Below are 44,571 nucleotides of genomic sequence, written 5' to 3' on the forward strand. Positions count from 1 at the left end.
CCACGCCTGAACGCATGGTTCGGCGCATGGCAACCGTCGAGCCCACCTTCGCTACCTTGAAGCGCCTGCTCAACAAGGGGCGGCTGACCTGCTGGGGGCTCGCTTCCGCCGCCAGTGAATATAGCCTGGGTGTGCTCTGTTATAACCTGATGCGGGTGATCAATATCCTTGGGGTGAAGGGGGCGTTGGCCAGGCTCTGTTGAGTCCGGCCTCGCCCTCTGTCGCCATTTCCAAAACTGGCACTGAAATGAAGACTGCCCCGGCAAAGCCGAGGCAGTCTTCTGGAGCGCCGCCCCGAGGCTGGTGACGGGTTATCACACAGCCTCCAGAAGGGAGGCGTCAGAGACGAGCAAGGCGCGGATCACTGCTCGCGCAGAATCTTCAGCATGCGCTTGAGCGGCTCGGCGGCACCCCACAACAGCTGGTCGCCGACAGAGAAGGCAGAGAGATACTCGCCACCCATGGCCAGTTTGCGCAGACGGCCCACCGGCACGTTCAGAGTGCCGGTAGCGGCAGCCGGCGTCAGGCCATCGATGGTCGCATCCTTCTCATTGGCGATGACCCGCACCCACTCATTGTGCTTGGCCAGGCGGTCCTCGATCTCGTCGAGCGGCACATCCTGCTTGAGCTTGATGGTGAAGGCCTGGCTGTGAGAGCGCATGGCACCGATGCGCACGCAAAGACCATCGATGGGAATCGGGTTGTTATCCAGGCCAAGGATCTTGTTGGTCTCGACACCGCCCTTCCACTCTTCCTTGCTCTGGCCGTTTTCCATCGGCTTGTCGATCCAGGGCAGCAGGCTACCGGCCAGCGGCGCACCGAAGTTTTCGGTCGGGAAGCTTCCGCTGCGCATGGCCGCGGTGACCTTGCGATCGATGTCGAGGATGGCACTTGCCGGATCGGCAAGCTCGCTGGCCACGCTGTCACGCAGACCGCCCATCTGATTGAGCAGCTCACGCATGTGCTTGGCACCGGAGCCGGAAGCGGCCTGATAGGTCATCGAGGTCATCCACTCGATCATGTTAGCCTCGAACAGACCACCGAGGCCCATCAGCATCAGGCTGACCGTACAGTTGCCGCCGGTGAAGGTCTTGGTGCCGCGGGCCAACTGAGCGTCGATGACGTCACGGTTGACCGGATCCAGCACGATGGTGGCGTCGTCGGCCATGCGCAGGGTGCTGGCGGCATCAACCCAGTAGCCCTTCCAGCCGGTCTGGCGTAGATCCTTGTAGACCTTCTCGGTGTAGTCGCCGCCTTGGCAGGTAACGATCACATCCAGCGCCTTGAGTGCGTCCAGATCGAAGGCGTCCTTGAGTGGAGGCACATCCACGCCGATATCGGGACCGGGCTGACCGACCTGGGAAGTGGTGAAGAAAACCGGCTCGATGCCGACGAACTCATTGTCTTCCTGCATGCGCTGCATGAGCACGGAGCCCACCATGCCACGCCAACCCACGAAACCGACTGTCAACATGTGAAGTCCTCCAAAAAGAATTAGCCGTCAAGTATACACGACGCACTACCGCCGCACAGGCGGAGATATTTCCACTTAATCTTCAAATACTTAACAAACACACCCACTCACACTCAGCGAGCCTCGAAGGCCGCCAGCACGGCATCGCCCATCTCGCCGGTAGACACCTGGCGCGTACCGGCATAGGCAATATCGGCGGTGCGCAAGCCATCGTCCAGCACCTTGCCGACAGCCGCCTCGATGCGCTCGGCCAGTGCGGCCTCGTTCAGCGAGTAGCGCAGCATCATCGCCACCGAGAGGATGGTCGCCAGCGGGTTGGCAACGCCCTGACCGGCGATATCCGGCGCGCTGCCGTGGCAGGGTTCGTACATGCCCTGACCGTCGGCGTTGAGCGAGGCCGAGGGCAGCATGCCGATCGAGCCGGTGAGCATGGCGGCGGCATCCGACAGGATGTCGCCAAACATGTTGCCGGTGACGATGACGTCGAACTGTTTGGGCGCCCGCACCAGTTGCATGGCGGCGTTATCGACGTACATGTGGGAGAGCTCGACGTCCGGGTATTCCGGCGCCAGACGCTCCATGACCTCGCGCCACAGCATGGTGGCCTCGAGCACGTTGGCCTTGTCCACCGAGCACAGCTTGCCGCCGCGCTTGCTGGCCATCTCGAAGGCCACTCTGCCGATACGCTCGATTTCGCTTTCCGAGTAGACGTAGGTATTGAAGCCTACCCGCTGGCCGTCGCGCTCCTCGATGCCGCGCGGCTGACCGAAATAGATGCCGCCGGTGAGCTCGCGCACGATCATGATATCCAGGCCGGAGACCACCTCGGGCTTGAGGCTCGAGGCCTCGGCGAGCTGCGGATAGAGCAGCGCCGGGCGCAGATTGCCAAACAGCGACAGCTCCTTGCGCAGCCCCAGCAGGCCTTTCTCGGGACGCTTGCTGATATCTTCGAGCTTGTCCCATTTCGGCCCACCCACGGCGCCCAGCAGAATCGCATCCGCGCTGCGCGCCTGGTCGAGCGTCGCCGCTGGCAGCGGTTCACCATGGGCATCATAGCCCGCGCCGCCCACCAGCCCTTCTTCGACGTCGACGTCCAGGCCACTGGCTTGGCAGGCCTTGAGGATCTTGACGGCCTCGGCGGTGATTTCCGGGCCGATGCCGTCACCCGGCAGAACGAGAATCTTGCGGCTCATGTACTTTAGCTCTCTTGGACAAACGGGCCCGCATGGCGGACCCGGTCATTCGATGATTGTGCCGCCAGGTGGGGAGCGCCCACCCGGCGAAAAAAGATGGCGCTTCCCTGCGCGTTCGCCCCCAAAGGGCATCCCTTTTCTTCAGTGTCCAGCGTTGAGGCTGGAAGGTTGGCCCCACGATGGCAGACATCGGCAGGGCCGGTTCGCTATCAGGCCTTGGCCGGCTCGCGGAACAGCCAGGGCCGTGCGGCCCGATGCTTGGCTTCGAAGTCGCGAATCGCATCTTCGTCTTGCAGGGTGATACCGATGTCGTCGAGGCCGTTGAGCAGACAATGCTTGCGGAAAGCATCGACGTCGAACTCGAAGATTTCGCCGGCCGGCGTTGTCACACGCTGGTTCTCGAGATCCACATCCAGACGGTAACCTTCGTTGGCCTCGACTTCCTGGAACAGCCGCTCGATGATCTCTTCTTCGAGGGTGACCAGCAGGATGCCGTTCTTGAAGGCATTGTTGTAGAAGATGTCGGCGAAGCTAGGCGCGATCACCACGCGAAAGCCGAAGTCCTCGAGTGCCCAGGGCGCGTGTTCGCGCGAGCTGCCACAGCCAAAATTGCGGCGGGCCAGCAGCACGCTGGCGCCCGCATAGCGCGGCTGGTTGAGCACGAAATCAGGGTTGAGCGGACGCTGTGAGACATCCTGGCCCGGATAACCTTCATCCAAATAGCGCAGGGCATCGAACAGGTTGACGCCAAAGCCGGTGCGCTTGATCGACTTCAAAAACTGCTTGGGAATGATCAGGTCGGTATCGACGTTGGCCCGATCGAGCGGCGCCACCAGGCCCTGCTGACGTTCAAACTTATGCATGGCTCAGGCCTCCTGGGACTGTTGGTCTTGATGGGTGCCAAACTGGCGAACATCGACGAAATGACCGGCAATCGCCGCGGCGGCCGCCATCGCCGGACTGACCAGATGGGTGCGCCCGCCGAAACCCTGGCGACCCTCGAAGTTGCGATTCGAGGTCGAGGCACAGTGCTCGCCGGCACCGAGCTTGTCAGCGTTCATGGCCAGGCACATTGAGCACCCCGGCTCGCGCCATTCGAAGCCCGCCTCAGTGAAGATCTTGTCGAGGCCCTCGGCTTCGGCCTGACGCTTCACCAGCCCAGACCCCGGCACCACCATGGCGAGCATGATGGAATCGGCGACCTTGCGCCCCTTGGCGACCTCGGCGGCCGCACGCAGATCCTCGATACGCGAGTTGGTGCAGGAGCCAATGAATACCTTGTCGAGGCGAATATCGGTGATCTTTTGCTTGGCCGCGAGCCCCATGTATTCCAGTGCCCGGCTGTAGCTGCCCTTGACGGTATCATCGACGGACTCGGCAGGATCGGGGACCTCGCCGGAGATGCCCGTCACCATCTCGGGGCTGGTGCCCCAGCTCACCTGAGGCTCGATGTCCTCGGCACGAATCTCGACCACCTTATCGAAGTGGGCATCGGCGTCGGAGACCAGCTCGCGCCAGTCGGCGACGGCGGCGTCCCACTGCTCGCCACGGGGGGCGAAGGGGCGCTCACGCAGGTAGTCGATGGTGGTGTCGTCAACGCCGATCAGGCCGACCCGGGCGCCCGCCTCGATGGCCATGTTGCAGACCGTCATGCGGCCTTCCATGGACAGCTCACGCATCGCACTGCCGGCAAACTCGATGGCATAGCCGGTGCCGCCGGCGGTGCCGATCTCGCCGATGATCGCCAGCACCACGTCCTTGGCGGTTACGCCGGTGCCAAGAGAGCCTTCGACCCGCACCTGCATGTTTTTCATCTTCTGGGCCAGCAGGCACTGGGTGGCCAGCACGTGCTCGACCTCGGAGGTACCGATGCCATGGGCAAGAGCCGCAAAGGCACCGTGGGTCGCGGTGTGCGAGTCGCCGCAGACCACCGTCATGCCCGGCAGGGTTGCGCCCTGCTCAGGGCCGACCACATGCACGATGCCCTGGCGGGCGTCGTTGATGCGAAATTCCTCGATGCCGAAGGCTTCACAGTTATCGTCCAGGGTCTCCACCTGGATCAGCGACACCGGATCCTTGATGCCGGCATTGCCCTCGGCGCGCTCGATCACCGTGGTCGGCACGTTGTGATCGGGGGTGGCGAGGTTGGCATCCAGGCGCCACGGTTTACGCTTGGCCAGACGCAGCCCCTCGAACGCCTGGGGCGAGGTCACCTCATGCAGCAACTGTCGATCGATGTAGATCAGCGCGGTGCCATCATCGCGCTCCTTTACCAGGTGCTGTGACCACAGCTTGTCATAAAGCGTCTGGCCTGCCATGTCTCTCCTCCACGGGGCTGTCTTCGCCCTCTGATTGATCTCGCCGCACCCGATGCGCTTGGCATCCAGGGTGTCGCTGCCATGCCCCGAGGTTAGGGGGCACTACACATAAAAGCAATTCATGTTATTTATGATATGAATTCCATACTGGAATACCAGTAGCCGATACGACATCATCTCCGCCACCGATACCATAAGGCTGTGTCTGAAAATTCGACGAGCGAAGGCCAGACAAGGCAAAAATTGGCGAAAGAGCGGAGTTTACGGGGTGTAAATGAGCATCTTGAGCCGATTTTTAACGCCGTATGGGCGAGCGCAGTACTTTTCAGACATTGCCTAGGCTATTAAGGAGCCACCATGGACACCCAAAGCCTACAGGCCTTCCTGGCCGTCACCGACTGCGGCTCCTTTTCGCTGGCCGGCGACCAGCTTCACCTGACGCAACCCGCGGTCAGCAAGCGCATCGCCACCCTCGAGGAGCAAGTCGGCTCGCGCCTTTTCGACCGTATCGGCCGCCGGGTCACCCTGACCGAGGCCGGCGCCCTGCTGCTACCCCGTGCTCGCCAGATCCTGCTGATGGTCGACGACAGTCGCCGCGCGCTGTCGAACCTTGCCGGCGATGTGGCCGGCAGCCTGACGCTCGCCACCAGCCACCATGTCGGCCTGCACCGGCTGCCGCCCCTGCTCCAGGCCTTCACCCACGACCACCCGGCCGCCAATCTGGATCTGCGCTTTCTCGATTCCGAGCAGGCCTACCAGGGCGTACTCGACGGCGCCCTGGAGATCGCCGTGGTCACCCTGGCCCCGGTACCCGACCCACAGCTGATGGTGGTCCCGGTATGGATCGACCGGCTGCGCTTCGTCTGCGGCAATGACCACCCTCTTGCCCAGCATGCTGTACGCGGCGAGCGACTCTCCATGTCGGCACTAGCCGCGCACCCTGCCGTATTGCCGGGCCCCTTGACCTTCACCCGCGGCATCGTGCTGGAGACCTTCTCCCGGGAGGAACTGAGCGTAGAAGTGGGGCTATCGACCAACTACCTGGAGACACTGAAAATGATGGCCTCGATCGGGCTGGGCTGGAGCGTACTGCCGGAAAGCATGATCGACGAGGACCTGCACATCTTGCCCATCGACCACCGCCCCATCGAGCGGCCACTGGGCTATCTGGTACATCGTAACCGCACCCTCTCCAACGCCAGCAAGGCGATGATCAAACTGCTCGAGACCGCACGCACGCCCGAGGCCCGCCAGTGGACGCCGCCAACCGCCAAGACCTAAAGGCTCATTTTGCCGGTGCCTGCTGGATCGGATTTCCCGGCTTGCCCGGGCTTGCCGACTTGCCTAGCATGCTAATTTTCGTTCGGACTCGTGCCCATGCCGCCTCACTTCTCGCCGCCAGCAGCGGACGAGCAACGACCGTCGCCTCCCACTCCCGCCAAGACTAGCGGGCGTCAGCGATTGGCAGGCCTGATCATTGCCCTCGGTCTAGGCTTGCAGATTGCGCGCCTGGCCGGCGCCAATGGCGTGGCGCCGCTGGTCGGCATCGCCTTCTGGCTGGCCATCACCCTGCTGTGGCGCGACCTGCCCACCCGCAACCGTCGCCAGGTCGGAGCGCTAGCGGCGATCGGCGCGGCGCTGCTGGTGATCAGCCGAATCCTCTACGGCGAAACCCTTGCCTGGGAGCAGGTACTGGACGGCAACATCTTCGTGGTCGCCATGCTAGTGGGGGTCAGCTTCATCGGCCTGATCAATCGCCGCCCACCCTCGCCAGGCACCCGGATACGCGGCGGGCGGGGCGTGATCACCACCTGGCTGAGCGTCCACCTGCTCGGCGCGATTCTGAACCTATCCTCCGTCTTTCTGATCGGCGATCAGCTCAAGCGCACCGACGGCCTGCGCCTGCCCCAGCTACTGACGCTCAACCGGGGGCTCTCGAGCGCGGCATTCTGGTCGCCCTTCTTTGCCGCCATGGGCGTGGCCATGGGCCTGGCGCCCCGGCTCGACTTCGCCGTGGTGCTCGCCGCCGGCGTGCCACTGGCCGCCCTTTCAGGCGTGCTAACGCGCCTCGAGCTGGCCCGGCGCTTCGATCTCGAGCATGTCGAAGGTATCTCGCTTTCCCCCCACGACCTGCTGATGCCGGTGGGCCTGGCGCTGCTGGTGCTGGGCTTCCACTATGGCCTGACGCCGACGCTATCCATCGTCAGCATCATCACCTTCTTGCTGCCCGCCACGGCGCTTGCCGCCAATCTGCCCCGCGGCACGGCCTTTACCGCGAAGCGAATGGTCCAGCATACCCGGGAGCGACTGCCGACAATGCGCGGTGAAATCTCACTCTTCCTGGCGGCGGGGCTCTTTACCCAGGGGCTCTCGACCTTCATCGATGCCGCGACTGGCGGTCAGTGGGTGCTGTTCGAGCACTTCGGAGCCGGGGAAGCCATGCTCAGCTATTTAGCCATCGTCGCCAGTGCCGTGATCGGGCTGCACCCGATCATCGGCATTTCGACCCTGGCCTCGCTGCTGGACCTGGATAGCGCCAACCAGACGCTGGTCGGCATGGTCGCCCTCAGCGCCTGGGCAGTGGGAACGGCCACCGGGCCACTGTCGGGCATCAACCTGTCGCTGCAGGGCCGCTATGGCATCAGCGGTGGGGTGATGATGCGACATAACCTGATCTATGCCCTGGTCATGTCGCTGGGGGTGTGCCTAGCCATCGGCCTACTGGCCGCCCTGGCTGGCGCGGGCGGTCAGTAGCGGGTTCGTCTGACATGATGGGTTCGCTGGCGAGACAGCCGCTAACGTTGCCCACGCCCCTGAAACCCAAGGCAAGCGGGTCTATTGGCTGGCGGCCTGAGGCCCCCGCGCGAAGTAGCGATGCCCGCACTGATGACAGGGCTCGAGGCGCGCCACCTCGCTGAGCGTGACCTCACTGCCGCAGTGCACGCAGCTCAAGAGGCCGGGGGCAGTCATCTCGCCCTCGCAGTAGTCGGCGCGGGCCGCTTCCAGGTCGTCCTCGAAGCGCAGCCGGTCAATCACGGTACGGTCGGCGATCGAAAACAGCGCGTCCGAGACCCGCCGTGACAGCACGTCGAGATCGATACCCAGCCAGCTGGCCACGCCTTCGCCGCCGGCCGCCAGATAGTGACGCATATCTTTCAGGTCGCGCTCGACCCAGGCGCGCAGCAAGGCCAGTTCGTCGCGGGTGTAGTCCTCGACCTCGGCCTCGAACTCCACTGCATCGTCGAGCTCCTGCTGCAGGTTCTCCCACGACAGCTCCTTGGCGCCATCCTGCAGCCGCCCCAAAAGACGCTCATAGCCTTCACGCAGGCGATGGTCTGAATGCTTATCCTGATCGCTCATCTGAGCCTCCTTTGACCCCTTCCTTGATCTGGCCATGCTCTGGCCAAGTGCGGAGCCCCTACCTGCTCAGGCCCCGCTGCGGTATGCTTGGTCCCCATTTAGACGCTATCTTCCCGTGCCATCAAGCCTTTTGCTTCTCAATCGCATGGGAAAGTCCGCCGCTTTTCGCCACCGACGCTACAAGGTAATCATTCAGACCGATGGACGCACAGTACAAGCCTCACGACATCGAACGCGACGCCCAGCAGTTCTGGACACAACACCAGTGCTTCAAGGCTGTAGAAGACGCCAATCGCGAAAAGTTCTACTGCCTATCGATGTTCCCCTACCCCAGCGGCAAGCTGCACATGGGGCACGTGCGTAACTACACCATCGGCGATGTGGTCTCTCGCTTCCAGCGCATGCAAGGCAAGAACGTGCTGCAGCCCATGGGCTGGGACGCCTTCGGCATGCCCGCCGAAAACGCTGCCATCAAGAATCAAGTGCCGCCGGCCGAGTGGACACACCAGAACATCGACTACATGCGCGACCAGCTCAAGGCGCTGGGCTTCGCCTATGACTGGGGCCGCGAATTCGCCACCTGCGATAGCGACTACTACCGCTGGGAACAGTGGTTTTTCACCAAGCTGGTGGAAAAAGGGCTGGTCTACAAGAAGATGTCGACGGTCAACTGGGACCCGGTCGACCAGACCGTACTCGCCAACGAGCAGGTCATCGACGGCTGCGGTTGGCGCTCCGGCGCGCCGGTCGAGCGCAAGGAAATCCCGCTGTGGTTCCTGAAGATCACCGACTATGCCGATGAGTTGCTCGCCGATCTCGACAATGTCGAGTGGCCCGAGCAGGTCAAGACCATGCAGCGCAACTGGATCGGCAAGTCCAAGGGCGTCGAGCTGGCCTTCGACGTGGCCGGCCCTGACAACGCCGAGCCGCTGCGCGTCTACACCACCCGTCCCGACACCCTGATGGGCGTGACCTATGTCGCCGTGGCCGCCGGGCATCCGCTGGCCAAGGCCGCCGCAGAGCACAATCCGGCGCTTGCGGCCTTCAACGAGGAATGCGCCCACGGCGGCACCTCCGAGGCCGAAATGGCCACCATGGAGAAGAAGGGCATGGACACCGGCTATCTGGCCGTCCATCCCCTCACCGGGCGCCAGGTGCCCATCTATGTGGCCAACTTCGTGCTGATGGAGTACGGCACCGGCGCGGTGATGGCGGTGCCCGCCCACGACCAGCGCGACTGGGAGTTCGCCACCAAGTACGACCTGCCCATCGAACCGGTGATCGCCGGCGAAGACGGCCAGGCGCCGGACGTCACCAGCGCCGCCCATGATGCGCACGGCGTGCTGATCAACTCCGGTGAGTTCGACGGCCTGGACTTCCAGGCAGCCTTCGATGCCATCGCCGCCAAGCTGGCCGAACAGGGCCACGGCGAGGTCAAGACCAACTACCGCCTGCGCGACTGGGGCGTGGCGCGCCAGCGCTACTGGGGCGCGCCGATCCCGGTCAAGTATGGCCCGGAAGGCCAGACCGTGCCGCTCACCGACGATGAGCTGCCGGTCGCCCTACCCACCGAGGTGACCGTCGATGCCTCCGGCTCGCCGCTCAAGAAGATGCCCGAGTTCAGCGATCTCGGCGACGGCTGGGTGCGCGAAACCGACACCTTCGACACCTTCATGGAGTCCAGCTGGTACTACGCCCGCTTCTGCTGCGCCGATAACCATGAGGCCATGCTCGACGAGCGTGCCAACTACTGGCTGCCGGTCGATCTCTACATCGGGGGTATCGAGCACGCCATCCTGCACCTGCTGTATGCGCGCTTCTTCCATAAGCTGATGCGCGACTTCGGCCTGGTCGAGTCCGACGAGCCCTTCAAGCGCCTGCTGACCCAGGGCATGGTCATTGCCGAGACCTACTACCGGCCCACCGCCAACGGCGGCAAGGACTGGTTCAACCCGGCCGACGTCGAGGTCAAGCGCGACGACAAGGGCCGCCCGGTGAGCGCCGTGCTGATCGCAGACGGCCAGCCGGTGGAAATGGGCGGCATCGAGAAGATGTCCAAGTCTAAGAACAACGGCGTCGACCCCCAAGCGATGATCGACCGCTTCGGCGCCGACACCGTGCGCCTGTTCATGATGTTCGCCGCGCCCCCCGAACAGTCGCTGGAATGGTCCGATAGCGGCGTCGAAGGCGCCCACCGCTTCCTGAAGCGTCTGTGGCGCCTGGTCGCCGAGCACGTCAATGCCGGCACGCCGGGCGAGGTCGATTTCAGCCAGCACAGCAATGAGCTGACCGACGAGCAGCGCGAGCTGCGCCGCAAGACCCACGAGACCATCAAGAAGGCCAGCGACGACATCGGCCGGCGCACCACCTTCAATACCGCCATCGCCGCGGTGATGGAACTGACCAACGCCATTGGCCGCTTCCAGAACGAGGGGGAAGCTGCCAGCCCGCTGGACCTGGCGATCGCCCGCGAGGCGGTCGAGGCCTGCGTGCTGCTGCTCGCCCCGATCACGCCGCACGCCTGTCACGGCCTGTGGGCCGAGCTGGGGCACGACGCGCCGGTGATCGACGCTGGCTGGCCGGTATTTGACGAGTCCGCCCTGGCCCGCGACACCCTCGAGCTGGTGGTGCAAGTCAACGGCAAACTGCGCGCCCGCCTCGAGGTGCCCGCCGACGCCGACAAGGCCGCCATCGAAGCCCAGGCCATGGCCGCCGAGAACGTCCAGCGTCACCTCGAAGGCAAGACGGTGCGCAAGGTCATCGTGGTACCGGGTAAGCTGGTCAATATCGTTGTTGGCTAACACATTGCTGGATAACGGATTGTTGGGAAAAGGTTGTCGGATCAGCCGGTCAAGCACACGAGGGAATCGAGCATGCAACGCCGCCACTTTCTGAAGCAGGGTCTCAAGGTCGCCATGGGCGCGGCCGCCGTGAGTGTGCTGGGGCTTGGCCTCAGCGGCTGTGGCTTTCAACTGCGGGGCTATGGCGAGTCCATTCCCGCCCTGAGTGCCTTGGCGCTGGCCGGCCCCAATGACGACCTCACTCCGGTGGTGCGCAGGGCCCTGACCAGTGCCGGCACGCAGATCGACGATCAGGCCGAGCTGCGGCTCAACCTGGGGCGCGCGACCATCAACGAGACTAACCGCGGCTTGGCCGGCGCCGGCAGTCGCGACATCGACCTGACCCTGACGGTGCCCTTCTCGGTGCAGCGCCAGGCCAACGATGCCTACCTGCTCGACCAGCAGACTCTCAACGTCAGCGAGCGCATCAGCATCAACGACAACGATCTGCTGGCCCAGGATGACGCCCGTCGTGCCGCCAGGGAGAGACTTCGCGAGGCCGCCGCCCGCCAGCTTCTCGAGCGGCTGCGGCCACTGGCCGAGCAATGATAGTCAAGGCCCTGCCTCGAAACCTCGACGAGCGAAGGCCAGACCAGGCAAAAGCTCGTGACAAATCGGCAGGACTGCCGATTTGGGCAGCTTCAGCTGCTCGAAGAGCGAGCGACATGGATGTCGCGAGTCCGTAAACGGAGTTTACAAAGGAGTAAATGAGTATTTTGAGCGAGCTTTTAACGCCGTATGGGCGAGCGCAGACAGGTTTTAGGTAGGGCCGTATGAAGGTATTTCCCGACAAGCTCCCCCCGGCGCTAGCCAAGGGCCTGCCGCCGGTCGTGATCGTCGCCGGCGACGAGCCACTGATCCATATGGAAGCCTGCGATGCCGTGCGCACCGCCGCCCGCCAGGCCGGTATCGAGGAACGTGAGGTGCTGCACGTCGAGAACGGCTTCCAGTGGGGGCGGCTTACCGAATCCGCCGCCAGTCTGTCGCTGTTCGCCTCGTCGAAACTCATCGAGCTTCGCCTGGGAGGCCAGGCCCCCGGCCAGGAAGGCGGCAAGGCACTGGAAGCCTACGCCGAGCAGATGAAGGGCAGCGACAACGTGCTCTTGATCATGGCCGACAAGCTCGACCGCCGGCAGCAGCAGAGCAAGTGGTTCAAGGCGCTGGACAAGGCCGGCCTCTTCGTGCCGGTATGGCCGGTGGATCATCAACGCCTCGGCTTCTGGATGCGCGATCGCGCCAGCCATCACGGCCTGAACATGGATATGGACGCCGCCCGCCTGCTCGGCGAGCGCACCGAGGGTAACCTGCTGGCCGCCGACCAGGAGCTGCAGAAGCTCGCGCTGCTGTTGCCGCGGGGCGCCAGGCTGGATGCGGCCGCGATCACCCAGGGGGTGGAAGACAGCGCACGCTACGATGTCTTCACCCTGAGCGATGCCTGCCTGCGGGGCGAGCGGGAACGCGCCTCGCGAATCCTCAAGAGCCTGCAGCGTGAGGGGCTCGAGGCGCCCATCGTGCTGTGGGCACTGACCCGTGAGCTGCGCACCCTGCTCTCGCTCTATCAGCACCTTGATCAGGGCCAGAGCTTCGAGCATGCCTGCAAGGCACAGAAGCCGCCGATCTTCGACAAGCGGCGACCCGCCTACCAGCAGGCCCTGAACCGGCTGCCGGTCAAGCGCCTGCACAAGCTGCTGCTGTTTTCCCAGCGCCTGGATCTCGCCATCAAGGGCGCCAGCGCCATCCCGCTGTGGGACGGCCTCCACGACATGGCGCTGACCCTGGCCGGCGGCCGCGGCCTGCTGGCGGAATCGCCGCAGTCCTACAAGGTCGGCTGATTCGGCTCATCCCTACTCTTCCACCGCGGCTGCTGAAAGCCTCGCCAAATGATGCGCTGCGGGCCACACCCCGCAGCGCCCTCACCTAGACACCCACCGCCCAGCTGGTTCGGCCCAACTCGATGACGCGGGCCACTTCCTCCTCGGGAACCGCGTTGATGTCGCCAAGCTCCAGCGGATCCAGGTGATAGACGTATAGCCGCGAGGCAAACTCGGCGATGGGCAGTGACGCCTCACCGTTCAGCTCATCGTTGCCCTGAATCGCGCAGACGATGCCCTGCCCCCAGTCCTGGCCGCTGTCGTTGTTGGGGTTATAGAAGTAGACGCGCATCTCGTCCTTGGGGTCCAACGCCACACGCAGGATCGTGATGGCGTGTCGCCCCACATAACGCCCACCGCTGTCGGTGACAGCGATACCCGCAGGCTGCGGATGTATGACCGGCATATGGCCGTTGTAATAAGGGTGGTAGCTGGCATAGAACTGACGAATGAACCCCGCGTAGTCATCGATCTTACCGGTATCGATGTTGACCACCACACGGAAACCGTGGCCCACCCACCAACCATAGAATTCCGGATTGATCCAGCGGTGCAGGTCATCGTCACGCTCACCGCAAAGTCGCCCCATTTCCATGTAGAGGCGATCCAGATGCGGTACCAGAATCAGCGACACGGCATCGACATCCAGCGGGGGCTCCTTGGCAAGACCGGCGTCCAACCCCTTGGACGATATCTGCTGGCCCTCGAACCGCGTGAGCACCTCATCATCCCGCGCGGCCCAGGCCACCAGCTGCAACAGGTAATCCGGATCGTTATCGGCCCACATGGACAAGCCAATCACCGACTGACAGGTGGGGTTATTGCCCTGCCCGACGCCCAGCGGCAGCCCCAGAATACTCAGCACACCGGCAAGCAGGTAGACCCTGGGGGGATGCGCGTCGCCAAAGACCCCTATCAAGGTTTCCGAGGTGGCGGCGGACAGCTTGAGCTCGATTTGCCGCCACAGTCCGGCGGCGACCGTTGGTGCGAAGAAGGTGCCACGTTCGAGCATCATGACCAGGCCATACACGGCCTGGCTGGATTCAGCAAAAATAGCCTCATCAATTAGCCGGTACACCAGCGCGCTGTAACATTGCAGGGCATCGATGCCCGTCATGCTCAGCCCCAGGGCCTCGGGAATCAAGTCGTCGAACTGGCCGCGCAGGTGGCGCAGAAAGACCGCGTGATATGCCGATACCAGCCCCGTCTCATGCATCGCCTGCGCGAAGGCATCCGCCTCGTCGGCCAGAGTGTCTCGGTTCATGGCCCCTAGGCGCTCGAGATACACCGTCACGCCCGGATCTTCACTGCAGCCCGGGGTCGGCCCAAAGAGTGCACTGACCAGGCAAGCAGCGCCCTCTGTACCAGCGGTTTCGATGTTCGGGTCAAACAGACACTTGGCAATCTGGCTGATCATTTCCTTGATGCTGTCGGTCTGAATCGGGCGTTGGGCCAACAGACGCCTGACCTCATTGACCAGGCTGGCAAGAATGCTCTCGTAGCCCAACCGGGCCAGCAGGTATTGATACAGCGACTGGACGATGGTTCCCAAGCCCTGTGGGCGCTCGCGGTCCGCCTCGCTCATCTGCCCGGCCAACAGGTCCAGGTTCAAGGCCATCACCTGAGTCAGAAAATTCCTGGCCTGTTCGGCGGAAATCCCCGGATGAAAGTAGTCACCCGAGGCCACCGCCAGCAGACGAAGCTCGCTGAGCGCCTCGATAACCGTGATCTCGGCGCTGCTTTGTCGCAGTGAACGCACCGCCAGCACCGGCTGCAGGATGGAAGGCTGTGCCCAGTCCCGCCCGGCGAAGACTCCCGCCTCTTCCACATCCGAGACGCGAGCATAGAGTGCATCCAGCCCCTCGCTCATCGTCATGACGACCCTGGCCGACTCCAGCACCTCGTCGGTTGGGGCTTTGGGGTCCGTCGCGCGGGCTTGGCTAAGCCGCTCAAGGGCCATCTCGAAATCGGCGACCGCCTGAGGCATATCGATAGCGAGGCTTTCTGTGTTCATGACACCGGCATTCCTTCCATTGCGACGCATTACGACGACGTTGCCAAGCCTTCATGGGTGGAGCATATAGGGAAAGCATGACGGCTGATACGCCTGCTGACCACGGGTCTCGGTGCCTGGTGCTTTCTCACTCGAGCGCCTCCTGTCCGCTTGCGCGACATCACGCAGCGCCACAAAGTAAGCGACCGCTCATGCGCTTGAATCACCATCATCAATAATTGGCATTTTGGATCGTCATCTATACCGATAACAAATGGCTATGCTGCTCTGCTACGCTTAGTTCCGTTCCCGCGCCGGCATCCCTGTCCGCGTGATTACCGGCGCTAGCCCTCGCGCGCAGCACCGTCATGCCGAGCCGGCGCCCTCTGCCGGCCTTGAGACACCATCACCAAGGAGACGACGCTTGGAACTGCTTCAATATGCTTTGGACAACATGGAGCTCTTGCTGACCCGCACCATCGAGCATATCTCGCTGGTGGGTGTCGCGGTCGGTATTGCGACCCTGACGGGGGTGCCGATCGGCATCGCCATCACCAAGAACGAGCGTGCCGCCAAGACCGTGCTCTACATCGCCTCGATCATCGTGACGATTCCTTCCATCGCGCTGTTCGGCATCATGATCCCGATTCTGTCGATCATCGGACAGGGCATCGGTTACATGCCGGCGGTCATCGCGGTGCTGCTCTATTCGCAGCTGCCGATCATTCGCAATACCTATACCGCCATCAACAATGTCGACCCGGCCCTTCGCGAAGCCGCCCGCGGCATCGGCATGAGCCAGAACCAGCGCCTGCGCATGGTCGAGATCCCGCTCGCCGTGCCGGTGATCATGGCCGGCGTGCGCACCGCTGTGGTGCTCAACATCGGCGTCATGGCCATCGCCGCCTACATCGGCGCAGGCGGGCTCGGCACCTTCATCAGCCGCGGCATTTCTCAGTCCGACCCGCGGCAACTGATCCTCGGCGCCGTGGCCGTCAGCGTACTGGCGATCATCGTCGACTATTCACTGCTGGCGCTGCAGAAGCGCCTGACGCCCAAGGGCATGGAGCGCGCCGCCGCCACCCCCTGAGCCGTCATTCGTGCCACATTCTGCCGACCAGACAAGGACCGCTTCATGATTCGACTCGATAACCTGACCAAGGTCTTCGATACGCCCAAGGGCGCCGTGACCGCCGCCGACCACATCAGCATGGAAGTCCCGAGCGGCGAGATATGCATCCTGCTCGGCCCCTCAGGCTGCGGCAAGACCACCAGCCTGAAGATGATCAACCGCATCATCCGCCCGACCTCGGGCAAGGTCTTCATCAATGGCGAGGACACCAGCAGCCTCGATACCCAGGCCCTGCGCCGTAATATCGGCTACGTGATCCAGCAGATCGGCCTGTTCCCCAACATGACCATCGAGGAAAACATCACCGTGGTGCCCAAGCTCTTGGGCTGGGACAAGGCCAAGTACCGAGAGCGCGCCCGTGAAATGATGCGCATGATCGCCCTGGAGCCGGATGCCTTCCTCAAGCGCTATCCCAGCGAGCTTTCCGGCGGCCAACAGCAGCGTATCGGCGTGGCCCGTGCACTAGCCGCCGACCCCCCGGTAATGCTGATGGACGAACCCTTCGGCGCCATCGACCCGATCAACCGGGCGGTGATTCAGGACGAGTTCCTGAAAATGCAGCAGGACCTCAAGAAGACGATCATGTTCGTCAGTCACGACATTGACGAAGCGATTAAGATGGGCGACCGCATCGCCATCTTCCGCGCCGGCAAGCTGGTGCAGTACTCGGAACCCGACGAACTGCTCGCCGCCCCCAAGAACGACTTCGTCGAATCCTTCCTCGGCGAGGACCGAGCCCTCAAGCGCCTCAACCTGGTCAAGGTGCGCGACCTGGCAAGCGACGAGATCGGGCTGGTGCGCCCGGACGATAGCCTCGAGACCGCGCTCAAGCGCATCGAAGAGTACGGCTATCAGAACAGCATCGTGATGGTGAACGACAAGCGGCAGCCGGTGGGCATCATCAACGCCGCGGTAGCCCGCACCACCAGTGGCCATTGTCGCGATCATTTCATGAGCGTGCCGGTGGTGGTCAGCCTCGACGACGACCTGCGCAAGGTCGCCTCTTTGATGTTTGCCAACGACATGACCTGGGTCGCCTGCGTCGATGATGACGGCCGTATCGTCGGCCAGATCACCCAGCGGGCGATCACTCATCACCTGGGCTCCCGCTACCGGACTCACTCTCGCGACCAGGCCACTCTGGATGCCGCGGCATCGCTGTCACCGGCCGACAAGGAGTAAGCCATGCCGACGCTGAACCTCTCTGGGGCAATGCGCCTGCTGGTGCTGGTGGCCGTCTTCGTGGCTGGGGTCTGGAGCCAGTCCAGTGGCGTGATCGACGACTTCATCTTCTACCTGCCAGATATCCAGTATCTGGCTGTGCAGCACCTGTGGCTGACCGCCATCTCCGGCAGCCTGGCGATCATGACCGCCATCCCACTGGGGATTCTGCTGTCGCGCCCCAGCATGCAAAAGGTCGCCGAATCCGCGATGCAAGTACTCAACGTGGGCACCACCATTCCCACACTTGCGGTGCTGGCGCTGTCGATGAGCTTTCTGGGCATCGGCACCGTGCCTGCGGTGTTCGGTCTCTTCGTGGCCACACTGCTGCCCATCACCCGTAACACCTACACCGGCCTCAAGGGCGTCTCGCCGGCTCTCAAGGAAGCCGCAGCAGGCATCGGCATGTCGCCCACCCAGCGTCTGCTGCGGGTCGAGCTGCCCAATGCCCTATACGTGATCTTCGCCGGTATCCGCACGGCACTGGCCATCAACGTCGGCACCGTGCCGTTGGCCTTTTTGATCGGGGCCGGGGGCCTTGGCGAGCTGATCTTCACCGGCATCGATCTCTACGACCCGGTGATGATGCTCTCCGGCGCCATTCCCACGGCCTTGCTGGCGATTGGGGTGGATATGCTGATCGCCATCATCGCCTTCCTGCTGGTACCCAGGGGAGTGAACCCAAGCCGAGCCTGATGCAGGAACCCAAGCCCGGCAAGGACGCATGACCTACGACAAGACGCATGACGGACGTCTCGTCATTCACCACCAATAATTAATGATCGATACATCACAGACAGGAGCGACACCATGAAAACCCTGATGACTCTGCTCACCGGCGCGGCACTGGCCGGCACCCTGGCGACCGCCCAGGCCAACGAGATCGTGGTCGGTGGCAAGAACTTCACCGAGCAACAAATCCTTGCCAGCATGACCAGCCAGTACCTCGACGGCCTGGGCTATGACGTCGAGAAGCGCTCGGGCATGGGCTCCGCCGTGCTGCGCCAGGCCCAAGAAAACGGCCAGATCGACCTGTACTGGGAATACACCGGCACCTCGCTGATCAACTACAACGACGTCACCGAACGCCTGTCGCCGCAAGACACCTACACGCGGGTCAAGGAACTCGATGCCGAGAAGGGCCTGGTCTGGCTCGCGCCCTCCGATGCCAACAACACCTACGCCCTGGCCATGCGCGAAGAGGATGCCCAGAAACGCGGCATCGAGACACTTTCCGACCTTGCTGCGGCGATCAACGACGGTGACGAGCTGACCTTCGCCCTGAATGCCGAGTTCTACGCTCGCGAGGACGGCTGGCGCCCGCTGCAACAGGCCTATGACTTCCGGGTCGGCCGCGGCGACGTCAAGCGCATGGATTCCGGGCTGGTCTACCAGGCGCTGCGCGATGGCCAGGTCGACGTCGGTCTGGTATTCGCCACCGATGGCCGCATTCCGGCTTTCAACTTCCAGGTGCTTGAAGACGACCAGAGCTACTTCCCGGCCTATGCCCTGACCCCGGTGGTACGAGAAGAAACACTCTCGGCCAACCCTGATCTCGAGGCTCAGATGAACGCACTTTCCGCCCTGCTCGACGACAACACCATGTCCAGCCTCAACGCCCAAGTTGACGTCGAAAAAGAAACCATCGAGCAGGTTGCCGAAGGCTTCCTCAAGCAACACGAAATGCTGTGATCGGCGCCTGAGTGGGTATCGCCCCGCTTGCGTGATCGTCTCGAAGGCCGCCCCAGAGCGGCCTTCTTTTTGCCACCCGCCCTGCTTGCGAGATCACTGCCATGCCTGAGCCGACGAAACAGGAACTCACCGCGCACGAGTCCACAGAGGCGTCGATTCCTCTCGACTGGATACACCGGGTCGATCTTTCGACCCTCAACGAGGGCGACCTGCACCAAGCCAAGCGCTGCCTGCTCGACCTGCTGGGCGTGGCCGCCGGCGCCACCCGCACAGCGCTTGCCGACAAGGCCGCGCGCTTCGTGACCACACAGCACGGCGGTAACCGTCCGCTGCTGTTCGCCCCGGGGCGGGCCTCGCCCACCGGCGCCGCCTTGCACGGCGCCTGGCTTATCGATGCGCTCGATGCCCACGACGGCCAGGTGCTGACCAAGGGGCATTGCGGCGTGGCGTTACTGCCCGGCCTGCTTGCCCTGCCCGAGACCACCAAGCTGTCGGGACACGACTTTCTTGCCCTGCTGGTCTACGGCTATGAAATTGCCACCCGTGCCGGCATTGCCCTGCATGCGCAGAGCCCTGACTACCACACCTCCGGTGCCTGGAACGCGCTAGGCGTCGCCGCTGTGGCCGCACGCCTGCGCGGCTTCGACATCGAGCCCCTGCATCACGCACTGGGTATCGCCGAGTTCTATGGCCCGCGCAGCCAGATGATGCGCTGCATCGACCACCCGACGATGCTCAAGGACGGCTCCGGCTGGGGTGCCATGACCGGTATCTCGGCGGCCCTGCTGGCCGAGGACGGCTTCACCGGCGCCCCGGCGCTGACCGTGACGGCACCAGAAGTCGCCTCCCTATGGCAGGACCTGGGCAAACGCTGGTACGTGCATGAACAGTACTTCAAGGCCTATCCGGTGTGCCGCTGGGCGCAACCGGCGGTAGAAGCCGTGCTCGCACTCCCGGCGGATAAGCGCGAGCCGGCAAGGATCGAGCGCATCGAGATCGTCACCTTCCATGAGGGCAAGCGCCTGCATGTGACCCACCCCACCACCACCGAGCAGGCCCAATACAGCCTGCCCTGGTCGGTGGCATGCGCGCTTGGCCGTGGCAGCGTCGATGTCGCCGGCGTCTGCGACGAGCTGAGCGCCCCGGACCTCAAGGCCCTGGCCAGCAAGGTAGAGATTCACGAGGATGAGGCCTTCAACGCCCGCTTTCCCGCCGAGCGCTGGGCACGTGCCAGGCTGCATCTCGATAGCGGCGAGGTGATCGAAAGCGCCGACTTCGAGGCCCGCGGCAACCCGGACACGCCTCTCACGGATGCCGAAGTGATCGCCAAATATCAGGCACTGGCGGAGCCCGCGCTAGGTGAGCGAGCGACTCGGCTGCGCGAGGTGGTGATGAGCCTGGAGGCGCGGCCCATAAGCGACCTGCTGGCCCTGCTGGGCGAACCTTGAAGCACCACCATGCGGGTGCGATGATCCGCGGCAATGGCCCACCACCCCTTCCGTCATCCCACAGCGAGACGCGACCATGCACTATCAGGATCACCTGCGCGTCGGCGCCGCCCAGATCAACGCCACCCTGGGCGATGTCGATGCCAATCTCGAGCGCCATCTGGATATGATCGCCAAGGCTCGCCACGCCGGGCTGGAGCTGCTGGTCTTTCCCGAACTTTCCCTGACCGGCTATGGCCTGGGTAACCAGGTGATCGAACTGGCCTGCCCGGCCGAGGACCCGCGGCTTGCGGACCTCGCCCAGGCCGCCGGCGATATGCAGGTGGTGGTTGGCTTCGTCGAGGAAGCGAGCCCCGGCGAATACTACAACGCCCTGGCGATTTGTCAGCATGGCGCGCTACAGGCCGTGCACCGTAAGCTTAACCTGCCGACCTACGGCGGCCTGGAGGAAGGTAAGCTCTTCACTCACGGCAGCGAATTGACCCATGTGCCAGTGCGCCAGGGCTGGTCCGCGACCTCGCTAATCTGCGCCGACCTGTGGAACCCCGGCCTGGTGCATGCCGCCCTGCTGGCCAGGCCCACGGTGCTGTGCGCGCCGATCAACTCGGCATCCGGCATCGTCAGCGACGACTTCTCCAACGAACAGAACTGGGCCATCAACCTTCAATTCTATGCCATGACCTATGGCACGCCGGTGATCATGGCCAATCGCTTCGGCCCCGAGGGCGGGAGCCACTTCTGGGGCGGCTCACGCATTCTCGGCCCAAGAGGCGATATCCTGGCGTTGGCCGAGGATCGGGAAATGCTGATCGAGGCGCGACTATCGCGCACCGCCATTGCCAGAGCCCGCTTCGAACTTCCCACCCACCGAGACGCCGATACCCCGCTGGTACGCGAGCTGATGGCCGGCTATCGCTGACGCCGGCGAAAGCCCTCCGGCTCAGCGCCAGTGAACCGGATATCGCCGGTGACGCGCCAAGTTATTGACCAGAATCGCCACCCCCAGCATCAGGACGCAGCCGATGCCCACCGGCAGCAGCGGATACCACCACCCAAGCGCGTGTACCTCAGGGCCGCCGATGACGGCGATCAGCGCCGCGGCGGCACCGGGAGGATGCACGGTGTGAGTCAGTTGCATGACCAGAATGGCCAACGACACCGACAGCGCCACGGCCACCGCCGTCACCCCCAGTAGTTGGAAGCAGCCCACCCCCACCATGGCGGAGAGCATGCTGCCGAAGAGTACATTTCGGGGCTGCGCCAAGGGGCTTGCAGGCACGGCATAGATCAGCACAGACGTCGCCCCAAAGGAGCCCACGATCAGCAGCTGGCTGCTCAGCCAGTGAGCGCTCAGCCAACTGATGGCCAACATGCCGGCGAAGGCGCCAAACCAGGACCAGAGCGCATCGCGCCAGCAGGCGCGGTTACGCTGAATGGGTTCGCCGCGCATTTTCGAGAGATACGTTTTCACTCAGCCGCCTCAGCTGCCTTTGCACAAAAAGAGTGCAGGAGTCTGTCAAAGCGGATCAGGAAAGTGAAGTTCGCCTTATCTATATGACTATATCCTGACCTAATGGAACGCCACGCTCACCGCCGTGGCTACTGGCCACCTGCCTCTTCGAAGCGCATGCAAAAAAGGCATGAAAATCATCGTTATCTCGCCTTATACTGGAAGTGCATCGCGTGTCGAAAGATCGTTCCCAAGACTTGGACGTCTCGGATCATCAAGAAGAAGCCAAAAGCCATTTAAGCCACAAGGATCATTCCATGATGAAGAAACTCGCTCGCGTCATTAGCCCGCTGTTGATTGCCTTCCTGGTACTGGGCAGCCTGCCCGCCGTAGCATCCGTGCCGGCCACACAGGCCAACGACCTGGTCTCGACTCAGGATGCCCTCAGCGCTTCGCAAGTGGCCTCCGATCGGGAACGCATCAACGAGCTGCTAGCCCGCGAAGACGTTCAGCAGCAACTGCTGCTGCAAGGCGTTCAGCCGGCAGATGTAAAAGCCCGCGTGGCGGCACTATCCGACGAAGAAGTGTCCCAGATGGCCAACCAACTCGACGAAATGCCGGCCGGTGCCAGCGTGGTTGGCGCCCTGTTCGCGGTGTTCGTGATCCTGCTGGTCACCGACATCCTAGGCCTGACCAATGTTTATCCCTTCGTACGTTGATCGTATGACGCGCCCATTTCAATGGCACCTGCCGAACGCCCGCACTGCGGGCGTTCTGCTTTGTGTGCTAAGCCTTCTGCTACTGGCCGGCTGTGCCAGCACGCCGCGCATCTCGAGCCCCGAGCGACTCGGCATCCCTCAACAGGCGAGCATCGCGGATGTGCCCTTCTTCGGCCAGCGCGACTACCAGTGCGGCCCGGCCGCGCTTGCCATGGTGCTCAACGACAGCGGCGTGGAGATAGACGTCGATGCCCTGATCCCACAGCTGTTCCTGCCCAACCGTCAGGGCAGCGTACAGCCGGAAATGCTTGCTACCGTTCGGCGCCAAGGCCGCGTTCCCTTCGTGCTCGACAATGACATCGAATCGCTGCTCGAGACGCTGGCCGCCGACCAGCCGGTGGTGGTCATGCAGAACCTGTCGCTGCCCATCGCCCCGCTCTGGCATTACGCCGTGGCCACCGGCTATGATCTCGACCAGGAAATGATTCGTCTGCATACCGGGTTCAAGCCCAATCAGGACATGGCGCTCTCGACCTTTAACGCCACCTGGGCCCGCAGCGATCGCTGGGCGATGGTCGCCCTGCCACCCGGCGAGATTCCTCCCGGCATCTCCGCCCAGGCAGCGCTCAGCGCCATCAGCAATGCCGAAAGGGTGCAGGGCGCGGTTGAACTGCAACCCAGTTGGGAGGCACTCGTCGAACGCTGGCCGGGTCTCGCCATGGGCTGGTTTGGGCTCGGCAATGCGCGCTACGCAAGCGATGATAGAGCCGGCGCTGCCAATGCCTTCCGGTTTGCCACCCTGCACGACCCTGAGCTTGCCGCCGCCTGGCTCAACCTGGGGCTGACGCTACATGGCCTCGGTGAGGAGCAGGAAGCCCGCACCGCTCTCGAGCAGGCCGCCGCTCTGCCGGGCAAGTGGCAGGAGACGGCCGAAACCAAGCTTGCGGCACTCTTCCCGAAGGAGGCCCCCTGAGCATGTGGCAACAGAATGAGATTCGCCTCGCCCCGCGTTCGCGGGGCTTTCATCTGATCACTAGCGACATCGAAAGCGGCCTTGAAGGACTGTCTGGACTTAGCGTCGGCCTGGTGCACCTTCAGCTCATGCACACCTCGGCTTCGCTGACCCTGAACGAGAATGCCGATCCGGACGTGCGCCACGACATGGACGCTTTCCTGCGCCATATCGCACCGGGCGACCTGCCCTTCTTTCGGCACACCATGGAAGGACCGGACGACATGCCCGGCCATATCGGCGCCAGCCTATTCGGCACGCAGCTGACGTTGGCGATAAGAAATGGCCGCCTGGCGCTCGGCACCTGGCAGGGTGTGTGGCTTGGCGAGCATCGTGACCATGGCGGCTCACGGCGGATTCTCGCCACCCTGAACGGGGAGTGAGGGCTGGCAGCCAAGGCTGGCGTTAGGCTTCAGCCGCCTTGCAGCACCTCGTACAGCGCTTTTCCCAGCGTCGGCGCCATGGCCACGGCGTTGCTCGGATGGGCGATGCAGTCGGTGCTCCATACTTCGTTGACGCCGGCCTGGCGGATCAGCTCCATTGCATCGCCGGCGAAGAGCGCATGGGTCATCGCCACATCGACCGAGTCCGCACCCGCCGCCAGCACCGCCTCGATGGCACGGGCTAGGGTGTGGCCGGAACTGGCGATATCGTCCATCAGCACCACCTGACGCCCGCACAAATCGAGATCCGGCAGCGCGATCTCGACCCGAGTGTCGCCGTGGCGCACTTTCTGGCATACCCCATGCTCGAAGCCGGTGGCGGCGGCCGCCATCTCGATCCATTGGCTCGATTCGGCATCTGGCCCCATCAGGATCGGGTTGCTACGTTCCATCCGGATCAGGTCCGCGAGCCTGGGCGCACCGGAGAGCGTCAGCGCCTTGATGCGCGGCATCACCTCTTCGAGGCGCGAGATGCGATGCAGGTGAGGGTCGACGGTGATCAGTGCATCATAAAGCTCGTCGATGAAGCCCCCAATCAGCGGCTGGCTGACGATTTCACCGGGATGGAAGGCGGCATCCTGACGCATATAGGCGAGATACGGCGCCACCAGCACCAGTCGCTTCACGCCCAGCCTTCGGGCGTGACGGGCAACCAGCAGCAGTTCCACCAGCTTTTCATTGGGCCGGTCGAGGCTTCTGTACACCACCAGCGTGGCAGGCAGGGCTCCGTCGAGCGGCGGCGCCAGGGTCAGCATCAGCTCCTGATCGGGAAAGTCATGGCGCTTGATGAGACTTGCCTCAAGCCCGGCTGCTTCGGCCAAGCGCAACGCTGGCACTGCTTCACCCTCGAAATAAACAAGCCGGGTAGCCATCAGAACTCCACGTTCAGCCGGGTAATCTCATCCGCGCGGCCGATGTTAAAGGCATGATCGCGCTCACAGGACTGGCGTGCGAAGGCCATCTCGGCGTGATGGGCGGCATACACGCAGTAGAGCGGCTCGCCGACTTCGACCGTATCGCCGATGCGCTTAAGCAGATCGACCCCTGCCCCGGCGGGCTTTGGCGCCCCGGCCAGACGCGCGATGCGCGCCAACTTCAGATTGTCGATGCCCGTCACCACGCCGGCTTGCGTGGCCATCACCTCGAAACGGTGGGGCGCCAGCGGCGGATGCTCCAGGTCGAATGGCATGCCGCCCTGGGCATGTATGATCGCCTGCATCTTTTCCAACGCACGGCCGGAATCGAGGATATCTCGAGCGATGCCGAAGCCGTCCCCGCCGCGCACATCGGGGTCGAACTCGAGCATGCGTCCCGCCAGGCGCAGCGCCTTCTGCCGCAGGTCATTGGGCGCGTCGGCATGATGCGTCAGCACCCGCATCACGTCGCGGGCCTCGAGCACCGGACCGATGCCGCGCCCGATCGGCTGACTGCCGTCGGTGATTACTACATCGAGAACCAGCCCCATGCGCCCGGCCACGAATTCGAACAGCTTGCGCAGGCGCCGCGCCTCGGACATGGAGCGCACCTTGGCGTGTGGACCTACCGGCAGATCGAGCAGCAAATGCGTCGACCCGGCAGCCACCTTCTTGGATAGGATCGAGGCCACCATCTGCCCCGGCGAGTCCAGGTACAGCGGGCGCTCGACGGCGATCATCACGTCATCGGCCGGCGACAGCTCGCTGGTGCCGCCCCAGGCCAGGCAGCCGCGGTGGGTGCGCACGATTTCTTCCAGCGTATGAAAGGGCAGATCTACCTTGGCCAACACCTCCATGGTATCGGCGGTGCCCGAAGGCGAGGTGATCGCGCGCGACGACGTCTTGGGACACAGCAGACCATGCGCCGCGACGATGGGCACCACCAGCATCGAGGTGCGATTGCCGGGAATGCCGCCGATGCAATGCTTGTCGACCACCGGGTGCTCGTGCCAGTCCAGCCGCCGCCCGACCAGAGACATGGCATCGCTCAGGTAGAAGACTTCCTCCCGATCGAGCTCCCCCTGGCTGCAAGCGACGAGGAAGGCGGTCAGCTCGATCTTCGAGTAACGCAGCTCGGCGATATCGCGAATGATGTTTTTGAGATCCTGGCGGGACAGACGCTCACCGGCGATCTTGCGGTGCAGGGCCGGAATCGAGGCCGGGGGTTCGGCCTGAGAGATACTGACCGGATGCCCTTCCACTTCGCCAAGCGCCTTGAAGGCATCCTCGGAGAGCCCCAGCTGATGACAGGCAACGATGGCCGGATCATCAACGACATTGAGGCTCGCCAGGATACGATGGCCATTAGTGCGCACCTCGACCTTTGAGAGCGCCTGAAAGCCCTCGGCGCGATAATGCGCGCAATCACGATGCAAATAGGCTACGTTCTCGCGATAGGTGTCGATGCCCACCCGGCGAAGCAGCAACGGGGTAAGGGTGTCGTCATCAAGGTGCTGCGCGTCTCGAACGCTACCCTGCCCGGCTTCTTCGCCGGGAAAGGTACTGGCAGGCTTGTTGGGCGTACCGGGGTCGCTTTTCTGCGTCATCAATGCCCTCCCTTCAAGGCCAGGAAGCCGACTAAGGCAACCCCCTCCTCACCTGAGACAGAGGGTGTCACGGGTAATGCGGCCGAAACGGCATCTTCGAACATGGCTGTGCTCTGTGAAGGCCGCTGAGGCCTGGACTAAGCCTAGCAGTGCAGGTCGCTCGAAGACGCATCCGTCGTCGTTTCGGCGACGATCTCGGCGACCATCTCTGCGTTGCTCACCCCGACCTCACGAAACCCAAGGCTCTTGTAAAAGTCGCTGGCCACGTCATTGCCCGGCACATAGCAGACCGTGATGCGTCGCGCCCCCTCCTGCTCGAGAAGCGCATCCAGTGTTAGGCGCATGCCCTTACGACCAATACCGCAGTGCTGAAAATCCCTGCCCACCATCAAGCGGTAGATATTGAACTCTCTCGGTTTGCCTGCGTAGGCAAGCGACTCGTACATGATGAATCCCACCGGCTCACCACCGACGCAGATCGCCCGCGCCACGCTATGTTCGCTGAACAGTGATTCGGCAATCGAATAGGCATTGTCCGCCACAAACTGGCGCTGCTCATCCGACACCTTCAGGCGTGCTACCTGATCCCAGTTATGCTTGGTGATGGGTTCTAGAGAGATCTTCATTGCAACCGCCCTTTTCGCCATGCCCACAGGGCTGACGGTTCATGAAGCAGAGATGTCGCGTTGGATTCGATCGACTGTCATGCAAGTGTTGCTTGCTTCCCCTCACTATAGATCAATGGCGGAGAGGCTCATGATGAAGTGGCAGGCGATGGTGGCCCTGGATGAGAAGGGCTTAGATAAGATGGCGCCCGGATGGCGCTAGGCGGGATGATCTGAGAGATCAAGGGGCAGAAGAAGAAGCGGCCAGCGGTAGAAAGCCCGGCAGGGAAAGGGAAAGCGCATGGCGGCCGATGTCAGCCGGCCGACACTCCCTCTCAAGAGTGTCACTTCACGCGCATATTTCATCCACGGTATCGAACAGCGTCACTTCCTGGCGCTTCCACTGCCGCTGGGTCTTGATCCGGGAAAAGGGCAGACAGCGCTGATAGAGCGTGAACTTCCAGTCAGGCTTGCGGCTACCAAAGCCATCCACCAGCACCAGAATCGCGTCATTATCATCATCGCCGGGGCGAACCATGAGGTTATCGGTATTCAAATCCGAAATGACCACCGAGTAGCGGGTCGCCCAATGCTTCAACACAGCCAGCATCCGAACGAGCTGACTGCGGCTCACCTGCCCTTTGTGCAACGCCTCACGCAGGGTTAGCGCTGACCGCCCGTCATCTTCCTGAACGCGCTCCAAGGCAAGCCCCGGCCCTTGGCGGGTATTCACCCAACCGTAGCAATCGACGACATGGGTCAGCGGAACGTGTCGCTCTTTGAGGTGATTGAGATAGAACCACTCAACGATGCTCTGTTCTTGGCACTCGGCGTAGCGCTCCGGATGGCGCGCCACCTTGATGCACTGACCGGCATCATTCGGATGGACGTAACAGTCACGCTTGTTGCCCCGGCCAATGCGCAGGCTGTTATCAAGCTCGAGCGCGGCCTGATCAGAGACATCTGGAATCAAATACGTCAACGTCTTTCCTTGTCGCCTTCACGACACCACTGTCCGGCGGTCATTCCTCTACGCCCATTAACGCCCCGAGGCGCTAGTCCCCCTGAACACGAACGAGATATTTGGCAGGATGGCGCACAAAAAGATGACAATACTATTAAGCCCGCTAAAAAAGTCAATGTAGCGCACTTGTCACCGTCATCTGAAGCGCTCTCACGGAGCCCGATATATCGCAGGGCTGGAGTCGATTTTCGAACCGAGCATTTGGCCGAGAGGGGCTGGCGGGCTAAGGTGTGGCGATACTTACGCGATGAGATACCCCATGAGCTCACCTCGCATCACCATCGATGTGTTCAGCGACTATGTCTGCCCTTTCTGCTATTTGGAGGAGCCGGAGCTGGAGGCCCTCAAAGCCCGCTTCGGTGAAGCAATCGCCATTCGCTGGCGGGCCTTCGAGCTGCGCCCAGAGCCCATACCGACGCTAGAGCCCGACGGCGACTACCTGCACGATATCTGGGCACGCGCCGTTTACCCGATGGCAGAAGAACGTGGCATGGCCCTGCGCCTGCCGCGCATCCAGCCGCGCTCCCGGCTGGCCCACGAGGCGACCGCCTGGGCAAAAGACCTCGATGCCCAGAGCATTAGCGAAAAGACCAACATCGCCGACACCCTGCGCTCGGCACTGTTTCGCGGCTTTTTCGAAGATAGCCTCGACCTAGCCGACCCGACGGCCCTGGTGGCCGTGGCCAAGGAGCTCGGCCTGGATGGCGAGTCACTCGAGAATGCGCTGGACGAAGGGCACTATCGCGAGCAGGTACTGGCTGACCAGCGGACTGCACAGGAGCTGGGGATTCAAGGCGTGCCGGGGCTACGCTTCTCGCTCGATGGCGAGCATGCCGGCATCCTCGAAGGCGCACAGCCGCGACGCCAGCTGCTGCTGGCCGTGGAGCGACTGCTCGACCTGATGAAGTAAATGACCCCGTGCCAGCCCGATGAGAGAACGCATGACCGACGGCCCAATCACTGTTTTCGGCGGCACCGGTTTTCTGGGCCGGGCCATCACCCGGGAACTACTGGAAGCCGGCCACAGCGTGCGCATTGCCGCCCGATCACCGCACCTGCCTAAAGACATCGATGATGGCGATCCCATCACGCTTTGCCGCGCGGATATTCAGGATGAGGACAGCGTCGCCCAGGCGCTGGAAGGGGCCAGTGGCGTCGTCAATGCGGTAAGCCTGTATGTGGAATCGCGCCGGCTGACGTTTGATTCCATCCACGTCGAGGGAGCCGGCCGCCTGGCCAGGCTCGCCCACGCAGCGGGCATAAGCCGGCTGGTGCATGTATCAGGAATCGGCGTCGACGAACACTCAGCATCGCCGTATGTGAGCGCCCGCGCCCGGGGCGAAGCGGCCGTGCTCAAGGCCTTCCCCAAGGCCACTTTGCTGCGTCCCAGCGTCCTGTTCGGGCCCGATGACGCCTTCCTGACGACCTTGGAAAAACTCACTCGCTTGCCAGCGATTCCCCTCTTTGGTCAGGGCGAGGCGCAGCTACAGCCCGTCCATGTGAAGGATGTCGCCCGCGCGGTAGGAAAAGTGCTGGGGCCACGCCCACCGGCCTGGCGGCTCTTCGAGCTGGGCGGCGAAGACGCGATGCGCTATCGCGACATCATAAGGCTAGTGATGGCCCACTTACACCGCGACCACCCGCTGGTGCCCATTCCCATGCCGATATGGCGCATGCTGGCCACCCTGCTCTCGCCCCTGCCAAGCCCTCCGCTGACTCACGACCAGCTGTCGCTGCTGGCGCAGGACAACATCGTCGGGCCTGATGTCGGTACCTTCACCGACCTGGGCATCATCCCCCGCTCGCTGCGCGAAAGTCTGCCCGGCTGTTTGATCCCGCCTGAACCACGACACCACTAGTTTTCGCCTCGCTTAGGCCGCTCTTCGATTTTGCTACGCTTTAGATGTGGCTTGTCGCCACGTTTATGCACCAACGGTTCAGGAGGGTGAGCCGTCATGTCGCTTACATCATCAAAAATGATCCGGCTGGGTCGCCCCATGCCAGTTTTCGATTTAGAGGATGCCCACGGCAAGTCGACCAGTAGCAAGCAGTTCATTGACAGCCCCTTGCTGGTGGCCTTTATCTGCAATCACTGTCCGTTCGTTAAGCACATCGCCTACGGATTAGCCGACTTCGCGCAGGAGTACCGCGGCCACGGACTGCAGGTCGTCGCCATCAACAGCAACGACTTCACCAAACACCCGGCTGACAGCCCGGAGCAGATGATTGAAGAGAAACGCCGCCGCGGCTACACCTTTCCCTATCTGGTCGATAAAACGCAGCGAGTCGCCTCCGACTTCGATGCCGCCTGCACACCAGACTTTTTCTTGTTCGACCACCACCATCGTTTGGCCTACCACGGCCAATTCGATGCCAGCCGACCCAGCAAGGATCTGCCAGTCACCGGCAAGGACTTACGAGCGGCCGCCGATTCGGTGCTCGCAGGCACCACCCCGGACCCCGATCAGATGCCCTCGACGGGCTGTAGCATCAAGTGGAAATAAACCCATCGGACCTTGCTAGAGTTTCCAAGGCAGCGGCGGCGGCATAAGGGCCTCGCCGTCGTAGTCGGTAATGCTACCGAAGCGCTCAGCACCGGCTTCCCAGTCCCGCTGCGCCTCCGCGATCTCGGCCTTGCTATGGCCAACGAAGTTCCACCAGATCAGGATCTCCTCATCCAACGGCTCGCCGCCGATCAGAATGGCCCGACCGCCCGCCGGAAGTGACAGCGTAACGTCCTCACGCCCACGCCCCAGATAGGCCAGTTCATTGACCGCAAAGCTCTCACCTTCAATGCCAAGCTCACCTACCAGGGGCAATACGCCGTACTCGAAGTCTTCCCGCAGTGAAAGCCGCAGGGTGCTCTGCCCGCGGCTAAAAAGATCCACCCCCACCAACGGCGAGAACGCCAGGGTCGGCGCCCGCCGGCCGTCGAGCTCACCTGTGAGCAACGTGAAGGTGACACCCTGCTCTTCCCAAGACGGCAGTTCGGGATAGTGATCGAAGCGCGGGACGGTGCGTCGATCCGCTTCCGGCAGCGCGATCCATAACTGAGCGGCATGTAGATGTGTCTCGCCGGGCACCGATTCTTCGGTGTGGCTGATGCCACGGCCCGCCGTCATCAGATTGACCTGGCCAGGGCGAATCACTTGCTGGTTGCCCTGGCTGTCTCGGTGCAAAATCTCGCCCTCGATCATCCAGGTGAACGTCTGCAAGCCGATGTGGGGGTGGGGACCGACCCGCAATCCGCGGGAATCGCCCTTGAAGACGCTCGGCCCGGCATGATCGAGGAAGCACCAGGCCCCTACCAGCCGGCGTTGCCGCGAAGGCAACACGCGGTTGACGGGAATTCCCCCGACATCGGCCGTTCGAGGCCTAACATGCTGAATCTGATGCTTGCCATCAACGACCGGGCAGTCGCGGGACGACCCCAGGTCGCGGTCTTCAATGGGATTGCTCATGGGTGTACCTTTCGGCTGTCATGAATGCGGTTAGTTCTGAGCGGGTAGCTAACCCGCAGCGAACCAGCGTGACTCCGCTGAGTGTAGCCCTGCTTCAGGTAGCGTAGTCGGGCAGCCACCAGCATGACGCCCAAACGAAAACGCCCGCCCCGGCAAGCCGGGGCGGGCGTTATGTTCGGCCCGTCGCATCCATCAGACTGAAGGATGGACGAAACAGACGCCTGGGCGGTATGTGAACCGCGTGCTGTGGCCCTTCAGAAGTGGCTCTTCAAAGGTGGCCAGACTGACTCACTATCTGGCCATCACCCTTCAACAATGGCATGAAGGCCCAAGCGCACGCCCCGAGATTCAACCGCGCCGATAAGTGCCGACCAGGCGGTTCATGCCCAGAATATGCGGCTCGAGCTTGGTCAGCAGCTCGGGCTGTGTGAGGCCCTCGGGCAGATCGGTGTGCGCATCCAACGCCAGCACCCAGAAGTAGTACAGGTGGTCACCATGGCCTTCCGGCGGCATCGGCCCGCTATAGCCGTTCTGGCCGGTATCGTTGACGCCGCTGGTGCCCACCGTCGTCGCCTCGTCCAGCGCAGTGATCTCGGCCGGCAGGTTGTAGAGCAGCCAGTGCACGAAACCATAGCTGCCGTTCTGTACCAGCGGCGCATCCGGGTCATGGCAGATTACCGCGAAGCCCTTGGTGCCTTCGGGAGCGTCTTTCCAACTGAGAGCCGGCGAGACGTTTTCCCCTTCCCCGGTGTGTTTGGCGGGAATGGCCCCGTGGGCTGAGAACGCGGAACTGGTGAGCTGCATGCTCGAAGGTGCAAAGGCCATGAGGGAAACCTCCTGTGGGGTGGATATCGTTGGAAACGAAGTCAGACGTCTTCGCGCATGCGACGCCGCTATATCAGTTCATGATGGTAGCAGATGACTTATTCAACCCGTCGCGCAACGCCGAGGCACTATCTAGACAACTCGCCCCGTCTGCGCATGGGCTCGACTCGTGGGCAGCATGGAAGGCATGGATAAGGCTGCCGAATGAGTGGGCGGGGTGAAGTCAGTGCGACAGGTTAAGTGACAGCAAACGGCCGGGAGACAGGCAGTACCATCTTCCCGTGTTAGCGATGGACGCTCGACGACTTAGGCTCCCGCCTAATCGCGGCCCTTGAGCGTGGTGACGGCATACTCTGAGGAGCCACGGCTTCTTTTCCGCATGGGATTTTCGCTACCAGGGTCTAGGTAGCGAAATGTTCATACTGACGGTGGCCCCGGGCGCCAGGGGAAGCAAGAAGGGCCACGGAAACCACCTCAGAGCATGCCCGCGCCCAGCCTAGTTAACGGTATTGCCTTCAATCAGCATGCCATTGCCTTTGATGGTGCCGTCTTGGCGTAACACCATAGAAGGCCCGTCAATGCTGACCTGATAGCAGGTGGTATCTTCACCGTAGTCGAAGCACATCTCCCCTTCGCGGGTGGTCCAATTGCCTGTATAGCCCTCGCCGTGAATGGTGCCATCCGGCGCATAATATTCGTTGAAGGCGGAACCCGGGGCGCTCATGCTGCCCTGATAGGAGTGGCCGCTAACGGCAGAGGCGATAGCCTCACCGCTGAGCTTCGTATCAGCGGCCGCTGAAGCCGATGTCAGCATTGCGGCTGAAAGGAGAACGGCGGACAACGTCGTGAGGATAGGGGCTCGCAGTGGAATTGTATGCATGGTGATCATTTCCTCTATCTTGTTGAGCCAATGTTTCCAATAAGCTGATGATTCGCAGGAACCTTTGTTATAAACCACCAAGTTCAGCCGGGTTGATCCGCTGAAGGTTTGAGTTGAGGCTGTGCCCATACGGCGACGAGCAGCGCCTGAAGCACTGTGTCAGGAAACATCATTAGAGTCACCTACCCCCAAGAGCGAGCGGCATCTGCGGTACTAGCCGATGGTCAGTCACCTTGCCCAATTACTAGCTTTCACGCCGGCATGAGAAGCGATCGCTGAAGATCCTACCGTAGGCTCCCAGCTCTTCCACTAGCTACTAGCTTCCGTGCTTACTACCGCAGTCATCATGGGAGGAGCAGCATTGGCGATGGGATTTCTATGACGCAAGCGTCGTCTTCAACACGTTCACCGCTGGATCGCCACTTCTATAGCGGAGGGGATACCTGCGGCCATCTACCCGACAGCGGAACGGCAGCTAGCCGCCCAGCGTATGAGATAGCAGGAGCACTCGCGGTGTGGCACCGCGAGTGCCCTCTCGCAGGAGAGTGCTGTCCGGGGTCTAGGTGGAAGCCAGACAGTAACAAGGCAATGCCGAGAGCCTGCAGGACTTGCTTTACCCTAGACGCTTCACCAGAATTCTCGCCCTTTCCCCTTTCCCACTAGGAGACATGCCATGGAACGCCTTTTCATCTACGGAACGCTTGGCCCCGGCCGCCCCAACGAACACGTCATGCAGAAGATCGGCGGCACCTGGGAAGCAGGAAGCATCAAAGGCCGGCTCATCGAAGCGGGTTGGGGCGCCGAGATGGGGTTCCCCGGCTTGGTGCTGGACGACGCCGGCGATGATATCGAAGGCCATGTTTTTGTGTCGGAGAACCTGTCTCAGCATTGGACTGCGCTGGACGACTTTGAAGGGGAAGAGTACCAACGACAACTGACAACGGTGATACTATCCACGGGTGGCACAACTGAAGCCTACGTATACGCTCTACGCTGAAGCACTGATCGCATCGCTGACATTCTGTGGGCGCCGGGTCTTCTTCTCGGAGTCTGACACTATCCCGGTGTGTTTTGCTTTAGGTGTCGACGGTACTCATCCAGCGTTTCACCGGTGAGACGCCGGAACATCGCGATAAACGCTAAGGCAGTGGCATAGCCTAGATCCACGGCAATGCCTTCGACCTTTGCCCCGGGCCTCCTGACGCAGAGGCGCTGCCTCCACACCGACAGCGACCTCTGATTCACTGCGCGGTGCGTCTTTTACCAGAAGGCTGGATCATTGAACGCCTCGACACACTGCACCGCCCCCTTCAGCGGCGTTATCTCAGCCTCTGTGAGCGACTGTGCGAGCCAGCCCTCGGGGTATTGCAGCTTAAACGGCACGGGGATAAATGCCTCAGTGACCAGCGCAAAGCCAACACGCGAGTAGTCGTTCGGATCACCATAGGTCACAGCGATGTCGATCTCCGCCTCACGCAGCGCCGGCAGAGGGGTAGCTTCTACAGACGCTCCGATCATCGGCAACCCGACAGCTATCAGTCAAATGAGATCGTTGGTACTTCTCTGATATTAACGCCGCCAACACGCGCAGCTTTGTAGTGGAGGCGAAGCCGCAACGTAAAAGCTGTCGCCGTGATTGGCCTGGTTATATTTCTTCCGAGATGGCACTTTCTTGGCCGCACGAGTTACAACTAAGGACAAATTCTCCCGAATTTTCTCCACCAACGATATCATAGTCCATGCTCTTGCATTCCGGACACTTGGGTTCGTCATCAAACCCTAAGTATTTAAGGAATAGGTTTTGAATTACAGATACTGCAGAGCATGTAAAAAGAAGGCATATCTTTGCATCTGGGATATTTTTATTGGGAGAATGCACGACTTCGGAAGACTGGTCCCAGGCCGACTCGATTAAATCTCTACAGCGTTTGCGGAGATTGCTATTTCGCTTGCCTACTGCATAGATATTGATGACGGCCTTAGCAATACCTTTGAAATCTGCGGACTTCAACCCATGATCTTTGAGAAGCTCAGGGTTTCCTTTTGCTAAAACCCCAGCCAGCTCAATGAGACTCTCTCTGCAAGTAAGACCGATAGACTGAATGTCTTCTGGTCCGGACACATCGTTTAGCTCAAGTGCCGCACTATTAAGCCTACGGCTTATCGATTTTATGCCATCAATGTCGAGTGGAACTTCGTCGATTACATGTTTGAACGTCTGATGGTGTCTTGCTTGAAGTCTTTGAGTTATCCCCATATGGAACGAGTAGGCCTCGTCAGCCGAGAAGTAGAACTCGTTCTGCGTATACAGGTTCATAGGAGCGCTTTCTCCTTCGACAACCCACCAATTGCCACCGCTAGTCCTAATATTCCATACATGAACCTCATGCCCTAAATCATCAAAAGTTTGCTCTACCTGCATATTTTTGATGTCATCAACATCATTATTTGCAAGGTAAGATGCAATCCTCTGTTCGGCATCTATGCGATATTCAGGTGTCATTTTCCTCTACTTTTCTGATTGCCTTAAATATATAACAGTGATTATACAGAACGCTCGTTTATTGACTTGAACGAGCGAGCGCGTTCAATACTCTTATACTGCCACACCAACCCATTGATTTCTCAATGCATTTCTATTTACGCGGCTATATAGCACCAATAAACGTGCCTACTGCCTTTGCCGGCATGTCTGCTTTGGGTCAAAGCCCGAAGGCAGCTACGAAGCACTTCAAGCGAATATCGGCTTCACCACGCTACCGCCGGGTGAAGCCATTACAGGCAACACCTTCCTGGCAGTCGTGACCGTTTTGGGCACGCCCCTTCCTCGGGGAGATAAGCACTTGCACTCCCCCTAACCTACCGTGCCTTAGCGTTGATTTATATGGTGCTTGATTGGAAATAACAGGGCCAGGCTCGCCGTGCTAGGCAACATCGTCACTGGGGCCGATCCAACAGAAGGGGTTGTAGGCGACCTCCCACAGATGGCCGTCTGGGTCTGCGAAGTAGCCTGAGTAACCGCCCCAGAAGACCTTTTGTGCGGGCTTAACCAGTGTGGCGCCAGCGGCAACTGCCTGGTCGAGAAGCGCATCGACTTCGGCTTCCGAGCCCAGGTTGTGCGCCAGGGCAACCCCACGAAAGCCGCTGCCTTCGGCTGGCACGCCGGCGTCCTCGGTGAGGGCGTCGCGACCATACAACCCGAGCCAGCTACCGTTAAGCGGGAAGAAAGCCACACTCGGCGATGATTCCATGCGCGGCAGGCCTAGCCCCTGCTCGTAGAACCGAACCGAACGAGCGATATCGCTCACACCAAGGGTAATCATGCTGATTCTGGGGTTCATCTGGACTCGCTCCTTCACCATGGCCTTATGCCGTACCCAAAGCTTGGTTGGCTTGGCGCGGGTGCACAAGCCGGAAGGTGTGAGCCAGAAAGCCCCTAGCGTGCTTGAGGCGCAAAAAAACGCCTGCCCGGGGAAACCAGGCAGGCATGAATGTTTGGTATGTCGCGTCGCTAACGGGGGAAGCCTAAGCGCTTAACTGCGCGACTGGCTGGGCTCCCACTGCTGGGCTTTATTGGCCCCCTCAGAAACTCGTCTGGCATGGCTTTTGGTATCAGCAGCAGTGGTATCCGCTGCCACAACGCGATTCTTGCCTCTGCGTTTGGCTTCGTACATCGCATTGTCTGCGCGTTTCAGGGTGTCTTCGTACGAGCGGTCTTCGGGCAGCATTGTCGCTACCCCGATACTGACGGTGGCGGATACACCCTCATCGATACACAGGCGGCTCAGCTCGCGGTTGAAACACTCGTGTAACCGGTGGGCAAACTGAACGGCTTGCCCCATTTCAATATTGGGCAGACCGATCACGAACTCGTCCCCACCGAAGCGGCAAGCAATATCGGTTTTCCTTAGCTCTGAGCGACACACCTTACTGACAGCGACGATGATTTCATCCCCGGCGTAATGCCCCAGGGTGTCATTAACTTTCTTGAGGTTATCGAGGTCAAACATCAGGATGGAGGTCGGCACCGAGTGCCTTGCAAAGGCTTCGTATAGAAGAGTCAGGTCGAGCTCAAGCCTTCTACGGTTGAAAAGCCCGGTAAGCTGATCGGTGTCGCTGAGCTCGCGCAGTTGGACTTCCATTTCGTGTCGCTCGGAAATGTTGCTGGCAACCCAGAGCACCACGTCTTCACCGTCAACCTGAAAATCAAGCGCCTGAATGCGGCCTTCAAACCAAATGGGCTTCCGGGGGCCTGTCCACTGCAAGCCTCTGACATCGGCGCCGCTTAACTCATATTCTCTAATTAAAAGCCTGTGGGAATCCAAAGCCAGCTCGATCTGCTGCAAAAACCAGTCTGCTTTGTCTTTTTTCACTATATCGGCAATGTTCTGACCGACGAGCCCAGTCCCATCGTGGTAGTAACGCGCATCGCGGCCACCGAACACCGCTACGTATTTTCCACTGCGCGACAGTATAAAGACCGGGTCCGGCAGGGCTTCCAGCACAATGCCCATCTGCTCGATGCTAATCATGAAAACGTCCTGCCCTCTCCGTCCGAGAAATCGGAAGCCCTGTGAAGCCTATTGCAGGCAATCGACGGCGCCCTGTCCTGCTGAACATGTCCTAGTCAACATGCAAGCGGCTCTACCCCAACACCCACCGATTGCCTTGGCTGGAACGTGCACCAGCCCAACGCTCGCCGACATCCAGCCGCACTTCGATGCGAAGCACTCTCCCCACGCTGCTGCCAGGTGATGCCATGGTAGGCGCCACTTTTCCTGTCAATCTGAACCAGCAGGTGCCACGCTTCGCAAAACCGGGACCTCGATACTCATAAATTAACCTATTTTTACGTTTATTTACATTAAGATTGTTTGAACATACACAAACACCGGCACGACACTGCCTGGTCAACGTCATCGTTAGAACCCGCTTGTATAAAGCATCCCCTTCGGGGGCCTTCGTCAGGGAATGTCGCAGAGATGCTAACGCCACAAAAACGCCCGCCCCGGCAAGCGGGGCGGGCGTGGGCATCAACGAGGTAAGCTACTGACTTTTTAAAACCTAGGACGGAAAGCTGAACTGGGCGCTCTCCTGGGCGCTGCGCTGCGGCCAGCGCTGGGAAACCGCCTTGCGGCGGGTATAGAAGCGCACGGCATCTGGCCCATAGGCATGCAGATCGCCGAACAGCGAGTCCTTCCAGCCGCCGAAGCTGTGGAAGGCAACCGGCACCGGCAGCGGCACGTTGATACCCACCATGCCGACCTCGATGGCATCGGCGAAGCGGCGCCCGGCCTCGCCATCGCGGGTGAACACGCAGGTGCCGTTGCCGTACTGGTGGGCGTTGATCAGCGCGATGGCCTCTTCGAAGGTCTCGACGCGTACCACGCACAGTACCGGGCCGAAAATCTCGTCGCGGTAGATGCTCATTTCCGGGGTGACTCGATCGAACAGGGTCGCGCCGAGGAAGTAGCCCTTTGATCCCTCGACCAGCGGATGCTGGCGACCGTCGACGACCAGCTCTGCGCCGGCAGCGGCGCCCTGCTCGATGTAGCCAGCAACCTTGTCGCGCTGGCCGGCGTTGATCAGCGCGCCCATGTCGAGGCCCTTCTCGGTGCCCGGGCCGATCTTGAGTTCGCGGGCCTGGCCTGCCAGGCGCTCGACCAGAGCATCGGCGGTGGCCTCACCCACGCACACGGCCACCGAAATCGCCATGCAGCGCTCGCCGGCACTACCGTAAGCGGCGCCGATCAGGGTGCTGGCGGCGTTATCGATGTCCGCATCCGGCAGCACCACGGCATGGTTCTTGGCGCCACCCAATGCCTGGACGCGCTTGCCCTGCTGGGTGCCGCCTTCGTAAATCTTGCGCGCCACCGGCGTAGAGCCGACAAAGCTCAGCGCGCGGACCTCGGGCGCCTCGATGAGCGCATCGACGGCTTCGCGGTCGCCGTGGACGACGCTGAACAGCCCCCTTGGCAGCCCTGCTTCGTCGAGCAGTTCGGCCATCTTCACGGCGGCCGAGGGCGCCTGTTCGGAAGGCTTGAGAATGAAGGCATTGCCACAGGCCAGCGCCATCGGGTACATCCACAGCGGTACCATGGCCGGGAAGTTAAACGGCGTGATGCCGGCGACGATGCCCAGCGGCTGGTGGTTCGACCAGGTATCGATGCCGGGGCCGGCATTATGGGAATACTCGCCCTTGAGCAGCTCCGGCACGCCGCAGGCGTACTCGACGTTCTCGATGCCGCGCTTGAGTTCGCCCATGGCGTCCTCGAGCACCTTGCCGTGCTCTTCGCTGATCAGCGCGCAGATCTCCTCGGCATCACGTTCGAGCAGCGTCTTGAAGCGATACATCACTTGGGCGCGCTTGGCCGGCGGCATGTCGCGCCAGGCGGGCTGGGCCTCGCGGGCGGCGTCGATGGCGCGCTGCACGGTGGCGGTATCGGCCATCGCCAGGCGCCGCACGGGTTCGGCGGTGGCCGGGTTGATCACCTCGAGGGTGCGTTCGCTAGCGACGGCTTCACCGGCGATGTGATGGTTCAGGGTATGCATCAGGGGATGACTCCAACCTCGGGTCGTGTTCTCAGTGTTCGGGCCGGGCCTTGCCCGGCGTGTCTTGTGCGAGCGTGCTCAGACCTGACGGCCCAGCAGGGCTTCATCGAACGGATAGCGTGAGAGCTTCTCGATGCCGGTGTCGGTGACCAGCACTTCTTCCTCGAGCTTGACGCCGTCGGCACCGCCGACCTCGCCGATATAGCTCTCGACGGAGACCACCATGCCGGGCTCGAGGATGCCGTCCTTCGAGAAGCGGTCGAAGTCCATATGGTGAGCCACCAGCGGCGTTTCGCCGTGCATGCCAACGCCATGAATGATCGACGGATAGCGACGATCAAGAAAGCGCTCGGGAATCTTCCAGGCCTTTTCCGCGATCTCGCGATAGCTCATGCCGGGCCTGAGGATCGACATGTTGTGGTGCACCTGATCATAGGCCATCTGGTAGAGGCTCTGCTGGTAGCCGCTGGGGCGGCCCGGCCCGACATGGAAGGTGCGCGAGAAATCGGAGTAGTAGCCGTGACAGCCGATGGTGTCGGTGTCCAGCGCGATCAACTCGCCGGGACGTACGACGCGGTCGCTCGCCTCGTTGAACCAGGGGTTGGTGCGCGGGCCGGAAGACAGCAGCCGCGTCTCGATGAACTCGCCGCCCTGCTTGATGACGTTGCCATAGAGAGTCGCAAACAGCTCGGTCTCGGTGATGCCCGGCTTGATGGCGGCTTCCACTTCGGCCACTGCGGCCTCGCTACCGGCCATCGACTGTGCCAGGCAGGCGATCTCTTCCGGCGTCTTGATGCGGCGGCAGTGCAAGGTGTCCTGCATGCAGTCGAAGACCTCGAGGCCCTGGGCCTCCAGCGAGCGAGCCAGGTTCAGGGCGCAGCGGTCCAGGCCGATCTTCTTGTTGCCTTGGCCGTGCTCTTCCATCAGTTCGGCGATCTCGATGCCGAAGGGATCCGAGGACAGGTTGTCGCGCTGGTTGACTGCCGACCACACCACCTTGGAGGTGCGCGATTCATCGATGGTCTCGAGCCAGGTCGAGACGTGGGCGCTGCCCGGGTACTCGAAAAGGATCACCGGGCCTTCCAACGGCACATAGATATAGCGCGTGGAGTTGCGCAGGAAGTAGCCGAACATGTTGCGCGAACCGGTGGCATAGCGCTGGTTGTAGGGGTCGAACAGCACCACGGCGCCATAGCCCTGCTCGGCCATCATCTGGCGCAGGCGCTTGAGACGCCCGGTACGCAGCTGCACCGGGTCGAAGGCGGTGGGAATGCTGTCGCCGTTGCCCACGGGCGCCGAAGGCACCACCGGGATAGTGGCGGGTTCGTTGTCGGTCAGGTTGTCGAAATCGACGATGCTCATGATCAAGCTCTCTGTTTATTCGTTGCCGTATTCGCGGGGAATCTGCATAGGTCCGACCGTGGCGTCATCGCCTTCAGTCGGCCAGGCTGTCGCTGCGCTGCATGCCCTCTTCGAGCAGCCGTTCGTGAACCGGGGCCATGCGACCGAAGATGCGCTTGGCGCGCTCGGGGCGGCCGATGAAGCCCGGTTCCTTGGCGTAGGCGAAAATCACGGTATGGCGCTCGCGGTCGCCCTCTACCGGGGTGACTCGGTGCAGCGAATAACGGCCGAAGAACACCTGCAGATCCCCCGGCTGAAGGTCGAGAGACTTGAGTCGCGAGCGGTCGCCGTCGATGACCTGCTCGACCGCGTCGAAGTTTTCGCCTTCGGGGCTGCGGATGCCAGGGGCGTACTCGAAGCGCCCGCCGCCTTCGGACTGGCGAGTCATCATGGTGACGATGAATTCGTTGGTGTCGTAGTGCCAGGGATGCTGGCAGCCTTCGCGCAGCACATTGACGACCAGATCCGCCAGGGGGTCGGCGTACTGGTGGATCTCCTCCATGCCCACCACGCTTGCGATGAAGTGCTGAAATCCGGGGTGGGAATAGACCTGGCGGATGATGGTATCGCCGTCGATGCGGTCACCGGCAACGAAGCCGTTGGTGCGGTCATCGAAGCGGTTCTTGGGATGCGAGGCCGGCAGGCTCGGGTCGGCGTCGCTGTTGTAGGGGTTGGTCTCGGTCTGGTTGTAGTGCGCCTGCGGCGACAGGCGCTCGGTCTCGCGTTCGAGCCGCGCCAGGGCCTCTTCGGGCACGAAGCCCTTGAGCACCACACAGCCATCCTGGCCAAGCTGCTGTCGGCATTCGGCGATCAGCTCGCGCCCGCGGTCCCCCTCCAGGTGGTGAATGGGGTAACGTTCCAGGTCGATCAGCCCCTGCAGTGAAGTATCGTCTTCCTGAATGCGGTGGCTTTGCATGTCGTTGCTCCTGCCTGATCAATAACGTATAGACAGGGTAGAGAGACAGGATTAATAATAGAAATGAATGGTTCAGATATAAAAGATTGCAAGGGCTCATAGATCATGGATACCGACCTGCTACGCGCCTTCGTGACGGTGGCCGAATGCGAAGGGTTCAGCGCCGCCGGCAAGGTACTGCACCGCACTCAGTCTGCCGTCAGCCTGCAGATCAAACGCCTCGAAGACCAGATGGGCGAGTCGTTGTTCGAGCGCACCAGTCGCAGTGTAGTACTGACACCGCCCGGCGGCCGCCTGCTGCCCTACGCACGTCATATCTTGAAGCTGCAGGACGAGGCGCAGCGGGTCATGGGCGTGGAGCGCCAGGGCGAGTTGATCCGGCTTGGTACCTCCGAAGAGCAGGCCAGTACCTACCTGCCCGAGCTACTGCCGCGCTTTGCCGCCCGCTTTCCCGAAGTGCGCCTCGAAGTCATCTGCAGCATCAGTGGCTCGCTGGTACATGACTTTCAGGAAGGCCTGTTGGATGCCGCCCTGGTGGTTCGCCACGGGCCGACCCAGACCGGCAGGCTGCTAGGACGCGAGCCGATGGTTTGGGTAGTAGCCGAGGATTGTTCGGTCAGCGACTGGGAAACGCTACCACTCGCCATGAATCCCGAAGGTTGCACCTTCCGCGCCCATGCCTTTGCGGCACTGGGCCCTACCGACTGGCGCTGGGACGTGCGCTACTCAAGCCAATCTCCCACCGGTATCAACCTACCGGTTCAGGCGGGTCTGGCGGTCACCGTCAAGACCCCGCGCAGCGTTCCCGAAGGCTGTCGTATCGTCGGCGATGACGAAGGGCTACCACCGCTTGGGCATGTCGAGATCGAACTGCACCGCACGCCGGGGCATTCAAGCGATGCCTTCACCGCCTTCTGCGATGAGCTGGAAGCCATCGTCACCGGCACCGACTCGCTGGAGTCGCTCAAGTATGTGGCAAGCCAAGGAGCAGGTGACTAGTCTTTCTTAGGCTCGACCGCGCCTGGCCACTAATGGGCCACCAACAGGAGTCGCTTGTCATGGAGTACGACATTCAGTTGAAGCGTATCTATGCGCCACCGGAGGTAGACGACGGGGCGCGCGTGCTGGTTGACCGGCTGTGGCCCCGGGGGAAACGCCGAGAAACGCTGGCACTGAGTGACTGGTACCGCGATGCCTCACCCTCCAATGGCCTGCGCCGCGACTGGCATCAAGAAAAGATCAGCCACGGCGTTTTCACTCGCCGCTATCGTTGGGAAATGGCGGATGCCAAGGACTGCCTGCTGCCGCTGATGCGCTTGGCACGTCGCGGCCGGCTGACGCTGCTATCCGCCGCGCGAGACCTCGAACAATCTCACCTGCCGATCCTGCGCGAGGCGCTGCTTGAAGCACTCACCGTGGAAGACCGCGAGGCAGACGACAGCGCCCCCAGCTCGCCGCCCTGCTATGCCACCTCAATGCCCGACGAGCCTGCAGCCAACCAACGACCGGAATCTTGAGACGCCGCCAGCCGGCGCCGAGCCAAAGCCGCGCAAACCGACGAGTTAACCACTTACCCACTATTCGCTTGTCTCTGGCCAGTCGCCCGGCTGGCTGGCACTATTTCACGCATGACCCGACGCCTACTGATTGTGGCCCATGCGCCCTCCCCCAATACCCAGCGCCTGCGCGAGGCCGCCGAGCGCGGCGCACGCCACCCGGATCTCGATGACATCGAGGTAAGCGTAAAAGCACCGCTCGACGCGGGGCCCGACGACATTCGCGGCTGCGATGCCATCCTGCTCGGCACTACCGAAAATCTGGGCTACATGAGCGGGGCGCTGAAAGACTTCTTCGACCGCAGCTACTACGCCGTGCTCGAGGAGAAACAAGGCCTGCCCTGCGCGCTCTATGTGCGTGCCGGCCATGACGGCACCGGCACCCGTCGAGCAGTGGAGTCGATCGTCACCGGGCTGCGCTGGCGTTGGGTGCAGGAGCCGCTGATCCTGCGCGGTGATTGGCAGGAGGCCTTCGCCGATCAAGTAGAGGAACTGGGACTCTATCTGGCCGCCGGGCTGGATGCCGGGATCTGGTGAACGGCGTTCTGAACTGGAAACGGCGCCCCTAAAGAGGCTGTGTGAAAACAGCCTCCTAAGCTGGCAAGATAGCCGTGAACTCACCCGTTCACGGCTATTTTTGTATGCGACACCTACAAGGACAGCC

At 62.0% G+C, this 44,571-nt stretch carries 44 protein-coding genes; 22 read left to right on the forward strand and 22 right to left on the reverse strand.

Annotation, left to right across the window (positions count from 1 at the left end):
• Positions 1 to 203: transposase (locus BLR71_RS16330; RefSeq protein ID WP_175491714.1), on the forward strand; the 203-nt coding region annotated here is incomplete at its 5' end.
• Between the two features lie 158 nt (positions 204 to 361).
• On the opposite strand, the gene asd is transcribed toward BLR71_RS16330, so the two are convergent.
• From asd to leuC, 4 genes are all read right to left on the reverse strand, one after another.
• A complete protein-coding gene (asd, locus tag BLR71_RS16335; protein ID WP_092528750.1) occupies positions 362 to 1,474 on the reverse strand; it encodes an aspartate-semialdehyde dehydrogenase in 1,113 nt (370 codons plus the stop codon).
• 113 nt (positions 1,475 to 1,587) lie between these two features.
• Positions 1,588 to 2,667 (reverse strand): 3-isopropylmalate dehydrogenase, encoded by a 1,080-nt coding sequence (gene leuB / locus BLR71_RS16340; protein WP_092528752.1) that lies wholly within the window; start codon positions 2,665 to 2,667, stop codon positions 1,588 to 1,590.
• A gap of 209 nt (positions 2,668 to 2,876) precedes the next feature.
• Positions 2,877 to 3,530 carry a 3-isopropylmalate dehydratase small subunit gene (leuD, locus tag BLR71_RS16345; protein ID WP_092528754.1) on the reverse strand — a complete coding sequence of 218 codons (654 nt, stop codon included), beginning with the start codon at positions 3,528 to 3,530 and terminating at the stop codon, positions 2,877 to 2,879.
• A 3-nt stretch (positions 3,531 to 3,533) separates the two neighbouring features.
• Positions 3,534 to 4,985 (reverse strand): 3-isopropylmalate dehydratase large subunit, encoded by a 1,452-nt coding sequence (gene leuC, locus BLR71_RS16350; protein WP_092528756.1) that lies wholly within the window; start codon positions 4,983 to 4,985, stop codon positions 3,534 to 3,536.
• 357 nt (positions 4,986 to 5,342) lie between these two features.
• On the opposite strand from leuC, the gene BLR71_RS16355 reads away from it, so the two are divergent.
• Both BLR71_RS16355 and BLR71_RS16360 read left to right on the forward strand, forming a co-directional pair.
• Complete coding sequence (locus tag BLR71_RS16355; protein WP_092528758.1) at positions 5,343 to 6,266, forward strand: LysR family transcriptional regulator; 924 nt, start codon at positions 5,343 to 5,345, stop codon at positions 6,264 to 6,266.
• Between the two features lie 96 nt (positions 6,267 to 6,362).
• Positions 6,363 to 7,739 carry a hypothetical protein gene (locus BLR71_RS16360; RefSeq protein ID WP_245696568.1) on the forward strand — a complete coding sequence of 459 codons (1,377 nt, stop codon included), beginning with the start codon at positions 6,363 to 6,365 and terminating at the stop codon, positions 7,737 to 7,739.
• Between the two features lie 81 nt (positions 7,740 to 7,820).
• Here the strand turns inward: BLR71_RS16360 and BLR71_RS16365 are convergent, their stop codons facing one another.
• On the reverse strand, positions 7,821 to 8,345 hold the full coding sequence (locus BLR71_RS16365) for a zinc ribbon-containing protein (RefSeq protein ID WP_092528761.1): 525 nt from the start codon (positions 8,343 to 8,345) through the stop codon (positions 7,821 to 7,823).
• A gap of 200 nt (positions 8,346 to 8,545) precedes the next feature.
• Between BLR71_RS16365 and leuS the strand changes: the two genes are divergently transcribed.
• From leuS to holA, 3 genes are all read left to right on the forward strand, one after another.
• Entirely contained in the window at positions 8,546 to 11,146 is a 2,601-nt protein-coding gene (gene leuS / locus BLR71_RS16370; protein ID WP_092528763.1) for a leucine--tRNA ligase, read from the forward strand.
• A gap of 72 nt (positions 11,147 to 11,218) precedes the next feature.
• Positions 11,219 to 11,734: an LPS-assembly lipoprotein LptE gene (locus BLR71_RS16375; RefSeq protein ID WP_092528765.1), complete on the forward strand. Its 516-nt coding sequence runs from the start codon at positions 11,219 to 11,221 to the stop codon at positions 11,732 to 11,734.
• Positions 11,735 to 11,958: 224 nt separating this feature from the next.
• Positions 11,959 to 13,017 (forward strand): DNA polymerase III subunit delta, encoded by a 1,059-nt coding sequence (gene holA, locus BLR71_RS16380; RefSeq protein WP_092528767.1) that lies wholly within the window; start codon positions 11,959 to 11,961, stop codon positions 13,015 to 13,017.
• 85 nt (positions 13,018 to 13,102) lie between these two features.
• On the opposite strand, the gene BLR71_RS16385 is transcribed toward holA, so the two are convergent.
• A complete protein-coding gene (locus BLR71_RS16385; RefSeq protein ID WP_092528769.1) occupies positions 13,103 to 15,070 on the reverse strand; it encodes a hypothetical protein in 1,968 nt (655 codons plus the stop codon).
• 403 nt (positions 15,071 to 15,473) lie between these two features.
• Here BLR71_RS16385 and BLR71_RS16390 point away from each other — a divergent pair, with 403 nt between their 5' ends.
• The 6 genes from BLR71_RS16390 to BLR71_RS16415 all read left to right on the forward strand — a co-directional run bounded on the left by BLR71_RS16390 (position 15,474) and on the right by BLR71_RS16415 (position 21,461).
• Complete coding sequence (locus BLR71_RS16390; RefSeq protein WP_092528771.1) at positions 15,474 to 16,139, forward strand: ABC transporter permease; 666 nt, start codon at positions 15,474 to 15,476, stop codon at positions 16,137 to 16,139.
• Positions 16,140 to 16,184: 45 nt separating this feature from the next.
• Positions 16,185 to 17,363 carry an ABC transporter ATP-binding protein gene (locus tag BLR71_RS16395; protein WP_092528773.1) on the forward strand — a complete coding sequence of 393 codons (1,179 nt, stop codon included), beginning with the start codon at positions 16,185 to 16,187 and terminating at the stop codon, positions 17,361 to 17,363.
• 3 nt (positions 17,364 to 17,366) lie between these two features.
• Positions 17,367 to 18,098 (forward strand): ABC transporter permease, encoded by a 732-nt coding sequence (locus tag BLR71_RS16400; protein WP_092528775.1) that lies wholly within the window; start codon positions 17,367 to 17,369, stop codon positions 18,096 to 18,098.
• A gap of 114 nt (positions 18,099 to 18,212) precedes the next feature.
• Positions 18,213 to 19,094 carry a glycine betaine ABC transporter substrate-binding protein gene (locus BLR71_RS16405; protein WP_092528777.1) on the forward strand — a complete coding sequence of 294 codons (882 nt, stop codon included), beginning with the start codon at positions 18,213 to 18,215 and terminating at the stop codon, positions 19,092 to 19,094.
• Between the two features lie 101 nt (positions 19,095 to 19,195).
• Positions 19,196 to 20,542 carry an MmgE/PrpD family protein gene (locus BLR71_RS16410; RefSeq protein ID WP_092528779.1) on the forward strand — a complete coding sequence of 449 codons (1,347 nt, stop codon included), beginning with the start codon at positions 19,196 to 19,198 and terminating at the stop codon, positions 20,540 to 20,542.
• A gap of 76 nt (positions 20,543 to 20,618) precedes the next feature.
• Positions 20,619 to 21,461 (forward strand): nitrilase-related carbon-nitrogen hydrolase, encoded by an 843-nt coding sequence (locus tag BLR71_RS16415; protein WP_092528781.1) that lies wholly within the window; start codon positions 20,619 to 20,621, stop codon positions 21,459 to 21,461.
• A gap of 21 nt (positions 21,462 to 21,482) precedes the next feature.
• On the opposite strand, the gene BLR71_RS16420 is transcribed toward BLR71_RS16415, so the two are convergent.
• A complete protein-coding gene (locus tag BLR71_RS16420) occupies positions 21,483 to 22,013 on the reverse strand; it encodes an HPP family protein (RefSeq protein WP_092528783.1) in 531 nt (176 codons plus the stop codon).
• Between the two features lie 299 nt (positions 22,014 to 22,312).
• Here BLR71_RS16420 and BLR71_RS16425 point away from each other — a divergent pair, with 299 nt between their 5' ends.
• From BLR71_RS16425 to BLR71_RS16435, 3 genes are read left to right on the forward strand one after another with little or no spacing between them, the layout of a single operon-like run.
• Entirely contained in the window at positions 22,313 to 22,711 is a 399-nt protein-coding gene (locus tag BLR71_RS16425) for a PA2779 family protein (RefSeq protein WP_092528831.1), read from the forward strand.
• A gap of 4 nt (positions 22,712 to 22,715) precedes the next feature.
• Complete coding sequence (locus BLR71_RS16430; RefSeq protein WP_092528785.1) at positions 22,716 to 23,684, forward strand: PA2778 family cysteine peptidase; 969 nt, start codon at positions 22,716 to 22,718, stop codon at positions 23,682 to 23,684.
• A gap of 2 nt (positions 23,685 to 23,686) precedes the next feature.
• Positions 23,687 to 24,106, forward strand: a complete 420-nt coding sequence (locus BLR71_RS16435) for a secondary thiamine-phosphate synthase enzyme YjbQ (protein WP_092528787.1) — start codon at positions 23,687 to 23,689, stop codon at positions 24,104 to 24,106.
• Positions 24,107 to 24,135: 29 nt separating this feature from the next.
• On the opposite strand, the gene BLR71_RS16440 is transcribed toward BLR71_RS16435, so the two are convergent.
• The 4 genes from BLR71_RS16440 to BLR71_RS16455 form a co-directional block, all read right to left on the reverse strand.
• A complete protein-coding gene (locus BLR71_RS16440) occupies positions 24,136 to 25,038 on the reverse strand; it encodes a ribose-phosphate diphosphokinase (RefSeq protein WP_092528789.1) in 903 nt (300 codons plus the stop codon).
• Complete coding sequence (locus tag BLR71_RS16445; protein WP_092528791.1) at positions 25,038 to 26,687, reverse strand: thymidine phosphorylase family protein; 1,650 nt, start codon at positions 26,685 to 26,687, stop codon at positions 25,038 to 25,040. The genes BLR71_RS16440 and BLR71_RS16445 overlap by 1 nt, the downstream gene beginning before the upstream one ends.
• A 143-nt stretch (positions 26,688 to 26,830) precedes the next feature.
• Entirely contained in the window at positions 26,831 to 27,313 is a 483-nt protein-coding gene (locus BLR71_RS16450) for a GNAT family N-acetyltransferase (RefSeq protein WP_175491715.1), read from the reverse strand.
• Positions 27,314 to 27,641: 328 nt separating this feature from the next.
• A complete protein-coding gene (locus BLR71_RS16455; protein ID WP_092528795.1) occupies positions 27,642 to 28,274 on the reverse strand; it encodes a YrbL family protein in 633 nt (210 codons plus the stop codon).
• Between the two features lie 301 nt (positions 28,275 to 28,575).
• Between BLR71_RS16455 and BLR71_RS16460 the strand changes: the two genes are divergently transcribed.
• The 3 genes from BLR71_RS16460 (at position 28,576) to BLR71_RS16470 (ending at position 30,820) form a co-directional block, all read left to right on the forward strand.
• Positions 28,576 to 29,226 (forward strand): DsbA family oxidoreductase, encoded by a 651-nt coding sequence (locus BLR71_RS16460; protein WP_092528797.1) that lies wholly within the window; start codon positions 28,576 to 28,578, stop codon positions 29,224 to 29,226.
• Positions 29,227 to 29,257: 31 nt separating this feature from the next.
• Positions 29,258 to 30,175: a complex I NDUFA9 subunit family protein gene (locus BLR71_RS16465; RefSeq protein WP_092528799.1), complete on the forward strand. Its 918-nt coding sequence runs from the start codon at positions 29,258 to 29,260 to the stop codon at positions 30,173 to 30,175.
• 96 nt (positions 30,176 to 30,271) lie between these two features.
• Positions 30,272 to 30,820, forward strand: a complete 549-nt coding sequence (locus BLR71_RS16470) for a thioredoxin family protein (protein ID WP_092528801.1) — start codon at positions 30,272 to 30,274, stop codon at positions 30,818 to 30,820.
• 15 nt (positions 30,821 to 30,835) lie between these two features.
• On the opposite strand, the gene BLR71_RS16475 is transcribed toward BLR71_RS16470, so the two are convergent.
• The 3 genes from BLR71_RS16475 to BLR71_RS16485 all read right to left on the reverse strand — a co-directional run bounded on the left by BLR71_RS16475 (position 30,836) and on the right by BLR71_RS16485 (position 33,482).
• A complete protein-coding gene (locus BLR71_RS16475) occupies positions 30,836 to 31,777 on the reverse strand; it encodes a pirin family protein (RefSeq protein WP_092528803.1) in 942 nt (313 codons plus the stop codon).
• A gap of 348 nt (positions 31,778 to 32,125) precedes the next feature.
• Entirely contained in the window at positions 32,126 to 32,602 is a 477-nt protein-coding gene (locus BLR71_RS16480; protein ID WP_092528805.1) for a YbhB/YbcL family Raf kinase inhibitor-like protein, read from the reverse strand.
• Positions 32,603 to 33,098: 496 nt separating this feature from the next.
• A complete protein-coding gene (locus BLR71_RS16485) occupies positions 33,099 to 33,482 on the reverse strand; it encodes a hypothetical protein (protein ID WP_139172666.1) in 384 nt (127 codons plus the stop codon).
• Positions 33,483 to 34,155: 673 nt separating this feature from the next.
• On the opposite strand from BLR71_RS16485, the gene BLR71_RS16490 reads away from it, so the two are divergent.
• Positions 34,156 to 34,479 carry a gamma-glutamylcyclotransferase family protein gene (locus BLR71_RS16490; RefSeq protein WP_092528809.1) on the forward strand — a complete coding sequence of 108 codons (324 nt, stop codon included), beginning with the start codon at positions 34,156 to 34,158 and terminating at the stop codon, positions 34,477 to 34,479.
• 59 nt (positions 34,480 to 34,538) lie between these two features.
• Here BLR71_RS16490 and BLR71_RS16495 read toward each other — a convergent pair whose 3' ends face one another.
• The 8 genes from BLR71_RS16495 to BLR71_RS16530 all read right to left on the reverse strand — a co-directional run bounded on the left by BLR71_RS16495 (position 34,539) and on the right by BLR71_RS16530 (position 42,351).
• On the reverse strand, positions 34,539 to 34,727 hold the full coding sequence (locus tag BLR71_RS16495; RefSeq protein WP_092528811.1) for a helix-turn-helix domain-containing protein: 189 nt from the start codon (positions 34,725 to 34,727) through the stop codon (positions 34,539 to 34,541).
• Positions 34,728 to 34,742: 15 nt separating this feature from the next.
• Positions 34,743 to 35,000 (reverse strand): hypothetical protein, encoded by a 258-nt coding sequence (locus BLR71_RS16500; protein WP_175491716.1) that lies wholly within the window; start codon positions 34,998 to 35,000, stop codon positions 34,743 to 34,745.
• 127 nt (positions 35,001 to 35,127) lie between these two features.
• Entirely contained in the window at positions 35,128 to 35,985 is an 858-nt protein-coding gene (locus tag BLR71_RS16505; RefSeq protein WP_092528813.1) for a hypothetical protein, read from the reverse strand.
• Positions 35,986 to 36,406: 421 nt separating this feature from the next.
• Positions 36,407 to 36,823, reverse strand: coding sequence for a VOC family protein (locus tag BLR71_RS16510; RefSeq protein ID WP_092528815.1), 417 nt, complete (start codon positions 36,821 to 36,823; stop codon positions 36,407 to 36,409).
• 192 nt (positions 36,824 to 37,015) lie between these two features.
• The gene (locus BLR71_RS16515) at positions 37,016 to 38,014 is read right to left on the reverse strand and encodes a GGDEF domain-containing protein (protein ID WP_092528817.1); all 999 of its coding nucleotides are present in this window, start codon (positions 38,012 to 38,014) and stop codon (positions 37,016 to 37,018) included.
• 532 nt (positions 38,015 to 38,546) lie between these two features.
• Complete coding sequence (locus BLR71_RS16520; RefSeq protein WP_092528819.1) at positions 38,547 to 40,034, reverse strand: CoA-acylating methylmalonate-semialdehyde dehydrogenase; 1,488 nt, start codon at positions 40,032 to 40,034, stop codon at positions 38,547 to 38,549.
• Between the two features lie 78 nt (positions 40,035 to 40,112).
• Positions 40,113 to 41,396 (reverse strand): M24 family metallopeptidase, encoded by a 1,284-nt coding sequence (locus BLR71_RS16525; RefSeq protein WP_092528821.1) that lies wholly within the window; start codon positions 41,394 to 41,396, stop codon positions 40,113 to 40,115.
• 73 nt (positions 41,397 to 41,469) lie between these two features.
• Positions 41,470 to 42,351 carry a HalD/BesD family halogenase gene (locus BLR71_RS16530; protein ID WP_092528823.1) on the reverse strand — a complete coding sequence of 294 codons (882 nt, stop codon included), beginning with the start codon at positions 42,349 to 42,351 and terminating at the stop codon, positions 41,470 to 41,472.
• A 105-nt stretch (positions 42,352 to 42,456) separates the two neighbouring features.
• On the opposite strand from BLR71_RS16530, the gene BLR71_RS16535 reads away from it, so the two are divergent.
• The 3 genes from BLR71_RS16535 to BLR71_RS16545 all read left to right on the forward strand — a co-directional run bounded on the left by BLR71_RS16535 (position 42,457) and on the right by BLR71_RS16545 (position 44,444).
• Complete coding sequence (locus BLR71_RS16535) at positions 42,457 to 43,350, forward strand: LysR family transcriptional regulator (protein ID WP_092528825.1); 894 nt, start codon at positions 42,457 to 42,459, stop codon at positions 43,348 to 43,350.
• A 59-nt stretch (positions 43,351 to 43,409) separates the two neighbouring features.
• On the forward strand, positions 43,410 to 43,868 hold the full coding sequence (locus BLR71_RS16540) for a DUF488 domain-containing protein (protein WP_092528827.1): 459 nt from the start codon (positions 43,410 to 43,412) through the stop codon (positions 43,866 to 43,868).
• Between the two features lie 111 nt (positions 43,869 to 43,979).
• The gene (locus BLR71_RS16545) at positions 43,980 to 44,444 is read left to right on the forward strand and encodes a flavodoxin family protein (protein ID WP_092528829.1); all 465 of its coding nucleotides are present in this window, start codon (positions 43,980 to 43,982) and stop codon (positions 44,442 to 44,444) included.
• Positions 44,445 to 44,571: the final 127 nt, after the last annotated feature.

It is taken from the genome of Onishia taeanensis (assembly GCF_900100755.1).
GTDB lineage: Bacteria > Pseudomonadota > Gammaproteobacteria > Pseudomonadales > Halomonadaceae > Onishia > Onishia taeanensis.

What these genes read in the sequence shown, in the direction of transcription:
- asd (WP_092528750.1), bottom strand. Translation starts at nt 1,474, where the DNA reads ATGTTGACAGTCGGTTTCGTGGGTTGGCGTGGCATGGTGGGCTCCGTG.
- leuB (WP_092528752.1), bottom strand. Translation starts at nt 2,667, where the DNA reads ATGAGCCGCAAGATTCTCGTTCTGCCGGGTGACGGCATCGGCCCGGAA.
- leuD (WP_092528754.1), bottom strand. Translation starts at nt 3,530, where the DNA reads ATGCATAAGTTTGAACGTCAGCAGGGCCTGGTGGCGCCGCTCGATCGG.
- leuC (WP_092528756.1), bottom strand. Translation starts at nt 4,985, where the DNA reads ATGGCAGGCCAGACGCTTTATGACAAGCTGTGGTCACAGCACCTGGTA.
- BLR71_RS16355 (WP_092528758.1), top strand. Translation starts at nt 5,343, where the DNA reads ATGGACACCCAAAGCCTACAGGCCTTCCTGGCCGTCACCGACTGCGGC.
- BLR71_RS16360 (WP_245696568.1), top strand. Translation starts at nt 6,363, where the DNA reads ATGCCGCCTCACTTCTCGCCGCCAGCAGCGGACGAGCAACGACCGTCG.
- BLR71_RS16365 (WP_092528761.1), bottom strand. Translation starts at nt 8,345, where the DNA reads ATGAGCGATCAGGATAAGCATTCAGACCATCGCCTGCGTGAAGGCTAT.
- leuS (WP_092528763.1), top strand. Translation starts at nt 8,546, where the DNA reads ATGGACGCACAGTACAAGCCTCACGACATCGAACGCGACGCCCAGCAG.
- BLR71_RS16375 (WP_092528765.1), top strand. Translation starts at nt 11,219, where the DNA reads ATGCAACGCCGCCACTTTCTGAAGCAGGGTCTCAAGGTCGCCATGGGC.
- holA (WP_092528767.1), top strand. Translation starts at nt 11,959, where the DNA reads ATGAAGGTATTTCCCGACAAGCTCCCCCCGGCGCTAGCCAAGGGCCTG.
- BLR71_RS16385 (WP_092528769.1), bottom strand. Translation starts at nt 15,070, where the DNA reads ATGAACACAGAAAGCCTCGCTATCGATATGCCTCAGGCGGTCGCCGAT.
- BLR71_RS16395 (WP_092528773.1), top strand. Translation starts at nt 16,185, where the DNA reads ATGATTCGACTCGATAACCTGACCAAGGTCTTCGATACGCCCAAGGGC.
- BLR71_RS16400 (WP_092528775.1), top strand. Translation starts at nt 17,367, where the DNA reads ATGCCGACGCTGAACCTCTCTGGGGCAATGCGCCTGCTGGTGCTGGTG.
- BLR71_RS16405 (WP_092528777.1), top strand. Translation starts at nt 18,213, where the DNA reads ATGAAAACCCTGATGACTCTGCTCACCGGCGCGGCACTGGCCGGCACC.
- BLR71_RS16410 (WP_092528779.1), top strand. Translation starts at nt 19,196, where the DNA reads ATGCCTGAGCCGACGAAACAGGAACTCACCGCGCACGAGTCCACAGAG.
- BLR71_RS16415 (WP_092528781.1), top strand. Translation starts at nt 20,619, where the DNA reads ATGCACTATCAGGATCACCTGCGCGTCGGCGCCGCCCAGATCAACGCC.
- BLR71_RS16425 (WP_092528831.1), top strand. Translation starts at nt 22,313, where the DNA reads ATGAAGAAACTCGCTCGCGTCATTAGCCCGCTGTTGATTGCCTTCCTG.
- BLR71_RS16430 (WP_092528785.1), top strand. Translation starts at nt 22,716, where the DNA reads ATGACGCGCCCATTTCAATGGCACCTGCCGAACGCCCGCACTGCGGGC.
- BLR71_RS16435 (WP_092528787.1), top strand. Translation starts at nt 23,687, where the DNA reads ATGTGGCAACAGAATGAGATTCGCCTCGCCCCGCGTTCGCGGGGCTTT.
- BLR71_RS16440 (WP_092528789.1), bottom strand. Translation starts at nt 25,038, where the DNA reads ATGGCTACCCGGCTTGTTTATTTCGAGGGTGAAGCAGTGCCAGCGTTG.
- BLR71_RS16445 (WP_092528791.1), bottom strand. Translation starts at nt 26,687, where the DNA reads ATGACGCAGAAAAGCGACCCCGGTACGCCCAACAAGCCTGCCAGTACC.
- BLR71_RS16450 (WP_175491715.1), bottom strand. Translation starts at nt 27,313, where the DNA reads ATGAAGATCTCTCTAGAACCCATCACCAAGCATAACTGGGATCAGGTA.
- BLR71_RS16460 (WP_092528797.1), top strand. Translation starts at nt 28,576, where the DNA reads ATGAGCTCACCTCGCATCACCATCGATGTGTTCAGCGACTATGTCTGC.
- BLR71_RS16465 (WP_092528799.1), top strand. Translation starts at nt 29,258, where the DNA reads ATGACCGACGGCCCAATCACTGTTTTCGGCGGCACCGGTTTTCTGGGC.
- BLR71_RS16470 (WP_092528801.1), top strand. Translation starts at nt 30,272, where the DNA reads ATGTCGCTTACATCATCAAAAATGATCCGGCTGGGTCGCCCCATGCCA.
- BLR71_RS16475 (WP_092528803.1), bottom strand. Translation starts at nt 31,777, where the DNA reads ATGAGCAATCCCATTGAAGACCGCGACCTGGGGTCGTCCCGCGACTGC.
- BLR71_RS16480 (WP_092528805.1), bottom strand. Translation starts at nt 32,602, where the DNA reads ATGGCCTTTGCACCTTCGAGCATGCAGCTCACCAGTTCCGCGTTCTCA.
- BLR71_RS16485 (WP_139172666.1), bottom strand. Translation starts at nt 33,482, where the DNA reads ATGCATACAATTCCACTGCGAGCCCCTATCCTCACGACGTTGTCCGCC.
- BLR71_RS16490 (WP_092528809.1), top strand. Translation starts at nt 34,156, where the DNA reads ATGGAACGCCTTTTCATCTACGGAACGCTTGGCCCCGGCCGCCCCAAC.
- BLR71_RS16500 (WP_175491716.1), bottom strand. Translation starts at nt 35,000, where the DNA reads ATGATCGGAGCGTCTGTAGAAGCTACCCCTCTGCCGGCGCTGCGTGAG.
- BLR71_RS16505 (WP_092528813.1), bottom strand. Translation starts at nt 35,985, where the DNA reads ATGACACCTGAATATCGCATAGATGCCGAACAGAGGATTGCATCTTAC.
- BLR71_RS16510 (WP_092528815.1), bottom strand. Translation starts at nt 36,823, where the DNA reads ATGAACCCCAGAATCAGCATGATTACCCTTGGTGTGAGCGATATCGCT.
- BLR71_RS16515 (WP_092528817.1), bottom strand. Translation starts at nt 38,014, where the DNA reads ATGATTAGCATCGAGCAGATGGGCATTGTGCTGGAAGCCCTGCCGGAC.
- BLR71_RS16520 (WP_092528819.1), bottom strand. Translation starts at nt 40,034, where the DNA reads ATGCATACCCTGAACCATCACATCGCCGGTGAAGCCGTCGCTAGCGAA.
- BLR71_RS16525 (WP_092528821.1), bottom strand. Translation starts at nt 41,396, where the DNA reads ATGAGCATCGTCGATTTCGACAACCTGACCGACAACGAACCCGCCACT.
- BLR71_RS16530 (WP_092528823.1), bottom strand. Translation starts at nt 42,351, where the DNA reads ATGCAAAGCCACCGCATTCAGGAAGACGATACTTCACTGCAGGGGCTG.
- BLR71_RS16535 (WP_092528825.1), top strand. Translation starts at nt 42,457, where the DNA reads ATGGATACCGACCTGCTACGCGCCTTCGTGACGGTGGCCGAATGCGAA.
- BLR71_RS16540 (WP_092528827.1), top strand. Translation starts at nt 43,410, where the DNA reads ATGGAGTACGACATTCAGTTGAAGCGTATCTATGCGCCACCGGAGGTA.
- BLR71_RS16545 (WP_092528829.1), top strand. Translation starts at nt 43,980, where the DNA reads ATGACCCGACGCCTACTGATTGTGGCCCATGCGCCCTCCCCCAATACC.